At 33.4% G+C, this 57,671-nt stretch carries 48 protein-coding genes (2 of these 48 cut by a window edge); 20 read left to right on the top strand and 28 right to left on the bottom strand.

What is annotated here, in order from left to right; genetic code table 11:
- Window positions 1–1,335 carry the 5' portion of a hypothetical protein gene (locus LPC23_RS08310; protein WP_229324551.1) on the bottom strand. The gene continues 210 nt to the left of window position 1, outside the view, so the window shows 1,335 of its 1,545 coding nt (coding positions 1–1,335); it begins with the start codon at window positions 1,333–1,335; its stop codon lies beyond the left edge, outside the window.
- Window positions 1,336–1,488: 153 nt separating this feature from the next.
- Between LPC23_RS08310 and LPC23_RS08305 the strand changes: the two genes are divergently transcribed.
- The 7 genes from LPC23_RS08305 (at window position 1,489) to acs (ending at window position 11,520) form a co-directional block, all read left to right on the top strand.
- On the top strand, window positions 1,489–2,652 hold the full coding sequence (locus LPC23_RS08305; protein ID WP_229329496.1) for a 2-isopropylmalate synthase: 1,164 nt from the start codon (window positions 1,489–1,491) through the stop codon (window positions 2,650–2,652).
- A gap of 11 nt (window positions 2,653–2,663) precedes the next feature.
- Window positions 2,664–3,779 (top strand): 3-isopropylmalate dehydrogenase, encoded by a 1,116-nt coding sequence (gene leuB / locus LPC23_RS08300; RefSeq protein WP_229329494.1) that lies wholly within the window; start codon window positions 2,664–2,666, stop codon window positions 3,777–3,779.
- Window positions 3,780–3,833: 54 nt separating this feature from the next.
- Window positions 3,834–5,507, top strand: a complete 1,674-nt coding sequence (gene ilvD, locus LPC23_RS08295; RefSeq protein ID WP_229329492.1) for a dihydroxy-acid dehydratase — start codon at window positions 3,834–3,836, stop codon at window positions 5,505–5,507.
- A gap of 33 nt (window positions 5,508–5,540) precedes the next feature.
- Window positions 5,541–7,226 carry a biosynthetic-type acetolactate synthase large subunit gene (ilvB, locus tag LPC23_RS08290; RefSeq protein WP_229329491.1) on the top strand — a complete coding sequence of 562 codons (1,686 nt, stop codon included), beginning with the start codon at window positions 5,541–5,543 and terminating at the stop codon, window positions 7,224–7,226.
- Between the two features lie 4 nt (window positions 7,227–7,230).
- Window positions 7,231–7,755 (top strand): acetolactate synthase small subunit, encoded by a 525-nt coding sequence (gene ilvN, locus LPC23_RS08285; RefSeq protein WP_229329490.1) that lies wholly within the window; start codon window positions 7,231–7,233, stop codon window positions 7,753–7,755.
- 15 nt (window positions 7,756–7,770) lie between these two features.
- On the top strand, window positions 7,771–9,243 hold the full coding sequence (gene ilvC, locus LPC23_RS08280; protein ID WP_229329489.1) for a ketol-acid reductoisomerase: 1,473 nt from the start codon (window positions 7,771–7,773) through the stop codon (window positions 9,241–9,243).
- Window positions 9,244–9,612: 369 nt separating this feature from the next.
- Window positions 9,613–11,520, top strand: coding sequence for an acetate--CoA ligase (acs, locus tag LPC23_RS08275; RefSeq protein ID WP_229329488.1), 1,908 nt, complete (start codon window positions 9,613–9,615; stop codon window positions 11,518–11,520).
- Between the two features lie 48 nt (window positions 11,521–11,568).
- On the opposite strand, the gene LPC23_RS08270 is transcribed toward acs, so the two are convergent.
- The 5 genes from LPC23_RS08270 to LPC23_RS08250 form a co-directional block, all read right to left on the bottom strand.
- Complete coding sequence (locus tag LPC23_RS08270) at window positions 11,569–12,165, bottom strand: exonuclease domain-containing protein (RefSeq protein ID WP_229329487.1); 597 nt, start codon at window positions 12,163–12,165, stop codon at window positions 11,569–11,571.
- A gap of 2 nt (window positions 12,166–12,167) precedes the next feature.
- Window positions 12,168–14,087, bottom strand: coding sequence for a DUF294 nucleotidyltransferase-like domain-containing protein (locus LPC23_RS08265; protein WP_229329486.1), 1,920 nt, complete (start codon window positions 14,085–14,087; stop codon window positions 12,168–12,170).
- Window positions 14,088–14,295: 208 nt separating this feature from the next.
- Complete coding sequence (locus LPC23_RS08260) at window positions 14,296–15,627, bottom strand: DEAD/DEAH box helicase (RefSeq protein WP_229329485.1); 1,332 nt, start codon at window positions 15,625–15,627, stop codon at window positions 14,296–14,298.
- Between the two features lie 33 nt (window positions 15,628–15,660).
- The gene (locus LPC23_RS08255) at window positions 15,661–17,199 is read right to left on the bottom strand and encodes a DEAD/DEAH box helicase (protein WP_229329483.1); all 1,539 of its coding nucleotides are present in this window, start codon (window positions 17,197–17,199) and stop codon (window positions 15,661–15,663) included.
- A 108-nt stretch (window positions 17,200–17,307) separates the two neighbouring features.
- A complete protein-coding gene (locus LPC23_RS08250; protein WP_229329481.1) occupies window positions 17,308–17,832 on the bottom strand; it encodes a DUF6155 family protein in 525 nt (174 codons plus the stop codon).
- A gap of 102 nt (window positions 17,833–17,934) precedes the next feature.
- Between LPC23_RS08250 and LPC23_RS08245 the strand changes: the two genes are divergently transcribed.
- The 12 genes from LPC23_RS08245 (at window position 17,935) to LPC23_RS08190 (ending at window position 29,337) form a co-directional block, all read left to right on the top strand.
- Complete coding sequence (locus LPC23_RS08245; protein WP_229329479.1) at window positions 17,935–18,207, top strand: DUF3817 domain-containing protein; 273 nt, start codon at window positions 17,935–17,937, stop codon at window positions 18,205–18,207.
- 8 nt (window positions 18,208–18,215) lie between these two features.
- Window positions 18,216–18,602: a glyoxalase gene (locus LPC23_RS08240; RefSeq protein WP_229329478.1), complete on the top strand. Its 387-nt coding sequence runs from the start codon at window positions 18,216–18,218 to the stop codon at window positions 18,600–18,602.
- A gap of 537 nt (window positions 18,603–19,139) precedes the next feature.
- On the top strand, window positions 19,140–19,700 hold the full coding sequence (locus LPC23_RS08235) for a gluconate 2-dehydrogenase subunit 3 family protein (RefSeq protein ID WP_229329477.1): 561 nt from the start codon (window positions 19,140–19,142) through the stop codon (window positions 19,698–19,700).
- Window positions 19,701–19,744: 44 nt separating this feature from the next.
- A complete protein-coding gene (locus LPC23_RS08230; RefSeq protein ID WP_229329476.1) occupies window positions 19,745–21,448 on the top strand; it encodes a GMC oxidoreductase in 1,704 nt (567 codons plus the stop codon).
- Between the two features lie 12 nt (window positions 21,449–21,460).
- Complete coding sequence (locus LPC23_RS08225; RefSeq protein WP_229329475.1) at window positions 21,461–22,624, top strand: Gfo/Idh/MocA family protein; 1,164 nt, start codon at window positions 21,461–21,463, stop codon at window positions 22,622–22,624.
- Between the two features lie 2 nt (window positions 22,625–22,626).
- Window positions 22,627–23,679 (top strand): sugar phosphate isomerase/epimerase family protein, encoded by a 1,053-nt coding sequence (locus tag LPC23_RS08220; RefSeq protein WP_229329474.1) that lies wholly within the window; start codon window positions 22,627–22,629, stop codon window positions 23,677–23,679.
- A gap of 13 nt (window positions 23,680–23,692) precedes the next feature.
- Window positions 23,693–24,058: a c-type cytochrome gene (locus tag LPC23_RS08215; RefSeq protein ID WP_229329473.1), complete on the top strand. Its 366-nt coding sequence runs from the start codon at window positions 23,693–23,695 to the stop codon at window positions 24,056–24,058.
- A gap of 38 nt (window positions 24,059–24,096) precedes the next feature.
- The gene (locus tag LPC23_RS08210) at window positions 24,097–25,548 is read left to right on the top strand and encodes a Gfo/Idh/MocA family oxidoreductase (RefSeq protein WP_229329472.1); all 1,452 of its coding nucleotides are present in this window, start codon (window positions 24,097–24,099) and stop codon (window positions 25,546–25,548) included.
- An 11-nt stretch (window positions 25,549–25,559) separates the two neighbouring features.
- Window positions 25,560–26,285: a 3-keto-disaccharide hydrolase gene (locus LPC23_RS08205; protein WP_229329470.1), complete on the top strand. Its 726-nt coding sequence runs from the start codon at window positions 25,560–25,562 to the stop codon at window positions 26,283–26,285.
- 32 nt (window positions 26,286–26,317) lie between these two features.
- Window positions 26,318–27,547 (top strand): nucleoside permease, encoded by a 1,230-nt coding sequence (locus LPC23_RS08200; RefSeq protein ID WP_229329468.1) that lies wholly within the window; start codon window positions 26,318–26,320, stop codon window positions 27,545–27,547.
- A gap of 7 nt (window positions 27,548–27,554) precedes the next feature.
- On the top strand, window positions 27,555–28,439 hold the full coding sequence (locus LPC23_RS08195; protein WP_229329467.1) for a hydroxypyruvate isomerase family protein: 885 nt from the start codon (window positions 27,555–27,557) through the stop codon (window positions 28,437–28,439).
- Between the two features lie 19 nt (window positions 28,440–28,458).
- The gene (locus tag LPC23_RS08190; RefSeq protein ID WP_229329465.1) at window positions 28,459–29,337 is read left to right on the top strand and encodes a sugar phosphate isomerase/epimerase family protein; all 879 of its coding nucleotides are present in this window, start codon (window positions 28,459–28,461) and stop codon (window positions 29,335–29,337) included.
- 242 nt (window positions 29,338–29,579) lie between these two features.
- On the opposite strand, the gene LPC23_RS08185 is transcribed toward LPC23_RS08190, so the two are convergent.
- The 21 genes from LPC23_RS08185 to LPC23_RS08085 form a co-directional block, all read right to left on the bottom strand.
- Complete coding sequence (locus tag LPC23_RS08185) at window positions 29,580–31,211, bottom strand: M1 family metallopeptidase (protein ID WP_229329463.1); 1,632 nt, start codon at window positions 31,209–31,211, stop codon at window positions 29,580–29,582.
- A gap of 10 nt (window positions 31,212–31,221) precedes the next feature.
- Window positions 31,222–32,241, bottom strand: coding sequence for an alkaline phosphatase D family protein (locus tag LPC23_RS08180; RefSeq protein ID WP_229329461.1), 1,020 nt, complete (start codon window positions 32,239–32,241; stop codon window positions 31,222–31,224).
- Between the two features lie 108 nt (window positions 32,242–32,349).
- Window positions 32,350–32,949, bottom strand: coding sequence for a bifunctional phosphoribosyl-AMP cyclohydrolase/phosphoribosyl-ATP diphosphatase HisIE (hisIE, locus tag LPC23_RS08175; protein WP_229329459.1), 600 nt, complete (start codon window positions 32,947–32,949; stop codon window positions 32,350–32,352).
- Between the two features lie 39 nt (window positions 32,950–32,988).
- Window positions 32,989–33,744, bottom strand: coding sequence for an imidazole glycerol phosphate synthase subunit HisF (hisF, locus tag LPC23_RS08170; protein ID WP_229329457.1), 756 nt, complete (start codon window positions 33,742–33,744; stop codon window positions 32,989–32,991).
- A 99-nt stretch (window positions 33,745–33,843) separates the two neighbouring features.
- Complete coding sequence (hisA, locus tag LPC23_RS08165; protein WP_229329455.1) at window positions 33,844–34,569, bottom strand: 1-(5-phosphoribosyl)-5-[(5-phosphoribosylamino)methylideneamino]imidazole-4-carboxamide isomerase; 726 nt, start codon at window positions 34,567–34,569, stop codon at window positions 33,844–33,846.
- A gap of 42 nt (window positions 34,570–34,611) precedes the next feature.
- Window positions 34,612–35,193, bottom strand: coding sequence for an imidazole glycerol phosphate synthase subunit HisH (gene hisH / locus LPC23_RS08160; protein WP_229329453.1), 582 nt, complete (start codon window positions 35,191–35,193; stop codon window positions 34,612–34,614).
- Window positions 35,194–35,261: 68 nt separating this feature from the next.
- On the bottom strand, window positions 35,262–36,395 hold the full coding sequence (hisB, locus tag LPC23_RS08155) for a bifunctional histidinol-phosphatase/imidazoleglycerol-phosphate dehydratase HisB (protein ID WP_229329451.1): 1,134 nt from the start codon (window positions 36,393–36,395) through the stop codon (window positions 35,262–35,264).
- Between the two features lie 4 nt (window positions 36,396–36,399).
- Window positions 36,400–37,452, bottom strand: coding sequence for a histidinol-phosphate transaminase (gene hisC, locus LPC23_RS08150; protein ID WP_229329449.1), 1,053 nt, complete (start codon window positions 37,450–37,452; stop codon window positions 36,400–36,402).
- Window positions 37,442–38,734, bottom strand: coding sequence for a histidinol dehydrogenase (hisD, locus tag LPC23_RS08145; RefSeq protein WP_229329447.1), 1,293 nt, complete (start codon window positions 38,732–38,734; stop codon window positions 37,442–37,444). The genes hisC and hisD overlap by 11 nt, the downstream gene beginning before the upstream one ends.
- A 22-nt stretch (window positions 38,735–38,756) precedes the next feature.
- Window positions 38,757–39,614 (bottom strand): ATP phosphoribosyltransferase, encoded by an 858-nt coding sequence (gene hisG, locus LPC23_RS08140; protein WP_229329446.1) that lies wholly within the window; start codon window positions 39,612–39,614, stop codon window positions 38,757–38,759.
- A 267-nt stretch (window positions 39,615–39,881) separates the two neighbouring features.
- Window positions 39,882–41,486, bottom strand: coding sequence for a phosphoenolpyruvate carboxykinase (ATP) (gene pckA / locus LPC23_RS08135; protein WP_229324478.1), 1,605 nt, complete (start codon window positions 41,484–41,486; stop codon window positions 39,882–39,884).
- 218 nt (window positions 41,487–41,704) lie between these two features.
- Window positions 41,705–42,193 carry a DUF2231 domain-containing protein gene (locus LPC23_RS08130; RefSeq protein WP_229329444.1) on the bottom strand — a complete coding sequence of 163 codons (489 nt, stop codon included), beginning with the start codon at window positions 42,191–42,193 and terminating at the stop codon, window positions 41,705–41,707.
- A 25-nt stretch (window positions 42,194–42,218) separates the two neighbouring features.
- A complete protein-coding gene (locus tag LPC23_RS08125) occupies window positions 42,219–43,337 on the bottom strand; it encodes a VIT1/CCC1 transporter family protein (protein WP_229329442.1) in 1,119 nt (372 codons plus the stop codon).
- A 7-nt stretch (window positions 43,338–43,344) separates the two neighbouring features.
- Window positions 43,345–44,463, bottom strand: coding sequence for an efflux RND transporter periplasmic adaptor subunit (locus LPC23_RS08120; protein WP_229329441.1), 1,119 nt, complete (start codon window positions 44,461–44,463; stop codon window positions 43,345–43,347).
- Window positions 44,464–44,473: 10 nt separating this feature from the next.
- Window positions 44,474–48,805, bottom strand: coding sequence for a CusA/CzcA family heavy metal efflux RND transporter (locus LPC23_RS08115; protein ID WP_229329439.1), 4,332 nt, complete (start codon window positions 48,803–48,805; stop codon window positions 44,474–44,476).
- 81 nt (window positions 48,806–48,886) lie between these two features.
- Entirely contained in the window at window positions 48,887–50,167 is a 1,281-nt protein-coding gene (locus tag LPC23_RS08110; protein WP_229329437.1) for a sensor histidine kinase, read from the bottom strand.
- Between the two features lie 110 nt (window positions 50,168–50,277).
- Window positions 50,278–50,940, bottom strand: coding sequence for a response regulator transcription factor (locus LPC23_RS08105; RefSeq protein WP_229329435.1), 663 nt, complete (start codon window positions 50,938–50,940; stop codon window positions 50,278–50,280).
- 18 nt (window positions 50,941–50,958) lie between these two features.
- Window positions 50,959–52,422, bottom strand: a complete 1,464-nt coding sequence (locus LPC23_RS08100) for a DUF3570 domain-containing protein (protein ID WP_229329433.1) — start codon at window positions 52,420–52,422, stop codon at window positions 50,959–50,961.
- A 19-nt stretch (window positions 52,423–52,441) separates the two neighbouring features.
- Window positions 52,442–52,654 carry a DUF4266 domain-containing protein gene (locus LPC23_RS08095; RefSeq protein ID WP_229329431.1) on the bottom strand — a complete coding sequence of 71 codons (213 nt, stop codon included), beginning with the start codon at window positions 52,652–52,654 and terminating at the stop codon, window positions 52,442–52,444.
- A 6-nt stretch (window positions 52,655–52,660) separates the two neighbouring features.
- The gene (locus LPC23_RS08090) at window positions 52,661–53,647 is read right to left on the bottom strand and encodes an FAD:protein FMN transferase (protein WP_229329429.1); all 987 of its coding nucleotides are present in this window, start codon (window positions 53,645–53,647) and stop codon (window positions 52,661–52,663) included.
- Window positions 53,644–54,078 (bottom strand): thioredoxin family protein, encoded by a 435-nt coding sequence (locus LPC23_RS08085; protein WP_229329427.1) that lies wholly within the window; start codon window positions 54,076–54,078, stop codon window positions 53,644–53,646. Before LPC23_RS08085 ends, LPC23_RS08090 begins: the two co-directional genes overlap by 4 nt.
- Window positions 54,079–54,265: 187 nt before the next feature.
- On the opposite strand from LPC23_RS08085, the gene LPC23_RS08080 reads away from it, so the two are divergent.
- Window positions 54,266–56,359: an LTA synthase family protein gene (locus LPC23_RS08080; RefSeq protein WP_229329425.1), complete on the top strand. Its 2,094-nt coding sequence runs from the start codon at window positions 54,266–54,268 to the stop codon at window positions 56,357–56,359.
- Between the two features lie 4 nt (window positions 56,360–56,363).
- Here LPC23_RS08080 and LPC23_RS08075 read toward each other — a convergent pair whose 3' ends face one another.
- Window positions 56,364–57,671, bottom strand: the 3' portion of a protein-coding gene (locus tag LPC23_RS08075) for a hypothetical protein (protein ID WP_229329423.1). The gene runs 720 nt beyond the window's last position; only the last 1,308 of its 2,028 coding nucleotides appear in the window; its start codon lies beyond the right edge, outside the window — the gene reads right to left on this strand; it ends in the stop codon at window positions 56,364–56,366.

Here is a 57,671-nt window from a genome sequence, read left to right as displayed (position 1 = left end):
AATAATTTCTTTTTGAACTTCGTTGAGATCATTCATTTTTAAAAGAAATTTATATGTGCTTTTTAATTGATTTTCTAGGTAGTAATCATTTCCAAGCTCATAATGTAGAATTAAGTAGAGAAGTCGTGAAAAGCACATTAAATCCTCACGCATACTAAGATTTTTGTTATTGATAATTTTATCAAGATATACTAAGGATTCAGTGTATTTTTCATTGCCAAAATAGATACACGCAATTTTATAATAAAAAAGCATTTCATGGTGTTCGTCTAAATGATCACTATGCTTTTTCATTTTATATAATACTTCAGGAATCAAATATTCGCTTTCTGCAAAACTTCCTTCAAGAATATGAAAGTTTAATTTGTTGTTATATAAATACAAGAATGACAAAGAGGATACATTATCATTTACAGGGAATTTGTCATCATTAATGGTTTGTTCCAGTTTTTCAAGATACTTTTTAAAGTTAGTCTTGTATTTCAACATAAAAAGAGACTCTAATAAATAGTGGTTTCCTTTTAAATAAAATACTGGATTTAAACTAATCATAGTAGGGTTATCATAAAAAAGAGTTACCCATTTGTGTGCGTATTTGTAGCATGATAAAAAATCTTGAACAAGAAAACTTCGCCATAAATTGGCATTATAAAACCAATATTTTTCTCTAAACCCAAACTTATTTTCATCAAATTTTGCAATATGTTTATTAAAATAATTGTCTATGTATTGAAGTTCGTCATCATTTTTCACATAGCCAGTTTTTAACATTATTCCATATAGCTGGAGCGATAAATTAGATAATTTGCTAGAAATTGTATTGCTATAATTCAATTCTTTGGCTTGGATTACTAATTCATCTGCTCTTCCTTGAATACTTCTTGTAATGTATTGTGACTCGATTAGTTTTTCAAATTCAACAATTTCATAAGCCATATTTTTCTCGTCATTCTCGATGGCAAGAAGCTTAGTCTTGTCTAAAATTTTCAAACTTTGTTTGTACAATCCTTTATTGTATAAAATTGTAGCAAAATCAATCTGTTCTCGTAACTGATACCGCATGTTTTGATTAGGAATATTCAAACGAATGCTCACTAATATTTGCTTGTATAAATAAGACTTCAAATTGGACAATTGAATTTTTTTAATACTTCCACTTTTTAAAATAACTTTTTCATCATAGACTTCAGATTTATCTAAAATTGTAAATAATTCTATGAATTTAGTATTCGAACTAGTTTCCAATCGACTAGCGAAAATCTTGAACTGACGTTTTTCCGACTTTGAAAGCGATTTTATTAGTACAAATAAGAAATCTTTTTGATGGTTAGCCATTGTAAAATTATAAGATTTAAATATTTAATTATCAAATACTTACGCTATAATTAAGTTCTTTATGCGCAGTAAATAAACTTTAAATAGATTTTAAAACCAAGTTGATAAAGATAATTTTGTTATAAGATGTGAAATTACATTAAATAAAATAAAATGAATAAGGAAAAAGTTCAAATTTTTGATACTACACTTAGAGATGGAGAACAGGTCCCTGGTTGTAAACTAGATACCGCTCAAAAACTCATTATTGCAAGTAGGTTAGATGAAATGGGAGTTGATATAATTGAAGCAGGTTTTCCAGTGTCAAGTCCAGGCGATTTTTTATCAGTTTCAGAAATTAGTAAGATAGTTAAATATGCCACAGTTTGTGGTTTAACTAGGGCTGTAAAAAATGACATTGAGGTTGCTGCATCGGCTTTACAATATGCAAAAAAACCTCGTATTCACACAGGAATTGGTACTTCAGAATCCCATATTATTCACAAGTTAAATACGACAAGGGAAGATATAATTTATAGAGCAAAATCAGCAGTTGCTTATGCTAAAACATTTGTTGAAGATGTTGAGTTTTATGCAGAAGATGCGGGTAGAACGGACAATGCTTTTTTAGCAAAAGTTTGTGAAGAAGTTATAAAATCAGGTGCTACTGTTTTGAATATACCAGACACTACAGGCTATTGTTTGCCTGAAGAATATGGAGCAAAAATAAAGTACTTAAAAGAAAATGTAAAAGGAATTGAAAATGTCATTTTATCATGCCATTGTCATAATGATCTTGGTATGGCTACTGCGAATTCTATTGCTGGGGCTGTAAATGGTGCTAGACAAATAGAATGTACAATAAATGGAATAGGAGAAAGAGCAGGTAACACTGCCTTAGAAGAAGTTGTTATGATTTTTAAACAGCATCCTTATTTGAATTTATACACTTCCATAGATTCCAAACAGCTAAATGAAATGAGTCGTTTAGTTTCTGATAGTATGGGAATGATTGTACAACCTAATAAAGCTATTGTAGGAGCCAACGCCTTCTCTCATAGTTCAGGAATTCATCAAGATGGCGTTATTAAAAACAGAGCGACTTACGAAATTATTGATCCATTGGATGTTGGAGTTAATGAATCATCTATTGTTTTAACCGCAAGAAGTGGCCGAGCTGCCTTAGCGTACAGAGCTAAAAAAGTGGGGTATGAATTGACCAAAATACAGTTGGATATTGCATACTCTGAATTTTTGAAATTTGCCGACATAAAAAAAGAAGTTCTTGATGACGATATACATCAAATCGTTGAAGCATGTAATTGTCTAGAAGTTTAAATTAAGTTAATATGAATTTAAAAATAGCCGTATTATCAGGAGATGGAATAGGTCCAGAAGTAACCTTGCAAGCAAAAAAAGTATTGCAAGCTATTGCCTTTGTGCACCAACATGAATTTATTTTCGAAGATGCTTTGATTGGTGCAATAGCAATTGAAAAAACAGGAAAGCCACTGCCTGAGCAAACCTTAAACTTATGTAAAAACACTGATTCTATTTTATTTGGAGCAATTGGGGATCCAAAATACGATTCTGATCCAACATCTAAAATACGTCCAGAGCAAGGATTACTTCAGCTTCGAAAGGAGTTGGGTTTATTTGCAAATATTAGACCAATTAAAGCATATCCGAAGTTAATTAATTCATCACCTGTTAAAAAAGAGGTTATAGAAGGCACTGATTTTGTTGTCTTTAGAGAGTTGAACGGCGGAATGTACTTTGGAAAAAAGACAACCAATGATGAAGGCACTTATGCATCTGATCTATGTGAATACAATGAAGATGAAATTGTAAAAATTTCACATTTAGCTTTTAAAGCAGCACAAACTCGACGAAAAAAAGTCACTTTGGTGGACAAAGCCAATGTACTCGAAACATCTAGATTGTGGAGAAAAGTAGTTACTAAAATAGCTCAAGAATATCCAGATGTCACTTTAGAATGTATGTATGTTGATAATGCTTCGATGCAAATTATTGTAAATCCGAGACAGTTTGATATTTTATTAACTGATAATTTATTTGGCGATATTTTATCTGATGAAGCTAGTGTTATTTCAGGTTCTATCGGTTTAATGTCATCAGCCTCTTTAGGAGAAAAATATTCTTTATTTGAACCTATTCATGGTTGTTATACTGAAGCTAAAGGAAAGAATATTGCTAATCCAATAGCTTCAATTTTATCGGTTGCCTTGTTACTAGAACATTTTGGTTTGGATGTAGAATCAAAAAAAGTAATTGCAGCTGTCGAAAAAGCTATTGTTAATAATGTAATTACAGTTGATTTAAAAGTAGATTCTCAATTTGGAACCAACGAAGTGGGCGATTTTATTTCAAATTATATTCTTAATGAAGGCGATTTGTATTTTAAAAAGGATTTTGTTCAATTGGGTCAATCAACAATAGTATAGTGAAATTAAAAGTGAAGTTGTTCGTTCTAATAACTTCAAAATAAAAAATAAATAATGGAATTAAATAAATACAGTAAAACAATTACTCAAGACGAAACTCAACCAGCTGCTCAAGCCATGTTCTACGGTATAGGTTTGACAGATGAAGATTTAAATAAAGCTCAAGTAGGTATTGTTAGTATGGGTTATGAAGGAAATACTTGTAACATGCACCTAAATGATTTGGCCAAAGAAATTAAAAAAAGTGTTTGGGAAGCTGACTTAGTAGGTCTAATTTTTAATACCGTAGGAGTTAGTGACGGAATGTCAAATGGAACTGATGGAATGCGTTTCTCTTTGGTTTCTAGAGATGTTATTGCAGATTCTATTGAAACTGTAATGGGAGCGCAATGGTATGATTCAATGATTGCAGTTGTTGGATGTGATAAGAATATGCCTGGTTCTGTAATTGCTATGGGTCGAGTGAATCGTCCATCAATTATGGTTTACGGAGGAACTATCCATTCAGGAAAATGGAAAGGAGAATCGTTAAATATTGTTTCTGCTTTTGAAGCATTAGGGAAAAAATTTAATAATACAATTACTCCTGAGGATTTCAAAGGAGTAATCAAAAATTCTTGCCCTGGAGCTGGTGCCTGCGGTGGAATGTATACTGCAAACACCATGTCTTCAGCGATTGAAGCACTTGGGATGAGTTTACCTTACAGTTCTTCTAATCCGGCTTTAAGCCCAGAAAAGCAACAAGAGTGTTTAGATGCAGGAAAAGCGATAAGAATTCTTTTAGAAAAAGATATCAAGCCTAGAGACATTATGACGCGTAAAGCATTTGAAAATGCGATCACTATAATTGCTGTTTTAGCTGGATCTACTAATGCTGTAATGCACATTATCGCAATGGCTCATTCTGTTGGAATTGAAATTACGTTAAATGATTTTCAACAAATAAGTGATAGGACACCAATTCTTGGAGATCTTAAACCAAGTGGTAAATACATGATGGAAGATTTACACGCTGTTGGTGGTGTTCCAGCGGTAATGAAATATTTGCTAAAAGTAGGTCTTTTACATGGAGATTGTTTAACAGTAACTGGTAAAACAGTGGCCGAAAATTTAGAGAATGTTCCAGATTTAACTGCGGGACAGGATGTAATTCACGATATAGATAATCCATTAAAACCATCAGGTAACATACAGATCCTTTATGGAAATTTAGCAACGGAAGGTTGTGTAGCCAAGATCAGTGGAAATGAAGGAGAATATTTTGAAGGAACTGCAGTGGTATTTGAAAGTGAATTTGAAGTCATACCTGGAATACAGAATGGATTAGTTCAACCTGGAAATGTAGTTGTTATTCGATATTGCGGACCAAAAGGCGGCCCTGGAATGCCAGAAATGTTAAAACCAACTTCGGCTATTATGGGAGCTGGTTTAGGTAAATCGGTTGCATTAATTACTGATGGACGTTTTTCAGGAGGCTCTCATGGATTTGTTGTAGGCCATATTACCCCGGAAGCCCATGATGGAGGCGGTATTGCACTAATTCAGAATGGAGATGTCATAACAATTGATGCTGTAAATAATACAATTAATTTAAAAATTTCTGAAGAAGAATTCAATCAAAGAAAATTGAATTGGATTCAACCGCCATTAAAAGTAACTCAGGGAGTTTTACTGAAATATGCAAGATCAGTTTCTAGTGCATCTACAGGTTGTGTAACTGACAAATAAATTATCCCAAAGACAATTAAATTAAGTATCGACATGAGAATAACAGGCGCAGAAGCTATTATTAGAAGCCTACTTGCAGAAGGAGTAGATTTGGTTTATGGATATCCAGGTGGAGCCATTATGCCAGTTTACGATGAATTATATAAGTTTAAAGAGGAGTTACACCATGTTCTGGTTCGTCACGAACAAGGGGCAACGCATGCTGCTCAGGGATTTGCCAGAGCTACCGGTAAAGTAGGGGTTGCAATTGCTACTTCGGGTCCTGGTGCTACTAATTTAGTGACTGGAATTGCCGATGCACAAATTGATTCAACACCCATGGTTTGTATTACTGGGCAAGTAGGTAAACATTTATTAGGTTCTGATGCATTTCAGGAAACAGATATCATCAGTATTTCGACTCCTGTAACCAAGTGGAATTACCAAATTACTGAAGCACATGAAATCCCCGAAGTAATAGCAAAAGCATTTTATATCGCTAAATCTGGTCGTCCAGGTCCTGTTCTGATAGATATTACTAAAAATGCGCAGTTTGACGAATTGGATTTTAGTTATAAAAAATGTACCAGTATTAGAAGTTATGTTCCAAAACCGACTTTACAATTAAATCAAGTACAAGCAGCAGCAGACATAATTAATAGTGCCAAAAAGCCAATGATTGTTTTTGGTCAGGGAATTATACTCGGCGAAGCAGAAGCAGAATTAAAAGCGTTAGTCGAAAAAACAGGAATTCCAGCTGCGTGGACTATTTTAGGATTATCAGCATTACCAACAGATCATCCTTTAAATGTCGGTATGGTAGGTATGCACGGAAATTACGGACCTAATGTTTTGACAAACGAGTGCGATGTTTTTATTGCTTTAGGAATGCGTTTTGATGACCGAGTTACGGGAAATCTAGAAACCTATGCCAAACAAGCTAAAGTTATTCACTTTGAGATTGATCCTGCAGAAGTAGATAAAAATGTAAAAGCTGATGTTGCAGTTTTAGGAGATGTAAAAGAAGCATTAACTGCAATTATTCCACTTTTGGAAGCGAAAACCCATGAATCTTGGCACAACCAATTTAAAGAGAAATACGCAATTGAATTAGAAACAGTTATTAATGACGAATTGCAACCCAAAAAAGAAGGTATTTCTATGGGGGAGACCATTGAAATGATTAACAAACATTCTAAAGGTGATGCGATTATGGTATCTGATGTGGGTCAGCACCAAATGTTTACCTGTCGTTATTCTAAATTCAATTCCTCTAAAAGTAATATTACTTCCGGAGGTCTTGGAACCATGGGATTTGCTTTACCTGCAGCCATTGGTGCTAAAATGGGTCAACCCAATCGTGAAGTTGTAGCCATTATTGGTGATGGTGGTTTCCAAATGACCATTCAAGAACTAGGAACTATTTTTCAAACTAAGGTTCCGGTAAAAATAGTAGTATTAAATAACGAATTCTTAGGAATGGTGCGTCAATGGCAACAATTGTTTTTTGACAAACGTTATGCTTCTACCGAAATGATCAATCCGAACTTTATTGCTATAGCCGAAGGCTATTATATTAAAGCGAAGAAAGTAACCAAACGAGAAGATTTAGATGCAGCAGTTGCCGAAATGATGGCTTCGAAAGAATCCTATTTCTTAGAAGTTTTGGTAGAAAAAGAAAACAACGTATTCCCAATGATTCCAACAGGAGCTTCGGTTTCTGACATCCGATTAAGTTAATACTATGGAAAATAAAACATTCACCATTTCTGTATATTCAGAAAACAACGTAGGCTTATTAAATAGAATATCAGTAATATTCTTAAAACGTCATATCAATATTTTAAGTTTAAATGTATCCGAATCGGAAATCGAAAATGTATCTCGATTTGTAATTGTAGTTGATACAACTGAAAAATGGGTTAAAAATATTGTAGGTCAAATTGAAAAACAAATTGAAGTTATCAAAGCGTTTTATCATATTGATGAGGAGACAATTTTCTTAGAAAGTGCAATTTTCAAAATCAATTCAAGTTTATTGTTTGACGAGAGACAAATTCAAAATATTATCAAGGAAAGTCATTCCGAAATGGTTACGGTTTCAAGAGACTTTTTTGTCATTTCAAAAACGGGAAGACGTTCAGAAATTGATGAGTTATATGCTAAATTAAAACCTTTCGGAATTATGCAATTTGTGCGCTCCGGAAGAATTTCGGTTTCCAAAGAAAAAATGGAAATTACCAGTTTATTAGAAGAATTACAATCATAAATTAAATAGTAAAAAATGGCAAATTATTTCAATTCATTACCACTAAGATTACAATTAGAACAATTAGGAGTTTGTGAATTCATGGATCAATCAGAATTCGCAGAAGGAACTCAAGCATTAGCTGGTAAAAAAGTAGTAATCGTAGGATGTGGAGCTCAAGGTTTGAACCAAGGTTTAAATATGAGAGATTCAGGTTTAGATATTTCTTACGCTTTACGTGCTGAAGCTATCGCGGATAAAAGAGTTTCGTTCAAAAACGCTTCTGATAATGGTTTTAAAGTGGGAACCTATGAAGAATTAATTCCAACTGCCGACTTAGTATGTAACCTTACACCAGACAAACAACATACAGCAGTTGTAACTGCAATTATGCCGTTAATGAAAAAAGGGGCAACACTAGCGTATTCTCACGGTTTCAATATTGTTGAGGAAGGAATGCAAATTCGCAAAGACTTAACTGTGATTATGTGCGCGCCAAAATGTCCTGGTTCTGAGGTTCGTGAAGAATACAAAAGAGGATTTGGTGTTCCAACATTAATTGCTGTTCATCCAGAAAATGATCCAAATGGAGTAGGTTTGGCGCAAGCCAAAGCCTATGCTGTTGCAACTGGTGGGCATAGAGCAGGAGTTTTACGTTCTTCTTTTGTTGCTGAAGTAAAATCAGATTTAATGGGAGAACAAACTATTCTTTGTGGTTTATTACAAACAGGTTCAATTTTGTGTTTTGACAAAATGGTGGCTGAAGGTGTAGATGCTGGATATGCTTCTAAATTAATTCAATACGGATGGGAAACAATTACTGAAGGATTAAAACACGGAGGTATCACTAATATGATGGATCGTTTGTCCAATCCTGCAAAAATTGCTGCTTTCAATGTTGCCGAGGAATTAAAAGATATTATGCGTCCATTATTCCAAAAACATATGGACGATATTATTTCTGGTCACTTTTCTAAAACGATGATGGAAGACTGGGCTAATGATGATAAAAATTTATTGGCTTGGAGAGCGGCTACTGGGGAAACGAATTTCGAAAAAACACCAGCAGGTGCTGTTGAAATCTCTGAGCAAGAATATTACGACAACGGCGTATTGATGGTTGCGATGGTGAAAGCTGGAGTTGAATTGGCTTTTGAAGCGATGACTGATTCTGGAATTATTGAAGAATCAGCTTATTACGAGTCGTTACATGAAACACCACTTATTGCTAACACTATTGCAAGAAAGAAATTATTTGAAATGAATCGTGTAATTTCAGATACTGCAGAATACGGATGTTATTTATTTGACCACGCTTGCAAGCCATTAATTGCTGACTATGTTAAAAATGCACCATCTAATTTGATAGGTCGTCCATTTAACAATGGTAATAATGGTGTAGATAATAAAGAATTAATTGAAGTCAACAGCATCATTCGTAATCATCCAGTTGAAGAAGTAGGTGCTTGGTTAAGAGAATCAATGACTTCAATGAAAAAAATCGTATAATTTCAGTTACAGGAATTACGCATTTAATGTTAATTAATCGGCATTATATCATTATAAATCCCAAATTTTGAATTAGTTAGCAATTTTGAGACTAACAGATATAAAGTAGTGCCAATTATAGTCACTTCACTTAAAACAAAGTGAAGTGATGTAATTCCTAAGTTCTATTGATTAGGTTTTTTGAATTTTGTTCGTAAAAAGCGAGATAGTTTATACTATCTCGCTTTTTTAGTTTTACAATAAAAAAAGGATACCATTTTTTTGCTAAATTTGAAGAACAATATTTGATTTTTAAAATTTACCCCCATTATTAAATTTAAATGTTGTAACCATACATAGATTAAATAGTTTTATAAAAATAGAGGAATTATGAGTTACTATAAGATTGACAATTTTGAACAATATTTCAAACATTATAATAAATCCATTCGTGAACCTAGAAAATTTTGGGGAAAAATAGCGGAAGAAAACTTTACTTGGTACCAACAATGGGATAAGGTAGTGGACTTTGATATGGAGAATGCCGATATTAAATGGTTCACCGAAGCTAAAGTGAATATTGTAAAAAATTGCATCGACAGACATCTTGCTAAAAGAGGAGAGAAAACAGCAATCATTTTTGAACCTAATGATCCTTCTGAAGAAGCCCAGCATATTACCTATAATGATTTGTACGAGCGAGTGGGTAAAATGGCCAATGTTTTGAGAGAACAGGGTATTAAAAAAGGGGATCGTGTTTGTATTTATTTACCAATGATTCCAGAATTAGCAGTTGCTGTTTTAGCTTGTGCAAGAATAGGAGCCATTCATTCTGTTGTTTTTGCTGGATTTTCTGCTTCGGCAGTAGCCTCAAGAATTAACGATTCAGAATGCAAAATGGTCATTACTTCCGATGGTGGGTATAGAGGTAATAAAACAATTGATTTGAAAGGTATCGTTGATGATGCATTATTGAATTGTCCAACCGTTAGTTCTGTTTTAGTAGCGAAGAGAACGAATACTCCAGTTCATATGAAAGAAGGACGTGACCAATGGTTGCAACCACTTTTAGATGATGCTTTGACCAATAATGTTGCTGAAATAATGGATGCTGAAGATCCTTTGTTTATTCTTTATACTTCAGGTTCAACCGGGAAACCAAAAGGAATGGTGCATACTACAGCAGGGTATATGGTCTACACAGCTTATACTTTCAAAAATGTTTTCAACTATGAAGAGAATGATATTTTCTGGTGCACAGCTGATATTGGTTGGATTACAGGACATTCGTATATTCTATACGGACCGTTGTTAAATGGAGCGACAACTGTAATTTTTGAAGGAGTTCCTTCGTATCCTGACTTCAGTCGTTTTTGGGAAGTGATTGAAAAACATAGAGTCACTCAATTTTATACTGCTCCAACTGCTATTCGTGCTTTAGCAAAAGAAAGTTTAGATTATGTTCAGAAATTTCCTTTCAAATCACTAAAAGTGATTGGATCTGTTGGCGAACCTATCAATGAAGAGGCTTGGCACTGGTACAATGACCACGTGGGTGGTAAAAAATGTCCTGTAGTAGATACTTGGTGGCAAACTGAAACCGGTGGTATTTTAATTTCACCAATTGCTTTTGTAACGCCAACAAAGCCGACCTATGCAACACTTCCTTTGCCAGGTATTCAACCCGTTTTGATGGATGATAAACGTAACGAAATTGAAGGAAATCAAGTAGTAGGAAGTTTATGTATCAAATTTCCTTGGCCAGGAATTGCAAGAACTATTTGGGGAGATCACCAACGATATAAAGAAACCTATTTCAGTGCTTTTCCAGGGAAGTATTTTACTGGAGATGGCGCTTTGCGTGACGAGGTAGGCTATTATAGAATTACAGGTCGTGTAGATGATGTAGTGATTGTTTCTGGACACAATTTAGGAACTGCTCCAATTGAAGACGCAATCAACGAACATCCAGCGGTGGCTGAATCAGCTATTGTAGGCTTCCCACACGACATCAAAGGAAATGCCCTGTATGGATTTGTAATATTGAAAGAAACAGGGGAGTACCGCGATCGAGATAACTTAAGTAGGGAAATTAACCAACATGTTTCAGACCACATCGGACCTATTGCTAAGTTGGATAAAATCCAATTCGTTTCAGGCTTGCCAAAAACTCGTTCAGGAAAAATTATGCGTAGAATTTTGCGTAAAATTGCTGAAGGTGACTTTTCTAATTTTGGTGATATCACCACTTTGTTAAATCCTGAAATTGTAGATGAAATTAAGGATGGAAAGTTATAAGTAGATTATCAAAATAAAAAAGGCATTATCATTTGATAATGCCTTTTTTTATTTTAATCCTAATCTGGATTTTAATTTTAAAAACAACAATCCCATTTTATAGGCTTCTTCCGATGCAGAGTTTCGGTCACTTATTGGAACTTTATACAAAGTACATAATTCGTCTAATGTGAATTGTTTGTTATTGATATCATTCAATCTGCAATGCATAATTTCTAGATCAAGTGGCTCATTTTTAAGTCTTCCACAATCCATTTTTTCTAACGCGGTATTGATTATTTCTACATCTGTATCAATTCGGTATCCAACTAAAGTAGCATTACCAATATATTGTAATAAGGATTGAATTGCTTCGGATTCTCCTAATTTTTGAAGTTTACTTTCTACAATAAACTCGTTAGAAAGTTCATTGTCATGCAGAAATTTGTATTGTAATAGAACTACTTCAAAATTATCTCCAATAAGCAAACTATCATTAACTATTCCAAAACATCCAAAAGACAGAATAACGTCTTTGTCTGGATTTAATCCCGTTTTTTCGGTAGAAAGAATGACATATCGGTTTGATTTTTGGTCAAATTTAGATAGGTAATCCTTCCAGAATTCAGGATGTTCTTTAGTAATATTTTTAAGCCAATCTAACATAATTATGAAAATTGAGTAAGTTGGAATTTATCTTTAATTAATTCTTCTAGTTCTCTCATTGGAGCAAGTGCATTTTTCAATCGCTCTTTGTCTAATTTATTCAATTCGTTTAGATTAATATATTGTCCAGCATCTTCGTTTTTTAAACCTTCAACCGTTCTAAATTTGGATAAAGTTAAAAAGGCTTCTGCACAATTAATATAAATTTCAGCATTTCGCGGATCTGCAATAGCCAATTGCTTGAAGCGAGAGTAGGTATTATTAACACCTTTAATTCCGTAACTTAATGCAAAAAGTCGTGCACTGTCAATCAATGGAAGTAAGGCACGCGTTTTAATATCAAATTTATCTTTGTTTGGCCCTTCTTCTTCAACAATAAATTTCTTAAAGAAACTAAGCGGAGCATTATTTCTCAAGGCATCATTACCTAAAAAATCAAAGAATAATGTATTGTTTTTGGCATTATTATAAATAACATTTTCTATTGCTTCCTCAATCTTTGATTCCCCAAAAGCCATTTCGTAATCAAAGAAAATACTACTCAAGTCATTACTATTTTTACCTGGAGTATTCATCCAACTGTTATATTGATTGGTCCAGTCAGTCAGTGATTTACACCAAAGAGTATTACTGCCCATATGACCGTTTGGACATAATGAATAACCTATTTTTTCTAGGTTGGCTGTAGAGCGCTTGGCTAATTTTAAGAAATAATCTTTAACTTCTCTGTATTTATCAGGAACTACATCTTCAAATACTAAAATACTATCTTGATCAGTTAATAATAATTGTTCTTTACGGCCTTGGCTACCAATGCATAACCAAGCAAAACGAGCAGGAGGGGAGCCAAGATCTAAAATTGCTAATTCAACCGAACGTTTGATTAGTGCCAAATTAATTTCGCTTGCAATATTATAGATATGAAAAAGCGGAATGTTTTTATGGATAGAACTCTGAATAATAGTAGTCAATCGTTCGCGTAGTTGCTTTAAATCATCTGCAGACTGAGTTCGTTTGATTTGCTTAATTAATACCCCAGGGTTATTGGCTTGAGAAACAATTAAATCGTGTTCAGAAATAATTCCTTTGACCTCAGATTGGTTAGTTCCATCCGATGTTGCAATTAAATGGGTTACGTTATTTTTTAACATAACTAATTGGGCTTCTGCCAAAGAAATATTTTCTACAACAGTAACCACTGGATTAGTCATAATTTTATCAATGGTAGCAGTAATAGGGAATCGGCCCGTTGCAATTTTGGTGCTCATATCGGTATGAGTTACAATTCCAATAGGAATAGAATTATTATTTGTTATAATAATACTATTAGAAAGGTTTTCAGCCATAGTTTTTGCCACATCCATTATGATAGCATCTGCTGAAGTTGTTAACGGAACTCTATTGTAATTTAAGGATTGAAAATACTGTAAATCAGAGGATTGCTGGTCAGCATACACCACATTATCTGAAAGTAATTTACCTCTAATATTCTTATCGTTTGGATTATTAGTATTGGTTGCGAAACTTTCCAACAAAAAATCCAATACATTCGGATTATTAGCTACAAAAGGTCTAAAAGTTGCAATTGGTATTGCATAAACAATACATTCTTGTCGCGCTTTTGCAGTCATCATATAATTGTTCTTAGCAAAAAAGGGGCGCAATCCAAAAATATCCCCTTCGTGACATTTGTTCAATAAAGTTTCCTCAGCATCAGCTATAACAGACAAATGAATTACCCCAGAAGCTACAACATAAAAGCAATCGTGTAATTTGTCATCAATTTGAAATAAAGTCTTGTATTTTTCTAAATTAACAACACGAATATTGGTCGCTATTTCTGATAATTCTTCAAAAGTCAAATTATCAAACGGCGGATATTTTTTTAAAAAATCAGCAATATGTTCTGCAACAGTATTCATAATGTGTGAGGAATAATTTTTATGATTGCTAATTTAGGTATTTTAAGAAGGGAACACAAGAGTTAATAAAAAATACTATTAACTTATTTAGAGTAGTATTTGTTAATTGATTAGTGGCTTTTAAATATTCTATTTTACATAATATAAATTATAGTTCAATTATATTTATTATAAAATAGGACGATATCTAGTAAATTTGATACAATTATTATCTTTTATGCTTTTTAACAGGCTGTTCTGTAGCAATAATCAGTTGTTGTAAATGATTAGCCAATAATTTTTCAATTAGTTCCTCTTTAGTTAAATGATGAAAAATTGTTTTAACTTTAGTTTTAAGCTCAGCATCTACATCGTGATTGGGTTTCGTTTTAAAAATTTTCTTAGCCCACAGTAATGTATTGTTTGCTTCAATACTGGCAACTGTAGGTTTTTTAAATTCAGAAAATTGAATTCCTAATTCTTTTTCAAAATCAGCGATTTCTACAACTTCTTCAGTTTGTAAAACGGTTAATGAAAGTCCTTTTGCTCCAGCTCTTGCAGTTCTTCCGCTTCGATGTACATAGGCTTCATATACATCAGGTAAATGGTAATTAACCACGAAAGCAACATCGGCTACATCAATTCCTCTTGCAGCTAAATCGGTTGCAATCAAAATACTGATATGTCCTTCACGAAATTGTCCCATAATTCGGTCACGAATTCCTTGAGATAAACTGCCGTGTATGGCACCTGATGAAAATTTATTGATAGCTAGATTTTTAGCTAATTTATTTACAGCGGCTTTGGTTTTACAAAAAATAATTCCGCGTTCGCCTTCTCTAGAATTTAAAAAATGCATTAAAACATCTAATTTTTCAATAGGATCTACTACAATATATTGATGATCAATTCCTTGATTACCAATAGTTTCCATATTGGCACTAATTTCTACTACATTTTTAGATAAGTAGTTCTGAATTAACTGTTTTATAGTTCCGGGTAAAGTAGCTGAAAATAAAAAAGTTCTATGTTTTTTTGGCAATTCAGCCACTATTTCATCTAAACTTTCTTTTAAAATACTAACCATTTCATCCGCTTCGTCTAAAACTAGAAATTGTGTATCTTTTAAGTTAATTGCTTTTCTTTGGATCAAATCAATCAATCTTCCAGGGGTTGCTACAACAATATGTGTAGGTGTTTTAAGCCTTTCTATTTGAGGTTTTATTGGGATTCCACCGCAAGTAGCTGCTATTGAAATTCCATTTATGTTCTTTGAAAATTGTTCTAAATTAGTGTGGATTTGATGCCCCAACTCACGTGTTGGTACCAAAATAACAGCTTGAATATTAGCCTTCTCAATTTGAATTAACTGTAAAAGGGGTAATCCAAAAGCAGCAGTTTTTCCTGTACCAGTTTTTGCAAGTCCAACTATATCAGTAGTGTTTGCTAGTAATTGCGGAATTACTTTTTGCTGAATCTCTGTAGGTTCAACAATTTTCAATTCAGTTAATACTTCTACTAAAGGATTTGAAATTCCTAATTCAGAAAATTGGTTAGCCATATTTTTGTTTTTTGTGTCGGATTAAATAAAAATTTAATCCGCTTCATTCATTATTTTTTCTCGGTACTTCTTCCCTATTAAAAGTGTCAATTTCATTTTGTAATCTTCTACTAACCATTCGCGGTAATTTTTACTGCATTGGCTCAAACATTTTGAGAAACGATTTACTCGACATTCAATGTCTTCTTCCAATTCTCGTGCTAAGGTTTTTGCAGCTTGCAAATCTTCAGTATTGTCTACACACATTGTGGCGTGTTGTTCTAAAGACTTCTCGAGTACAACCTTAGAACGTAAATTTTGACGAATAACTTGTTTGTGTTCTTCATCTACATCAAAGGTTACGACTTTAGTTTTGCTGAATTTTGCACGTAATTCAGGAGGCATTTCATATTTAAAATACAGCTCAATTTCGGCATCATCACGAAGATTCTCTAAATAATATTCAGGAGATTTAAATATATGCTGCCAATTGACAGGATCACTCCATAATCCGAATCGTGCCGCATTATTTCCTAAATCAATTACTGTAAACTCGTCTTTATTTTCTAGTTTTCTTGAACCACGTCCAATCATTTGAAAATATAAGGTTAATGATTTGGTTGCTCTATTCAATATTATAGTCTCAACTGTTGGCTCATCAAATCCTGTAGTTAGAATTCCAACTGACGTTAAAATTGCATTTGGAGTATGTTTAAACCAATGTAAAATGTCTTTACGTTCTTCAGTGCTACTAGTGTTATCAAGATGTCTTACATCATACCCGGCTTCTCTAAATGTTTCATAAACATATAGCGAAGTATTGATCCCGTTGTTAAAAATTAAGGTTTTCTTTCCTAATGATTTCTCGGTATAGGCGTGCAATAATTTCTCCTGCATTGCCATATTAGTATATAAATCATCGGATGATTTTACCGTATAATCACCGTTGATTCCTACTTTTAGTGAAGTCAATCCAACATCATAACTATAGGTAATGGCTTTTGCTAAAAATCCTTTATCAATCAATGATTGTATTGTATCGCCTACAATTAATTCATCGTAGTTTTGATGCATTGGAAGTTTGATATTCGAACTTAAAGGGGTTGCCGTAACTCCTAAAATAAAGGCTTTTTTGAATGAACTTAATAACTTTCTAAATGAGTTGTAATGCGCTTCGTCAATTATAACCAAACCTACATTATCCAAATGTAATTTTTCATCATTAATACGGTTTTTAAGCGTTTCAACCATCGCTACAAAACAAGAATAATCGTTTTGATCTGGAAGCTCTTTTACATTACTATTGATGATTTTATTCTTGACACCAAAACCTTTCAGCATTTTAGAAGTCTGTTTGCATAACTCAATTCGGTGCGTCAATACAACAACTTTCTTATCGTGTTTTTGAATATATCTACGAACAATTTCAGAAAAGATTACTGTTTTCCCACCACCTGTTGGTAGTTGATACAATAAATGATGTTGAGGAGAGGCGTTGTCAATGCGCTCAAAAATGGCATCTATATCCCCTTTTTGGTAATCATAGAGCTCTTTTCGTTCTTCAAATTCAGGTTCTAAAGTGTTTTGAGGCATTTTTTGTTTTGGATTTTTGCAAAAATACACCTAAAAAACAGTTAAACCGTAATAATTATTCTAAAATAAGGAAGGGATATTAAAAATAAATAATTTTCAATGTGATTACTATTCTAAACGACTAATAATTCGCTCAAATTCAGATGCAACAAACCATTTTTGTGACTTGGTTTCCAAATAAATAGAATGTATTCTTGATTTAAATTCTAAAAAAATACCATTAGAAATAATGAATTCAACAGCTTGTTCGAATGATTTGAACATACTTTTGTAAAATAACTCTTGTTTAATTGTATTCTCTCCAGAATACGTCTGAGCAATTTCGATATTATAAAGCATTAAATCTGCTATTACAAAGGGATCTACCCCCAGAACTACAAAATGTTTAATAATTTTTTGAGCAATAGACCGTCTCATTTTAGGTTTACTTCCACGTCCACTCTTTTTAAATGGATAATATTCGTTAGAAATTTTAAGTTTAGCTTCCTTTAATAGAGCATCTTCTTTTGGATTAAAAACAAAATCATAATATGTTTTTACTGGAACAAATTTTTCGTAAAGTTCAATTAGTTGTTCTTCTAATTGTTCCTTATTCAATTCTGACAGGTATTTTTTTAGATCGCGTTTGCTCATATTGAAATTGATATTGTACAAATATAATTTACTTTAATCAATCGTATGCCTTAAATCAATCTTATTCCTTATTTTTGGGATTGGAAATTTAATACATAAGTTATGTTGAAGTTATTTAAAATTATTGCTTTTTTAGAAGGGGCTTCCCTCCTGCTATTGTTGTTTTTTGCGATGCCAATGAAATATTATTTTCAAGAACCAATTTTTGTCAAAATTATAGGAATGGCACACGGGGTTTTGTTCGTGGCATATATTATTTTAGCCATAATGGCAAAAATTGAATTGAATTGGTCTTATAAAAAGATGGGTATAATTTGTTTAGCGTCTGTAGTACCTTTTGGAACTTTTTATGTTGAGAAAAAATATTTAAGCTAATTTATATTATGTATTCAAGAGACGAGTTTATTCACCAATTTCGCGGGGATGTTTTAGGGAAAACTGATAATCATTCGTCTATTGAAGAAGAATTTCAAAATAAGACATTGCGCCCGATTCTAAAGTTGCAAAACGATTTGATTATTCAAGTATTTAAAAATTACCTTAACCAAAACAGAATTCATTTTGACACTTTCCCTCTTGATAAAAAAATGAATACAATTGAGAATGCTATTGCTAAGGATAGTCAACTACAAAACACCTATAAGGGACTTATTATCGCTTTTTTTACTTTAGACGAATACCAAATCTACAGCACTGTTTCATCTGGATTAAATAAACGAATTCGCTCCATGTTAATGGAACGGTTACAAAGTCAACTTCAATTATTCTAATAAATAATCTACTTTTAATTTAGAGTTTTTACTATATATATAATTGATTAATAAATATATAGCATTAAAATTCATCTACTTTTTTTATTCCTATCTACGGAAATCTCAATTAACCACCTAATTTTACAATCAGCAAACGAAATCGTTTTCTTGCATAATTTATTTTTTTTGTATTTTATGAAAGTATAAACTATTTTGATTTTATAATTGATTTATGTCATTTTAACGCAATGAAGATTAAATTGATTCGGTTCTTGATTTTTTTTGTAAGATTTAAATTATATATTTTAGAATAAACACTATTTTTTTTCTGAGAATTAGTTTATAATTTAATAGAAAAAGCAAAAAATAATTTAGAAAAAACATCATAATCAAGATTATTCTATAGAATTTGATTTAAAATTCATAAAAAAATAAAAAAAATGGAATTCTGTCAATTAATTAACACTAAAAAAACGAATCTGTTTTTTTATTTGCTATTATTGTAAGTATCTATAAAATAACTTTTAACAACCTAAAACAACTAAATTAAACCAAATGGAAAGAAGGGAAGCACTAAAAAGAGTTGCCTATTTAATGGGAGGAGCCATTTCAGCAACAACAATGGGCGTTTTATTTGAAAGTTTTACAGTTTTAGATAAATCTAAAATGGTTAACTTTTCAGCATCAGACGAAGCAATTCTTGCTGAATTTGCAGAGATTATTATTCCAACGACTTCAACTTGTCCAGGTGCAAAAGCAGCTGGTTTAGGAGCATTTATTCCAATGATGATTCAGGATTGTTATCCTGCTAATTTGCAAGATCTTTTTTCAGCTGGATTGAAGTCTATGGACGACAAATGTTTTGCAAAGTTTGGTAAAAACTTTGTTGCTGCATCTGAACAAGAAAGAACAACTATAGTTACGGAATTAAGAGATGAAGCTGTAGCAAATAAAAGAAAACCATCTTTCTTTACTATTGCTAGGGATTTAACTATTTTAGGATACTACTCTTCTGAAATTGGTTGTACTCAAGCACGTGAATATGTTGCTATTCCTGGAAAATATGATGGAAGTGCACCTCTTGAACCGGGTCAAAAAGCTTGGGCTACTTCTTAAAATACCATTGCCATTAAATTAGTTTAAACTTAAAAATATATATCGTGAATATTAATACGAATTTAAAAGAACAAAATACTTATGACGCGATTGTCATAGGTTCAGGTATTAGTGGAGGTTGGGCTGCTAAAGAGTTGACTGAAAAAGGATTACGTGTTTTGATGTTAGAGCGCGGAATGAACATTGAGCACATTACTGATTATGAATCAGCTATGAAAGATCCATGGGAATTTAAGCATGCCGGTAAAATGACTGAGGAACAAAAAAAGACTCATCCTGTGCAAATTAGAGATTATCCGTATCAAGAAGCCAATGAAAAATGGTGGGTAAACGATTTAGAATGTCCTTACACAGAAGATAAACGTTTTGATTGGTATAGAGGATTTCATGTGGGTGGTAAATCATTGATGTGGGGACGCCAGAGTTACCGTTTTAGCGACCACAATTTTGAAGATAATAAGAGAGATGGTCATGGAAATGACTGGCCAATTCGCTATAAAGATATTGCGCCTTGGTATGATTATGCTGAAAAATTCGCAGGGATTAGTGGCCAAAACGAAGGTTGGCCTTTGTTGCCTGACGGTCATTTTTTGCCTCCAATGGACTTGAACTGTGTTGAAAAATCAGTTAAAGAGCGTATTGAAAAACATTATAATAAAGAACGTATTTTGACAATTGGTCGTACAGCCAATTTAACTGTGCCTCACCTTGGAAGAGGAAATTGTCAATACCGTAACTTGTGTAGTAGAGGTTGTCCTTTTGGAGCGTACTTCAGTACACAATCGTCTACTTTGCCAGCAGCAATGGCAACAAAGAAACTAACTGTTAGACCCTACTCTATTGTGAATCATATCATTTATGATAAAGATACCAAAAAAGCAAAAGGTGTTATGGTAATTGATGCAGAGACAAATGAAACAATGGAATTTTATGCTAAAATCGTTTTTGTAAATGGTTCTACATTGGGTTCTACTTTCATATTATTAAATTCTACTTCTGAAGCTCATCCAAATGGTTTGGGTAATGGAAGTGGACAATTAGGACATAACTTAATGGATCACCATTTCCGTTGTGGAGCCGAAGGTACTGCTGAAGGATTTGAAGACAAATACACTTATGGACGTAGAGCAAATGGGATTTACATTCCACGTTACCAAAACTATGGTAATGACAAACGTGATTATTTAAGAGGTTTTGGTTACCAAGGTGGAGCAAGTCGTGGAAATTGGCAAGCTGATGTTGCAGAATTAGCTTTTGGAGCTGATTTCAAAAACAATATGTCAAAACCAGCAGATCATTGGAGAATGGGATTAGGTGGTTTTGGTGAAATGCTACCATATTACGAAAACAAAGTATACATTGATCATTCTAAAAAAGACAAATGGGGTCAGCCGGTTTTAGCCATTGATTGCGAAACTAAAGATAACGAAGCTAAAATGCGTGAAGATATGATGAACGATGCAGCTGAAATGTTGGAAGCTGCTGGTTTGAAAAATATCCAAACCTATGATAACGATTACTATCCAGGAATGGCAATTCACGAAATGGGTACCGCTCGCATGGGTAATGATCCTAAAGATTCTGTATTAAACAAATGGAATCAAATGCATGAAGTAAGTAATGTATTTGTTACTGATGGATCTTGTATGCCTTCTATTGCATGCCAAAACCCTTCATTAACATTTATGGCCTTAACAGCTCGTGCAGCTGATTACGCAGTAAAAGAATTAAAGAAAAAAAATATCTAGGTTACATATATTATGACAAGAAAATTAAGAATGGGAATGGTCGGTGGTGGCCAAGATGCATTTATCGGAGCCATACATCGTTTGGCTGCCAATATGGATGGTTTAATTGAATTAAGTTGTGGTGCTCTAAGTATCAATCCTGAAATGGCAGTAGCATCAGGAAAAGCTTTGTTTCTTCCTGAATCAAGAACCTATTTGACCTATGAAGAAATGATCATAGCGGAAGCGGCTTTACCAGCTGATGAGCGAATTGATTTTGTTACGATTGTAACTCCCAACTTTGCTCACTTCGCTCCTGCCATGATGGCTTTGGATCACGGATTTAATGTTGTAATCGAAAAACCAATTACGTTTTCTTTAGAGGAAGCTAAACAATTGGAACAAAAATTAAAAGAAACAGGATTAACTCTTTGTTTAACACATACCTACTCTGGTTACCCAATGGTAAAACAAGCCAAAGCGATGGTTAGAGAAGGAAAATTAGGTAAAATTCGTAAGGTTTGGGTAGAATATCCTCAAGGATGGTTAAGTAAATTATCCGAAAGAGAAGGTAACGCTCAAGCAGCTTGGAGAACTGATCCTAAAAAATCTGGAAAAAGCTCAGTAATGGGTGATATCGGAACTCATGCAGCTCATTTAGCAGAATACATTACAGGTTCAAAAATTACTGACATCTGTGCTGAATTGAATACTTTAGTCGAAGGACGTGTAATGGATGATGATGGTGCTGTTTTATTGAAATTTGACAATGGTGCTAAAGGTGTTTTAATGGCTTCTCAAGTTGCTTCTGGTGAAGAAAATGCAGTTAAAATTAGAGTGTATGGTGAAAAAGGTGGCATCGAATGGTTGCAACACGAACCGAACTCTTTAATTATAAAATGGTTAGAAGAACCAATGCAAATTTTAAGAGCAGGATCGAATTATGCTCATTTGTCTTCTTTTGCCAGACACAATTGTAGAACTCCAGGCGGACATCCAGAAGGATATTTGGAAGCTTTTGCCAATATCTATAGAAATTTTGCCTTGACATTAGGATGCAAAATAGATGGTACCGAGCCTACACCAGAAATGTTGGACTTCCCTTCTATTGAAGACGGTCTAAGAGGAATGGCATTTATTGATAATGTAGTTTTATCAGCTCAGTCTGATAAAAAATGGACTCCTAACGTTTTATAATTATGACAACAATTCAAGGACCAGCGGTTTTTTTAGCACAATTTATTGGTGACAAAGCTCCATTTGATTCATTGGACGGAATATGTCAATGGGCATCTGATTTAGGTTTCAAAGGTATTCAAATGCCAACATTGGATGCACGTTTTATTGATTTACAAAAAGTAGCTGAAAGTAAAACCTATGCAGATGAATTGACAGGAAAAGTGGCTTCCTATGGCTTACAAATTTCAGAATTGTCAACTCATTTACAAGGACAATTAGTAGCTGTTCATCCTGCATATGATGATTTTTTTGACGGCTTTGCTCCTGCTGCTTTGCGTGGAAATCCAAAAGCACGTCAAGAATGGGCAGTTCAACAAATGAAATATGCTGCGAAAGCCTCTCAAAATTTAGGTTTAAATGCCCATGCCACTTTTAGTGGTTCGTTGCTTTGGCAATACTTCCACCCTTGGCCACAAAGACCACCGGGATTAATTGAAGAAGGATTTGCTGAATTAGCGAAACGTTGGTTGCCTATTTTGAATGAATTTGATCAGAATGGTGTAGATGTATGTTATGAAATTCACCCCGGAGAAGATTTATTTGATGGAGAAACGTATGAAATGTTTTTGAAAGCGGTAAACAATCATTCAAGAGCTTGTTTATTGTACGATCCATCCCATTTTGTATTGCAACAATTGGATTACATTCAGTATATCGATTTTTATCACGAACGTATTAAAGCGTTTCATGTAAAAGATGCCGAATTTAACCCAACTGGTAAACAAGGTACTTTTGGTGGATACCAAAGTTGGGCCAACCGCGCAGGACGTTATCGTTCGCCAGGTGATGGACAAATTGATTTCAAAACCATTTTCAGTAAATTAGCACAATACGATTATAAGGGTTGGGCAGTTATGGAATGGGAATGTTGCATTAAAAATCAAGAAGACGGTGCTCGTGAAGGGGCTGAATTTATTAAAAAACACATTATCAAAGTAACCGATAAAGCGTTTGATGATTTTGCTGCTGTGGAAACCAACACCCAATTAAACAGAAAAAATTTAGGATTATAATAAACACACAAAAATGAAACGTAACTTTTTATTACTTGGCCTTGCCGCATTGACTTTAGCTTCTTTTTCAACTATTGATTCAGATAAAAAATACATTAAAAAAACTGCTGTTGTAGAGCAATCTAATGATGGAGAACGATTGATCGCTAAATCAGATTGCGTAGGCTGTCATAAATTAGATAAAAAAATGATTGGGCCTTCTTATGTAGAAATTGCTAAAAAATATCCAAATAACGACAAAAATGTTAATTATTTAGCAGGTAAAATTATCAAAGGAGGTTCTGGTGTTTGGGGCACAATGCCCATGTCAGCTCACTCATCATTGAAAAAAGAAGATGCCAAATCAATGGCACAATATATTTTGGGATTGAAAAAATAATACTTAGTTGTATTTGTATTGACTAACAAAAAATAACCATGAAAAAAGAAGAAAATAAACCAACGAATAATCGTCGTGATTTTATAAAAACATCTGCGATGGCTGCTGCAGCCTTTATGATTGTGCCTCGCCATGTATTAGGTAGAGGATTTGTTGCACCAAGTGACCGCTTAGTAATTGCTGGAATTGGTGCTGGTGGAAAAGGCCAATCCGATATCGCTATGTTTCATAAAAGTGGAAAAGCCGATATTGGTTTTCTTTGTGATGTTGATACAAGAAGAGCTGCTAATAGTGTAAATGCTTTTCCAAAAGCAAAATTTTACAAAGATTGGCGTGAAATGTTAGACAAAGAGCACAAAAATTTTGATGCCGTTTCTGTATCTACTCCAGATCATAACCACGCTATTCAATGTTTAGGGGCTATGCAATTAGGTAAACATGTTTATGTTCAAAAACCAATGACTCATGATATTTACGAAGCTCGTATCTTAACTGAAGCTGCTAAAAAATACAAAGTCGTTACCCAAATGGGAAATCAAGGATCTTCTAATGATGCATCTCGTACTATGAAAGAATGGTATGAAGCGGGTTTAATTGGTGATGTGCATACTATTTATGCTTGGACTGACCGCCCAGTTTGGCCACAAGGTATTCCTTGGTCATCCAATACTCAGCCTATTCCAAAAGAATTGGATTGGGATTTATGGTTAGGAACAGCTCCTTATAAAAATTATGTAGATAAATTAGTACCATTCAACTGGAGAGGTTGGTGGGATTATGGAACTGGAGCCTTAGGAGACATGGGTTGTCACTTATTAGAAACTCCATTTAGTGTATTGAATTTAAAATATGCTAAAGATGTTCAATGCAGTGTTGGTTCGGTTTATGTTGATGAATTTAAACGAGGGTATTTCCCAGAAAGTTGTCCACCTTCAAGTCATGTTACTTTAACTTTCCCTAAAACTGATAAAACTTTAGGTGATGTTAAAGTGCATTGGATGGACGGCGGTATTCAACCGGTTCGACCTGAAGAGCTAGGTCCAAATGAAATTTTTGGAGACGGAGGAAATGGAACTTTATTCATCGGAACTAAAGGGAAAATGATGTGTGACACTTACGGATTAAATCCAAGATTATTACCGTTAAGTAGAAATGAAGAAATTCAAGTTGCTCAAAAATACGCTCGTGTAAAAGATGGTATGGAAGGTCATTACAAGCAATGGGTTGATGCTGCGATTGCAGGTTATGGTAAGAAAGAAGTAAGTTCTGGATTTGAAATTGCTGGACCGTTAACCGAAGCTTTATTAATGGCAAATCTTGCTATCAGAGGATATGACATCGTTCGTGACGAATTAGGAGAAGATGTGTATCCAGGTCGTTCTGCAAAATTGTTATGGGATAATGACAATATGAAAATTACTAATTTTGATGAAGTAAATCAATTCGTAAAACGCGAGTACCGCGAAGGTTGGAAAAATTTAACACTATAATACAAACTAAAATGATTAAGAATATTTTTAAAATAGCACTAGTAACTATTTTGATGCAAACAGCTAACGCACAAACGGCTTTACCAAAAGGATTTGTTTCTCTATTTGACGGAACTTCTACAACTGGTTGGCATACTTACGGAAAACAAAAAGCTACATCTGCTTGGAAAGTAGAAAACGGCGAATTGCATTTTGACCCAGCAGCTGCAAAAAATGGTCAAGGTGGCGATCTAGTTACCGATAAAGAGTATGAAAACTTCCATTTAAAATTAGAATGGAAAGTGGCTGCAAATGCTAATAGCGGAATTATTTTTTACGTAAATGAAGATTTAACTAAATTTAAGAACACCTACGAAACTGGTCTAGAGATGCAAGTTTTGGATAACAATGGGCATCCTGATGGGAAAATAGAAAAGCACAGAGCTGGTGATTTATACGATTTAATTAAAAGTACTTCAGAACCTGTAAAACCTGTTGGTGAATGGAATTCGGTTGATATTGTATGTAAATTCGGAAAGTTACAAATGCTATTGAACGGTGTAAAAGTGGTAGAAACCATGCTTTGGGATGATAAATTTAAAGCTTTGGTAGCAGGAAGTAAATTTGCTACTTGGCCTGGTTTTGCTGCATTTCAATCAGGTAAAATTGCGCTACAAGACCACGGAGACCATGTGTGGTATCGAAATATTATGATTAAAGAATGGAATACCATGCAAACCACTACAGGTTGTAAATAATACTTTACTAACTAACCAAACCTATTTTTTTTATGAATACAACAAATAAAATCAAAATATCAAGCATGATGTTTCTAGAATTTTTTATCTGGGGAGCATGGTTTGTTACTTTGGGAACTTTTTTAGGAACTAATTTGAACGCATCAGGAGCTGAAAAGGCAGCTGTATTTTCAACCCAATCTTGGGGAGCTATAATTGCACCATTTATTATAGGCTTAATTGCTGATCGCTATTTTAATGCGGAAAGAATCTTGGGGGTGTTGCATTTAGTTGGGGCATTTTTAATGTACCAAATGTATCAGTCTAACGATTTAAGTTCTTTTTATATATATGTATTTAGTTATATGGTTTTATACATGCCAACCTTGGCATTGGTGAATTCAGTTGCATTTAACCAAATGAAAGATCCTGAAAAAGAGTTTTCATCCATTCGTGTATGGGGAACTATTGGATGGATAGTAGCAGGCCTTTCAATTAGTTATGTTTTTCATTGGGATTCTGAGTCCAGTTTAGCTAGTGGCATGTTAAAAAATACCTTTTTATTAGCTGGAGCTGCTGCTTTAGTTTTAGGATTATTAAGTTTTTTCTTACCAGCCACTCCACCTAAGGTTACTGACGAAAAAATTAAAATTGGTGATATCATCGGATTGGATGCATTGAAATTATTGAAAGACAAAAACTTTGCAGTTTTCTTTATTGCTTCTATTTTAATCTGTATTCCATTGGCTTTTTATTACCAAAATGCTAATCCCTTTTTAACAGAATCAGGATTAGAAAATCCAACCGGTAAAATGGCTATTGGTCAAATATCAGAAGCTTTATTTTTATTATTAATTCCAGTATTTTTTACTAAATACGGTTTCAAAAAAACTATTTTAGTTGGAATGTTAGCTTGGGCGATTCGTTATGTATTATTTGCTTATGGAAATGGTGGCGAATTGAGCTTTATGCTAATTCTTGGAATTGCTTTACACGGAATTTGCTATGATTTCTTCTTTGTTTCTGGACAAATTTATACGAACTCAAAAGCAGGTGAAAAATACAAAAGTGCTGCTCAAGGGTTGATTACTTTAGCTACTTATGGAGTGGGAATGTTAATTGGTTTTGCAGTAGCTGGATGGATTACTGATAATTATAAAACAGCAACCGGAACTATCAATTGGGAAATGGTTTGGATTATTCCGGCTGGAATTGCTTTAGCCGTTTTTGTATTATTTGCTTTGACATTCAATGACAAAAGTAAAACAGAAGTTTCACACTAAATTCTAAATGAAAACCAACATCAATAGACGTTCTGCTATCAAAGGAATACTTGCTAGTTCTGCTGCGCTAAGTATTCCTTTAGAATTGGCTGCTTTTGATTTGCCAAAATCAATATCCTTTCTAAATCTTAAAGGGACTATTAATCATTCTGTTTCTCGCTGGTGTTTTGACACATTGGATTTAGAAACTTTATGTGTTGAAGCAAAAAAAATGGGAATTACAGGTATTGATTTGGTAGGACCTGAAGCTTGGCCAACGTTGAAAAAACACAATTTGATTTCGACTATGTGCAATGGCGCCGAGTTGAATTTAGTGGACGGTTTTAATGATCTACAATTTCATGATAAACTAATTCAGAGTTACACTGAAATGATTCCGAGAGTAGCCGAAGCAGGTTATAAAAATCTAATTTGTTTTAGCGGCAACCGCCGAGGAAAAACGGATGAAGAAGGTTGGACTAATTGTGTGATTGGGTTACAAAAACTAATTCCATTGGCTGAAAAACACAATATAACTTTAGTAATGGAATTATTGAACAGTAGAATTGATCATAAAGATTACCAATGCGACAGAACGGCTTGGGGTGTCGAACTAGCTAAGCGAATCAATTCTCCAAATTTCAAGTTACTATATGATATCTATCACATGCAAATTGATGAGGGAGATGTCATTCGAACCATAAAAAATAATATCCAATACATCGCCCATTTTCATACGGCTGGTGTTCCTGGCAGAAATGAGATTGACGGAACACAAGAATTGAATTATCCAGCTATCATGAAAGCAATTGCTGCAACTGGTTTTAAAGGCTTTGTAGGACAAGAGTTTGTTCCTAAAAATCCAGATAAATTAGCCTCTTTACAACAAGCCATAACGATTTGTGATATTTAACTAACTAAAAATACAACCCATGAACAAAAGAAGAGAATTTTTAATCAATAGTGGTTTAGTACTAGGTACTTTGGCCATTGCTCCTTCCCTAGCCTTTACAAATAAAAAACAAACTATAGGAATTCAATTATGGACTTTACGCGATACCTTACCTAAAGATGTTAAAGGAGTTTTAGTACAAATTGCTAAAGCTGGATTTACAGAAGTGGAAACATTTGGTTTTTCTCCAAAAGACAATGCTTTCTTTGGAACATCAGTTACTGATTTCAAAGCGATCTTGGACGCGAATGGTTTGAAAGCTACAAGTAATCATTTTGATTTCAATAACTTTATTAAAACTGGGGATCTTAGCGATTTAAATGCCTACATCAAAGCGGCAAAAGTTTTAGAAAGTGAATATGTTACTATTCCATGGATTTTACCTGAATTAAGAGGGACTTCTGCAGCTGATTATAAAAAATTAGCAGCTGGTGTAAACAAAGTGGCACAACAATGCCATGCTGCAGGTTTAAAATTAGCGTATCACAATCATGATTTTGAATTTGATCAATTTGGCGATACTAACGGATACGAAATTTTATTGAACGAAACCGATCCTAATCTAGTTGACTTTGAATTGGACCTATATTGGGCAGTGCGTGCAGGACATAATCCATTAGACTTATTTAAAAAACATCCAGGGCGTTTCACAATGTGGCACGTAAAAGACATGGATAAAGCCAATAAAGAATTAAATGCCGAAATTGGCAAAGGAGTTATTGATTTTAAAGCTATTTTTGCACAAGCTAAATTGTCAGGAATGAAACGTTTCTTTTTAGAGCATGAAACCAATTATATTCCAAATCCTGCCGAATCGATCAAAACAAGTTTTGATTATATTGCTAAAAATTTAATCTAAATTTTTTAAACATAAACAATGGGTATTTAATTAGTTTATAATTAAATACCCTTTTTTATTTAAAGTATAAATTTAATTATTAATTGTTCCAACGGATTGAAATCCGTTGCAATTAAATATATCGTCCCTATGGGACTTGTAAGTCGTCTTAGAGAGCCATAGGCTCGGTTTATTTTAAAAGGCTGGACTTCAGTCCAGTCGAAATCAATATCAATTTTATTTTATTCCAATAGATTGAAATCCTAATTACTACTATCCAACCTTGCTACATAATAATTATCATTAATTGTCAATTTTGAATTGGTCGTAGCTACAGTGAGTACTTTCCATTCGTTTGTAGGTTGTATTCGTAATAATTTTCCATTTAAGTCAATTTGAACTGGCAGCGTAAATCCATCCACACAATTAATCCAACGATACACCAACTGTTTTTCTTTAAAATAATATTCCAAAGTGGGAACTCGTGTATCTCTTAAATATTGATTAAAAACTGGCGTTAAGTCAATACCGGCTTGTTCACTAATGTAGTTTTCTATTTGTTGGGTGGTTACTGTTTGGTGGTAAAACGTACTATTCAAACCTCTTAAAATTTGTCGCCATTTTTCGTCATTATTGATGATTTGGCGAATGGTATGCAACATATTACCACCTTTATAATACATATCACCTGATCCTTCATTATTGACGTCGTATTGACCAATAATCGGTTTGTCATTCTGTATGTTTTTACGAGTCCCACGAACATAAGCTGCACCGGCTTCTTTGCCATAATAGTATTCGACAAACAAACTCTCCGAATAATTAGTAAAACTTTCATGAATCCACATGTCGGCAATATCTTTATAAGTGATATTATTAGCAAACCACTCATGTCCTGACTCGTGAATTATAATAAAATCAAATTTCAATCCCCAACCTGTGCCGCTTAGATCACGTCCACGATAGCCGTTTTGATAGCCATTTCCATAGGTCACACTACTTTGGTGTTCCATGCCTAAATATGGCACTTCAACCAATTTATAACTATCTTCATAAAAAGGATACGGTCCAAACCAATGTTCGAAAGCCTTTAGCATTTTAGGCACGTCTTGAAATTGTTTTTTAGCTTTCGCCAAATTATTTCGCAACACATAATATTGGCAATCCAAAATGCCTTTTTCACCTTTATACTTTTCAGAAAAAGCTACATAATCGCCAATGTTGATATTAACTCCGTAATTATTAATTGGATTATTGACTTGCCAAGTGTAGGTCGTCGTATTGTCTTTTAATGGTTTGGTACCTATCAAACGACCATTGGAAATATTCATTAGACCTTTTGGTACATTAACACTAATCAACATGGATTCGGCTTCGTCATACATATGATCTTTGTTAGGCCACCACACACTAGCTCCTAATCCTTGACAGGAAGAAGCGATAAATGATTTTCCATTTTCGTCTTTTTTCCAAGTAATTCCTCCATCCCAAGGCGGATTAACCGCTATTTTGGGCTTTCCTCCATAAAAAACTGTAATTTGTTTGTTTTCCCCTCTGTTTTGATTGGCAGCTAAATATGCATAATACACATTACCTTCTCTTTGGTACTTCAGGTTGATGCCATCTTGTACTATTTTGGTAATTTGCATTGGCTCTTGCAAGTCAATTTGCATTATATTGAATTTATCCACTACTTGATAGTCAATTGTATTAGAACCTACAATCGTGCTATCAGCCGGATTGACTTTGATATCCAAGTGGTATTTTTTTAGATCCCACCAACTTCTTTCTTTCGTAATACTTCCTCGTAAGCTATCTTGTCTAGTAAATTTTTGTGCCAAAATAGTATTGGTAAACAATACTATAAGGAAAAGGTAAATTGTTTTTTTGTTCATAATTCGAGTATTAAAATTGCTGAATATGTTCACCTAAAAGTTTGTTTTCTAATCCGCGAATTTGCATGATGACAAGATTGTTAATGAAATCAAATTGTAATAAACCGAAATTTTTATCAGACACCACTTTTCCTACTTGATACGGATTTTCTTCTCCCGAAAAACTAGAATATACATGAGTCAATCCGCTAGAAGTAAAGTCGACAAGTGGATAATTTAAATTAGAAATTTTCTTAGACGAAAAAGTTGCAATATGTCTGTCACCCGAAACAATGAATGTTCCTTTAGCCTTTGATGCCACGATTAGCTTTTCTAGTTTATCAATTTCATGCGGGAAATTGCCCCAACATTCAAATCCGTGTTTGTCAGACAACAATTGAATACTACTCACAATCACGTTAAATTGGGCGTCAGATGTAGAGAGTTCTTCTTCTAGCCATTTCCATTGTGCTTTACCTAAAATAGTTCCTTGACCATACGGATTGGGTTGTAAACGTTTTTTTGAATTCAGCGCTTTTGTGACAGCCGTTCTGAAAAAGCGACTGTCTAGAACAATTATTTTGACTTTATTTCCATCAAAATTAATAACTCTAGAATTATAAACGCCATCTCTAAAACGTTCAGGAGCGTCTTTGGCTGTTCCTAAAAAATCCAATAATAATTGCTGACTTTCCCTTTTATACGGGTATTCTTCTCCTCCATCGTTAAGACCATAATCATGATCGTCCCAAGTTCCTAAAATTTGTTTGTTGGCTATAAATTGTAAATAATCGCTATCATTTTTCTGAATGGCATAATTTTCTCTAAGCTCATTCATGTCTTCGGTATCTGAATAGACATCATCACCTCCCCAAATCCAAGCTACAGGATGGTTTTCATCAATAGATTTCCATAATTCGTTTTTGAGTCTTTGATTGTCACAAGAACCAAAAGCAATGGAATAGGTTTTAGTTTGAGAATAACTAGAAAGCGTAATTAGTGAAATAATTACCGCTAATTGGTAAGTAAATTTAGGACCTGTAAATATCATTTTCTTCAATTAAATAGAGAAGTAAATGTAAATGATTTTATTTATAATTAAAACAAAACCCAATAGAATTCAATCTATTGGGTTTAGAATTATGAAATTGAAATGAATTTATTTCTGTCTTTTTTTCAAAACTTCAATGACATCATTGAGTTGAAAACCTTTGGCTTGCAATAAAATAAGATAGTGGAAAAGTAAATCAGCACTCTCGCTCAAAAATAATTCATCGTTATTATCTTTTGCTTCAATAACAACTTCTACCGCTTCCTCACCTACTTTTTGAGCTATTTTGTTGATTCCTTTTTCAAATAAAGAAGCCACATAACTTTTTTCATCATCGGCATTGTCACGACGTGTTTTGATGGTTTGTTCCAAAGTCGAAATAAACCCATAATTAGGTTCGTTTTCTTCTGCCCAACAGGTATCGGTTCCGTTATGACAAGTTGGTCCAACAGGCTGTACTTGAATCAGTAAGGTATCATTGTCACAATCGTTTTTGATACTTAGTAGGTTCAAAAAGTTACCACTTTCTTCTCCTTTGGTCCAAAGACGTTGTTTGGAGCGACTATAAAAAGTTACTTTTTTTGTTTCTTGTGTTTTGGCGAAAGCCTCTTCGTTCATATATCCTAACATTAAAACGGCTTTTGTTTCGCTATCTTGGATAATGGCTGGAATTAATCCGTGGGCACTTTTTGAAAAATCAATGTTCATGGGTGTAATGATAAATTATGAGTTGTGAATTTGGACAAATTAAATTCTAACTTCAATATGATTATTTTGTAATTCTTTTTTTAAGGTCTTAATTTCAATTTCTTTGAAATGGAAAACACTGGCTGCTAAAGCGGCATCTGATTTTCCTTCGACAAAGGTATCTATAAAATGTTGCATATTCCCTGCGCCTCCTGAGGCAATAATTGGAATATTCACTAATTGCGACAATGCAGCTAAGGCTTCGTTTGCAAATCCATTTTTAGTTCCGTCATGATCCATTGAGGTAAACAAGATTTCTCCTGCACCACGCGCTGCTACTTCTTTCGCCCAATCGAAAAGTTTAATATCTGTAGGCACTTTACCACCTACTAAATGCACTATCCATTCACCATCAATTTGTTTAGCATCAATAGCAACAACTACACATTGGCTACCAAATTTCTGAGCTAAATCGGTAATCAGTTGTGGATTTTTTACCGCAGCAGAGTTTATAGATACTTTATCTGCACCGTTTTGCAACAATATTTCTACATCTTCTACAGATGCGATTCCACCACCCACAGTAAACGGAATATTGATAGTAGACGCTACTTTGCGAACTAAATCCACCAAAGTTTTACGGCGTTCTTCTGTAGCTGAAATATCTAAAAACACCAATTCATCTGCTCCTTCATCAGAATAGATTTTAGCCAATTCGACAGGATCTCCCGCATCGCGTAAGTCCACAAAATTGACCCCTTTGACCGTTCTTCCGTTTTTGATATCCAAACAAGGAATGATTCTTTTTGTAAGCATTATTTTTTTGTTTCACAGAGATTCACCAAGACTTCGCAAAGAATCACAAAGATTTTAGTGCCTCTTTGTGCTATACTTTGCTCCACTTTGCGAAATAATCTATTGGTTTAAAATATAATTTTCTAATTGTTTCAACGAAATCCTTCCTTCGTAAATCGCTTTCCCAATAATAGTTCCTTCACAACCTAATTCGGCTAATTGTGGCAGTTCATCAAAAGTGGAAATACCACCAGAGGCAATTAATTTAATTCCTTTGGCTGTAGCCAAAATTTTAGCATACAAATCAAAACTTGGTCCAGCTAACATCCCATCTTTAGCGATATCTGTACAAATGACATACTCAATTCCTTTGCTTTGGTAGTCTTGAATGAATGGCACTAAATCTTCGTTTGAGTCTTCTAGCCAACCAGAAACAGCCACTTTTTCATTGGTAGCATCGGCTCCTAAAATGATTTTATCCGAACCGTATACAGCTATCCACTGTTCAAAAACAGCTCTATTTTTTACGGCAATACTTCCACCGGTAATTTGGTTCGCCCCCGATTCAAAAGCAATCTTCAAATCAGCATCCGATTTCAATCCACCACCAAAATCAATTTTCAATTGGGTTTGAGTAGCAATTTGTTCTAGAATTTTATAATTCACAATCTTGCTTGACTTGGCGCCATCTAAATCCACCAAATGTAAATACTCAATTCCGTGCGCTTCATACGATTTGGCCACTTCAAGCGGATTCTCATTGTAAATGATTTTAGTATCGTAATCCCCTTTGGACAAACGAACACATTTTCCGTCAATGATATCTATGGCTGGTATTATTCTCATTTTATATACGATTTACGATATTTGATATACGATATTATAAATTTATAACTTTAAAAAGTTGCCAAGGATTTGTTCTCCTACATCGCCACTCTTTTCTGGGTGGAATTGTGTTCCATAAAAATTATTTTTTTGCAAAGCCGAAGTATATTCTACATCATAATTCGTATTTGCAATAGCTTCGTTACAATTAGGAACATAATAACTATGGACTAAATACATGTATTCGTTATTGTTAATTCCTTCAAACAAAGGCGATTTTAAATTATAAATTTGGTTCCATCCCATTTGAGGAACTTTGACATTGGTTGAAAATCGGATTACATTCGCATCAAAAATGCCTAAACCCTCTGTATTTCCTTCTTCGGAATGGTTGCACATCAACTGCATCCCCAAACATATTCCTAACACGGGTTGTTTCAATGTTGGAATCATACTATCCAAACCACTTTCTTTGAGTTTTTGCATAGCATAACTCGCTTCTCCAACTCCAGGAAAAATCACTTTATCCGCTTGTTGAATCTCGTCTGGATTATTAGTTAACACGGCTGTAAATCCCAAACGCTCTATAGCAAATAGAATGCTTTGAATATTTCCTGCTCCGTAATTGATAATGGCAATTTTCATTTTATATGCTTTGGGCTTTGGGCTTTGAGCTTTGGGCAGAATACCGATAGCTGAAAGCTCGAAGCATTTTATAACATTCCTTTGGTACTAGGTAAAATCATTTTCTCTGTATCGCGTTTTACAGCAACTTTGATCGCTTTGGCGAAAGCCTTGAAAATAGCTTCAATCTTGTGATGTTCGTTAGTTCCTTCCGCTTTGATATTGATATTCGCTTTGGCACCATCAGAAAACGATTTAAAAAAGTGGTAAAACATTTCTGTCGGCATTTTACCTACCATTTCGCGTTTGAATTCGGTTTCCCAAACCAACCAATTTCTACCTCCAAAGTCAATGGCTACTTGTGATAAACAATCGTCCATTGGCAAGCAAAAACCGTAACGTTCAATTCCTAATTTGTTTCCTAATGCTTTCGCAAAAACTTCTCCTAAAGCAATGGCGGTATCTTCAATTGTATGGTGTTCGTCAACCTCTAAATCACCTTTTACGGTAATTTCTAAGTCCATTTGCCCATGACGTGCAATTTGGTCTAACATGTGATCAAAAAAGGCAATTCCGGTATCGATTTTACTTTTTCCTGTTCCGTCTAAATTCAGATTGATAAAAATATCCGTTTCATTGGTTTTTCTTTCAATACTTGCCGAACGTGCTTCTAGTTTTAAAAACTCATAAATGGTTTTCCAATCGGTGGTTTGTAAGGAAATAACATCGCTAAAATCTTCATTTTCTTTGATTTCTTCACTTCCTAAACCTTCTTGTTGCTTTAAGAAAATAGCTTTAGCACCTAAGTTCTTTGCTAAGGCAACATCTGTAATTCGGTCGCCCAATACAAAAGAATTGGTTAAATCATAGTTAGGATTTTCAATGTACTTAGTCAACATACCTGTACGAGGTTTACGAGTTGGCGCATTGTCTGCTGGAAACGAACGGTCTATGAAAATATCATCAAATAAAACGCCTTCGTTTTCAAACGCTCTTAAAATGAAATTCTGTGTAGGCCAAAAGGTATCTTCTGGAAAACTATCGGTTCCTAATCCGTCTTGGTTGGTTACCATTGCCAATTCATAATCCAATTCGTTGGCAATTTTAGCCAAATACTGAAAGGCTTTGGGGTAAAATTCTAATTTATCTAAACTGTCTAATTGAAAATCGGTAGGTTCTATTACGATGGTTCCATCCCGATCTATAAATAATACTTTTTTCATATTCTTAATTCAAGCTTTTTAAAGCGGCTATTAATTTTTGATTTTCTTCTTCTGTTCCAATAGTCAAACGCAAAGTGTTTTCACATAATGGCTGAGTCGTTCTATTTCGAATCACAATTCCTTTGGCGATTAATTCATCATAACGTTGGTTCGCATTATCGACTTTAATTAAGATAAAATTGGCCTCAGTTGGGAAAATTTTTGAAACAAAATTCACTTCACTCAATACTTTAAGTAACTTTTCTCTTTGAGCTATTATTGAATTAATTTCTTCCTTTATTTGTGTTGGATTAGCCAAACGTTCCAATGCTCTTTTTTGGGTCAGTTCATTAACGTTGTAGGGTGGTTTTATTTTATTCAAAACCGCAATAATTGCTGCAGAAGCATAACAAATTCCCAATCTTATTCCTGCCAAACCATAGGCTTTAGACAAGGTTTGGGTAATAATTAAATTAGGATAATCCTTGATTTTTTGAATCCAGGAGGCTTTGTCTGAAAAGTCAATATAGGCTTCGTCAATTACCACTAATCCATTGAAATTATCAAGTAAATAGTGAACACTTTCCTCTGAAAAAGAATTTCCCGTTGGATTGTTGGGCGAACAAAGGAAAATCATTTTGGAATTCTCATCCACCGCTTTCATAATCGCATCTAATTGTGGCTGAAAATCAGTTGAAAGTACAACCTCCCTATTCTCAATTGCATTTAGATTGGCCAAAACTCCATACATTCCGTAGGTTGGAGGCAACGTAATTACATTGTCTATTTTAGGTTCGCAAAAAGCTCGGAACAATAAATCCAAAACTTCATCGCTTCCATTTCCTAAAAGGATTTGATTTTTTCCAACTCCATTTTGTTGCGCTAAAACCGATTTAACCGATGCTTGCTGTGGGTCTGGATAACGATTCACGCCATTTTCAAACGGATTTTCATTGGCATCCAAAAAAATCATTTCAGCTGTGTCAAAATCTTCAAATTCATCTCGCGCCGAAGAATAGGGCTTCATTGCTTTAACGTTCTCACGAATTAAGGTATTGATATCAAAACTATTTTTCATTTTCAATCGCTTTTAAACGTAATGTAACCGCATTTTTGTGTGCTTGCAATCCTTCTTTATCTGCCATAATTTCGATAGCATTTCCAATGTTTTGAATCCCTTTTTCAGAAATCTTTTGAAACGTCATTGATTTCATAAAACTATCCAAGTTCACACCGCTATAATTCTTAGCATAACCGTTGGTTGGTAGCGTATGATTCGTCCCAGAAGCATAATCACCCGCACTTTCTGGAGTATAATTACCTATGAAAACCGAACCCGCATTTTCGATATTATCAACATAAAAATCATTTTTTTCAGTACAAACTATAAAGTGTTCTGGACCATATTCGTTAATTAAATCTAGTGCTATTACTGCATTTTCGACAAAAATCAATTTAGAATTAGCAATGGCTTTTTCTGCAATTTCCTTTCTTGGCAAAACAGCTAATTGCGATTGTACCTCTTGCTCAACTGCGTCTATCATTTTCTTAGAAGTCGAAACTAATATCACTTGACTATCAGTTCCGTGTTCAGCTTGACTTAACAAATCAGACGCTACAAAAGCGGGTACAGCACTATCGTCGGCTACGACTAACAATTCCGATGGTCCAGCAGGCATATCAATGGCTACGCCAAATTGAGTTGCTAATTGTTTTGCCACCGTTACATATTGATTTCCGGGTCCAAATATTTTATACACTTTCGGAATAGTAGTTGTTCCAAAAGTCATTCCCGCTATCGCTTGAATTCCACCTACTTTTATAATTTTAGTTACCCCACATAAGTTTGCAGCGTACAAAATAGCAGGATTTAAATTGCCGTTTTTATTGGGAGGCGAACACAATACTACTTCTTTGCATCCAGCAATTGCAGCTGGAATAGCCAACATCAACACTGTTGAAAACAAAGGCGCTGTTCCGCCAGGAATGTATAATCCAATTTTCTGAATAGGACGTTTTTCTTGCCAACATTGAACCCCTTCCGTAGTTTCAACGCTAACACGATTGGTTTTTTGCGCTTGGTGGAATTTTTCGATATTTGATTTAGCCAATTGAATAGCTGCTTTCAATTCGTCAGAAACTGCAGCAATAGCTTGTTCTATTTCGGCATTGGAAACCAAATTGTTTTCCAAAGCAATTCCGTCAAACTTTGCTGTATATTGATTTACAGCTTCGTCTCCTTTTGATTGTACTGCAGCAAAAATTTCTTTTACTGTTGCTTCGATATCGTCCACAGTTTTAGTAGGTCTCTCTAATAAAGAAGCCCAGTTTTCCTGTTTTGGATTGTATATTTTATTCATTGTGTTTTTAGTATTTAAACGATTACAACACCATTTTTTCAATTGGACAAACCAGAATACCTTCCGCTCCAGCGGCTTTTAACTCGTCGATTACTTCCCAAAAACGATCCTCTTCAATAACAGTGTGAACACTTGACCAACCTTCTTGTGCCAATGGCATAACCGTTGGGCTTTTTAAAACGGGTAAAATGGAACTGATTTCTTTTATTTTATCGTTCGGTACATTCATTAAAATGTATTTTGATTTACGTGCTCTTAAAACGGATTGGATTCGGAATTGTAATTTGTTTAAAATTACTTTGTTTTCAGAAGTCATTTTTGGCGAAACCGCTAAAACAGCCTCACTTTTAAATATTACTTCAACTTCTTTTAAATTGTTTTTAAACAAAGTACTACCACTTGAAACAATATCTACGATAGCATCTGCCAAACCAATATTAGGCGCAATTTCGACCGAACCTGAAATTTGGTGCAAATCAACTGCAATATTTTTGGAATTAAAGAAATCCAAAACGGTATTTGGGTAAGAAGTAGCAATTCGCAAACCCTCTAAATCATTAACAGAATTGTATTCAAAGTTCTTGGGTACAGCAACAGAAACTTTGCATTTTGAAAAACCTAATTTCTCTACTACTTGAATGCTTTTTCCTTTTTCGACTAAAAGATTATCGCCTACAATAGCAGCATCTACTACTCCATCGATTAAATATTGAGGAATATCCGAATTTCTAAGGTATAAAACTTCCAAAGGAAAATTCGAAGCAGTTGCTTTTAATTGATCATTTCCATTGTTGATAGAAATTCCGCAATCTTTAAGAATTTGGATACTGTCTTCGTTTAGTCTTCCTGATTTTTGAATGGCAATTTTTAACGTACTCATTGTTTTTTTTGTTTTTAGCTTTTAGTTTAGATTTGAGTACAACGGATACAATAAAAAAACCCGTTTGATGTACTCAAACGGGTTTTTAAATATGTGACATACACGCATACCATTAACACATCGCTTGAGAGCAATTTTGTGAATGATGATGATGTAATTGAATTAATAACATAACCTAATTAATTTAGAGTGCAAATATATACAATTAAAATAAAGTTAAGTGGCATAAATCCAACTTAAATTGGAAAAATTGTTAAATAAGGTAAATTAGAGTTTAGGACCAGCCTTAACTAAACGTTTTCCCTCTTCATTATCAGTATACTGTTCAAAGTTTTTAATATAACGAGCTGCTAAATCTTTAGCTCTTCGTTCCCATTCTTTTTTGTCCTCATACGTATCTCTAGGATCTAAAATACCTTCACTTACATTTGGCAACTCATTTGGAATAGTTAAGTTCAAATAAGGAATTTCAGTTGTCGAAGACTTTTCTATTTCTCCACTAATAATAGCATCAATAATGGCTCTAGTATTTTTTAACGAAATACGTTTACCAGTTCCATTCCATCCTGTGTTCACTAAATAAGCTTTGGCACCATGCTTTTTCATTTTGCCAATCAGTGTTTTTGAATACATAGTTGGATGAAGTGTTAAAAAAGCTTCTCCAAAAGCAGGAGAAAACGAAGGTACAGGCTCAGTAATTCCTCTTTCAGTTCCAGCTAATTTTGAAGTGTAACCACATAAAAAGTGGTATTGTGCTTGATCTTCATCTAAAATAGAAACTGGAGGTAATACCCCAAAGGCATCTGCAGAAAGGTAAATTATTTTTTTAGCATGTCCAGCCTTTGAAGGAAGGACAATTTTATTGATATGATATATTGGATAGGAAACCCTTGAATTTTCAGTAATTGAATGGTCATGATAATTAATTTCACCGTATTCATCTACCATTACATTCTCGAGCAAAGCGTCTCTTTTAATAGCTCGCCAAATATCAGGTTCATTTTGTTCAGACAAGTCAATTACTTTAGCATAACAGCCTCCTTCAAAATTAAATACGCCATTATCATCCCAACCGTGTTCATCATCTCCAATTAAATAACGTTTAGGATCAGCAGAAAGCGTAGTTTTTCCTGTTCCAGATAGTCCAAAGAATACAGCAACATCTCCATCTTCTCCAACATTAGCTGAACAATGCATAGATGCCATTCCTTTTAATGGTAAATAATAATTCATCATGGCAAACATTCCTTTCTTCATTTCTCCACCATACCAAGTACCTCCGATAATTTGGATTTTTTCGGTAAGATTAAATACAACGAAGTTTTCAGAGTTGAGCCCCTGTTTTTGCCAATCTGGATTGGTGGTTTTCGATCCATTCATTACCACGAAATCAGGCTCACCAAAGTTTTCTAATTCGTAAACAGAAGGACGAATAAACATATTGGTTACAAAATGCGCTTGCCATGCTACTTCCATAACAAAACGAACTTTTAATCGAGTGTCAGGATTTGTACCACAAAAAGCATCAACAACATAAAGTTTGGGAGATGTAGAAAGTTGTTTTAATACCAACTTTTTCAAATCATGCCAAATCATTTGAGTTGTGGGAAAATTAACTTTATCATCCCAATAAATAGTATCTTTTGTGATATCGTCTTTTACAATATAACGGTCTTTTGGTGAACGACCTGTAAATATTCCGGTTTTAACTGCTACTGCTCCAGTTTCTGTTAAAGCTCCTTTTTCATATCCTTTTCTTCTTTGTGAAACCTCTGCTTGAAATAAATCTTCATAACTTGGATTGTACGAAACTTCATGGTAACCTGTTATCCCTAATCCTTGTAATTCTTGAATAATTTTGATGTTTTTCATCTTCTATTGTATTTAAAAATAATCAACGTTCTATTATTTTCAAAAATAATCAAATAAAATAACGAAAACGATATAGTAGATAATAAATTAAAAGAATAATAAGTTTATTGCGAATAATATAAAATAATTAAAAATAAATAACGTATTTATAAAATAAACACAATATTTATTTTTAAAGTATTAATAAATTCTGAGAAATAGTACTAATTTAAAAATGACTATTCGTCATGTTTATTATCTGTTTTTAAATTATAAGTAGCATTAGAATCATTTCGTATTTCAGTATGACGAATTTCACCACCAGAGGTACCTACTTTTTGAATTACAAAAAGACTAGCGATACTTAAAACTAATAGTAAATAGGAAACTAATTTCTGCTTAAGATTGTTTTTATATTGGAAATAAAAACCAACTAATGATAAAATTCCTAAAACATCTAATAATAAAGCCATTTTTTCAGCTAATTCCTCGTGTTCATGGATGATTTTCCAACCAATCCCTGGCATGTCTTCTACTAATTCCTCTGCTCCTTCACCAGTATTCATACTCAAAATACCAAAAACAGCTCCAATAATAAATAATACATAAGCAGTATTAATAATCGATTGGTTTTTGTTTAATAATCCTGCAATTAAAATTCCAATTGCTACAATAGTTCCAACAATCGGAAAATGGTTTACTACCATGTGTAAATGTGCGTCATTCATAGTTTATAAATATTTAAGTTAAAAATTATCCTGCTAGTGAAACTCCAATTAAAGTTCCAATTCCATAGGTTACTGCTGCGGCTACCAATCCAAAAGCAACTTGTCTAAATCCAGAAAATAAAATACTCTTACCTGTCAATAAAGTAATCGCTGCTCCAATCCCAAAAAGACCCACAACGCTACTTCCAATACTAAGTAAAATAGCGCTTCTACCATCTAAGAAGATAAATGGATACAACGGAATGATGGCTCCAATGGCAAATAAAATAAATGATGCTGTTGCAGCTTCCCATGCCGAACCTCCTAATTCATCTTTGTCAATTCCTAATTCCTCAGTAATGATTGCATCAATGGCAGTCTTTGGGCTTTCAAATGCTTTGTCTGCTAATTTTTGTGCATCGGCTGCATTCATACCTTTGGCTTGGTACAATAAAACCAATTCTTTTTTCTCTTCTTCGGGAGAAGCTTCTAATTCTTCTGTCTCTAATTCAATTTGACGTTGATTCAATTCTCTTGAACTTTGTACTGATAGCCATTCGCCTAAAGCCATAGAAATTGCTCCAGCCAAAAGTCCTGCGGTTCCTGTTAATAGAATAGTATCATTAGAAACGGATGCGCCAGCTACTCCCATAACTAAACTCATATTAGAAACTAGTCCGTCATTTGATCCTAGTACCGCTGCTCGTAATGCATTTCCACCTACAGATTTATGACGACTTTCAAACTTGGATAACAATCCACCAGAAACGTTCAACGCCTCATTATTATTGACTGCTTCGATAATATTCAAGTGATTGTGTTCAAATCCGGTTAGCTTTTCGCCTTGTTCGATTTTATTCTTGATAGTATTAACAGCAAATTGCTTTTCAATGTTGGCCAAACTACTAATGATAGAACTATAGCCAAATAGCTTTCCTACTTTCAATTGAAACTTGGCTGTCGAAGAAGGCAATGGCATTTGATAATTGGTATCAAAAGTCACTATTTTATTCAACATGTGATGAGCATGTCCCTTTTCTATTTCAGCCAAACTATTCAAAACCCGTTTTAAACTAATATCAGTTTGAATGGAAGCAATGCTATCATATAAAAAAGCAGTATCTACTTCAATTTGCAATTGCTTTTTTAATTTATTTACATCCATAGCGTAATTAGTTTGCAATATCAAAAGCGCCTTTTACTACAATTTTAGATGAAGCATTGATTAGATTGTTCGGAATTACTTCTATAAAAGAGCTATTCTTTTCTCCTATTTTAACTGCTACTTTTTTGAAACTGTAAGAATTGTTTTTTGCGCTTTCTAATAAAAGTACATAATTTTTATTGTTTTCACTAATAACAGCGTCAAAAGGTAGTGCTAATCCGTTTTTTGAACTGGTTGTAATTGAAGCCTCAACAAACATACCTGTCAATAATTTTTGTTTAATTTTCTCATCTAGATGTCCGTGAACATTAATTGTTCTTTCATTTCCTTCAATGGATTTACCTACTAAATGTACTTCGGCCGGGAATATTTCTTTGGAAGCTTCAGGTACCTTAAATTGTATTTTCTGTCCCACTTTTACATTTAATATGTCTTTTTCAAACACCGCCAATTCCAAATGTAAGTGCTGTGTATCTACAATTTCCATAATTACGTCCGATGGTGCTAGATACCTACCAATAGCTGCATTCATAATCACAATGTCACCAGAAATTGGAGACGAAATAGTTACAAAAGAAGTTAATTTCCCCTTTTCAACATGCGTCGGATTAATATTGAGAAGCAGCAGTTTTTCTCTTAAACTTTGATACATTCCTTTTGCTCTTCGATAGTCACTTTCTGCTTTTAAATAATTTTTTTGCGAACTAATTTTTTCGTCAAACAATGTTTTTTGTCTATCGAATTCGGATTTCAAATACTTAATCTGTTCAGCAACTTCAAGATATTCCTTTTGAATGTCTAAATATTCTGTACTTTCTAATGTAATGAGTGTTTGTCCTTTACGAACTTTATCTCCAACTAATAGTCGAGTAGATTTCACATAACCTCCAATGAATGTTGTCACTTGTGCCCTATTTTGTGGTGGAACATCAATTTTTCCCGATGCCTTACAATTGACATCAAATGCACGCTCTTTTGGACTGTCTATTTGAATACCTATCGACTCAAATTGAGCCGATGTAATCGCAATTAGCCCATCATCTTTGGGCGTAATTTCTTCTTTTGTAGCTTCTTTACACCCCAATAAACTGGAAGAAACAGCTAATATATATAGTATCTTTTTCATGAAAATTTAATTAAAAATTAGGGTAGTTTAATTCTAGTTGAGTCAAGTTGAATTGTAATACGGTTTCTAAGTAATCCGACTGAATTGAAGAAGCATTTTCTAAACTTTGAATGTATTGGAAGAAATCAATTTCTCCATTTTTATAACTCAAATTAGCCACTTTAATTATTTCGTCTGATAATTTTTTACCATGTTTTTGGTAGTAATTTATAGCTTCTTGGAATTTTGCTAACTCATTTTTCTTTTGGATTAAATAGCTCGACATTTTTTGCTCTTCATTTATTTTTTGCTGCTGCCAACTCTGTAATTCTAATTTAGCCACTTTAATTTTTGAAGTTGTTCCTGTAAATAAAATGGGTATTGCAACTCCTAATTGAAAACCATAAAGCGACTGCGGTAAACCATTATTTCTACCTTGAAAATAGTCAATGTTAATATCAGGTAACCAATTACTTTTTTGTAATGAAATCTCATTTTTATAGGTTTTAGTAACTTCTTCTAAATAAATAGAATGAAAACTTGTATTGGAAGTATTTGCTAAATCTACAATCGGAGTTAAATTAGTATTGGAAATTAGAATAGTTTCATCTGATTGTACTAAAGATTTCAAAAGCTCATATTGGGCTATTTTATCTTTTTCAATTTGAATCTTCTTTGTTTGAATTTGTCCCGCTTTGGCTTGAGCCGTTATTTTTTCTAAATAATTAGTTTCTCCCAACTCAAAACGACGATTACTGGCTTTAGAAAAATTTTGATATAAACTATCCAAATAGCCATAGCGTTTCTCCTGATTTTGCAAGAAAACAATTTGCTCGTAAACCCTTGAAACCGCTAAATTTAGTTTGTTTTTCTGTAAATCATAACGCGCTTTTTCTTTGTCGTATTCTGAAGTCAGCACTTTTTTCTTGGCACCATAAACAGTAGGAAAATCGAAACGTTGCTGTACTCCAAAAACTCGAAGTGGTAATACATTCAATGCTAAGTTATTTTGATCATAACTATAATACACATTCATTTTATCAAATGAATAGGCAGATTGAATAGCAGCTTTTGCTTTATCAAGTTGCAATTGAGCCGCTTTAATTTCTTTATTATTATCCATTGCTAAATTGATAATTCGTTCTCGTTCGGCGCTTGTATTTTGAGCACTTAGAAATGAACAACTCAATAAAAAGAACAGAATGATTGCTTTGTTATTCACTTTAAATTGCGGCTTCGTAAAATCTTTTTTATCTAAAACTTTGAAAAGTATAGGTAGTACAATTAAGGTTAAAAGTGTTGCAGTTACTAGGCCTCCAATAACGACAGTGGCCAAAGGTCTTTGTACTTCAGCACCGGCAGAGGTTGAAATTGCCATTGGCAAAAATCCTAAAGCTGCAGCGGCGGCAGTCAACAAAACAGGTCTTAAACGATCTGTAGTACCTTTTAGTATTAATTGATCCATATCTTTCATTCCGCTGTGCTTAAGTTCTTTAAAATGCTCAATTAAAACAATTCCATTTAACACTGCAATTCCAAAAAGAGCAATAAAACCAACTCCTGCTGAAATACTAAACGGCAATCCACGCAGCCATAGAAATAAAATACCACCTACAGCAGAAAGTGGAATTGCTGAATACACCATCAACGCCTCTTTGATAGAACCGAAAGCAAAATACAATAGAATAAAAATTAAGAATAAAGCTATAGGAACAGCAATTAGCAATCTGTTTTTTGCAGATTCTAAGTTTTCAAATTGCCCTCCATATTTTATATAATAACCTGCAGGTAGCTGTATCTTTGAACTAACTATATTTTGAATATCAGTAACTACACTTTGTAAATCTCTATTTCTTACATTAATACCAACAACAATTCTTCTATTGGTATTGTCTCTTGAAATTTTTGCAGGACCTTGAGAATACTCAATTGTAGCTAATTCATTTAACGGAATTTGTTGTCCGTTTGGAGTTGAAATGTATAAATATTGTAAGTCTTCAATATCCTTACGGTTTATCTTATCTAAACGAACCACCATGTCAAATCGTTTTTCGCCTTCAAATACATTTCCGACTGTTTTACCAGCAAAACTAAGCGCTATCATATCGTTTAAGTCGGCAATATTTAATCCGTAGCGAGCTATTTTTGAGCGATCATATTGTACTAACATTTGTGGTAATCCTTCGGTTTTTTCAATAATAATATCCGAAGCACCTTCCACATTTTTAATTGCATTTTGAATTTCATGAGCTTTACTAGCCAAAATATTCAAATCTTCACCGAATAACTTCACAGCTACGTCAGAACGTGTTCCAGAAATCAATTCGTTAAATCGCATTTCGATAGGTTGTGTAAATTCAATTTCCATATTCGGAATTTGAGTTTCAATTGCAGTTTTGATTTTGTCAGCTAACTCATCTTTGGATTCGGCAGAAACCCATTCTGATTTTGGTTTTAATTTGACAATAATATCGCTTTCTTCCATTGACATTGGATCTGTTGGTACTTCGGCAGCACCAATCCTACTCACCACTTGATTAACTTCAGGGAAATTTTTCAAAATAATTTGTTCAATCTTTGTAGTAGTAGCAATAGTTTTTGTCAATGAAGTTCCCGTTTTTAAAACAGGCTGAATTACGAAATCGCCTTCGTCTAGTGTCGGAATAAATTCGCCACCCATTCTAGTGAAAATTACAATAGAAAATAACAAAAGTCCTACAGCGCCCAACAGTACTTTTTTAGTATTACTCAAAGACCAAGTAATAATAGGTAAATATATCGAATTGAATTTATGAATCAATTGATGAGAAAACGAATTTGGATTTTCTTCTTTAGGCTTTAAAAAAATCGATGCCACTACAGGAACATACGTGATACATAAAAGCATTGCACCTAATAAAGCGAAGCTAAATGTCATTGCCATAGGCTTGAACATTTTACCTTCAATTCCTGATAAAGACAAAATAGGTATAAAAACGATCAAAATAATTAACTGTCCAAAAACAGCTGAGTTCATCATTTTAGAGGCACTTTTAAAAGTGATTTGGTCAATTTCTAGTTGTTGGTTTTCTTTTGATAGTCCAACTAAACTTGACGATTTACTAGCTATTTTGAATGCAATAAATTCTACAATAATTACCGCTCCATCAATAATGATTCCGAAATCTATAGCGCCTAAACTCATCAAATTGGCATCAATTCCAAAAATATTCATGAACGAAATAGCAAATAATAAGCATAATGGAATTACAGATGCAACTACCAATCCCGAACGCCAATTTCCCAATAACAGCACCACTACAAAAATTACAATTAAACAACCTAGAATTAAATTTTCTGCCACTGTGAAAGTAGTTTTACCCACCAATTCGCTTCGTTCCAAGAAACCATTGATATAAACACCTTCCGGTAATGTCTTTTGAATTTCAGCCACCCGATTTTTGACATCAGTAATAACCTGCTTAGAGTTTCCACCTTTTAACATCATTACTTGTCCTAATACCTTTTCACCCTCACCATTCCCTGTGATAGCGCCGAAACGATTTGCATGTCCAAAATTAACTTCAGCAATATTTTTAATGTAAACTGGAATACCATTGGTATTTTTAACTACAATATTTTCAATATCCTCAAGTGAATTTACTTTTCCTTCAGCTCGAATGAAATAACTTTGATTTACTTTTTCGATATAGGCTCCACCAGCGATACTATTGTTTTTTTCCAAAGCCACAAAAACATCTGTCATGCTTATATTAATAGCTTTTAAACGTTCTGGAATTATGGCGATTTCATATTGTTTTAAAAAACCACCCCAAGTATTGATTTCTACTACACCTTTGATTCCAGACAATTGTCGTTTAACTATCCAATCTTGAATAGTTCGTAAATCGGTAACAGAATAATTATCTTTAAATTCGGGTTTAACTTCAAGAGTATATTGGTAAATTTCTCCTAAGCCAGTGGTTATTGGCCCCATTTCAGGGGTGCCGAAACCGGCAGGGATTTTTTCGGAAGCTGATTTAATTTTTTCAGCAATTAGTTGTCGTGGTAAATAGGTTCCTAAATCATCTTCAAAAACAATAGTAACCACTGATAATCCAAACTTAGAAATAGACCTAATTTCTTTTACGCCAGGTAAATTAGCCATTTCGATTTCAACTGGATAGGTAATAAACTGTTCAATATCTTGTGTAGAAAGATTTCTAGAAGTAGTAATTACTTGCACTTGATTATTAGTTACATCAGGAACTGCACCAATCGAAATTTGGAAAACAGAATAAATTCCAAAACTAAAAACTCCTAATGTAAAGAGTAGAATAATCAGTTTGTTTTTTAAACTAAATGCTATAATTTTTTCGAGCATAATTGAATACTATTTATGTACTTCAAAAGTAAGTCATAAATATAAGCTAAATCTTAAGAATTACTTAATGCTGATGAAGGATTAATTAGACGATTCTTGAAAAACTAATTCAACTTTGGTTCCCGCATTTTCAACACTCGTTAAATTAATACCAATGGACAGAAGAGAACATAATCGTTGCACTATGGATAATCCCACGCCTATTCCTTTAATTGTTGGGTGATTTAATGCTTTTGACCGGAAGAAAGGTTGAAATACTTTCTCTAAATCAGCTGGGGGTATTCCAATTCCATTATCAATAATAGAACAAATTATTTCTTGTTTTCTTTGATTTAAATGAATTTCTATGGCATCACTTTGGTTAGAATATTTGATTGCATTAGAAATTAAATTGGTGATAATTATTGTAACAAATTGCTGGTCTGATTCACAATAATAGTCCTCTTCCATTTTTAGATGAATTTTAATATCTTTTAACTTAAGTAAAGATGCCTTTCGAACTAAAATATCTTGAATGATACCATTTAAATATACTTTCTCATTCTTGAATGTCTGCTTTTCATTTTCGTAACGCGCAAGTAATAGTAATTGATCTACTAGATGATTTAATCGATCTACTTCTGCAACGCAAAAATTAATCTTTTCTTCATATTCTTTGGTAGCTCTTGGTTTCCTAATTAAAACTTCTAAAGTACCTTTTATTACCGTTAAGGGTGTTCTTAACTCATGCGAAGCATCTGAAGTAAATTGTTTTTCTCGTTCTATAGCTGTTTCTAAACGATCTAATAAATCATTAATAGTTTGGGATAGAATGAATAATTCATCTTTGGTTCTCGGCAAAGGAATTCGGGATTTTAAATTATCTTTTGTAATTTCATTAGCAGTATTGATTATAGCATTAATTGGCTTTATACTTCGTCCAGCAATCAAACGCGCAATTAGAAATAGAATTCCTAAAATTGTTGGATAGGCAATTGTCAATACTTCTAATAAATTATTTTGAACTAAATAGGTATTTTCCAAAGACATGGCTACCAATAGGTAACCAATAATCAATTTTCCCTCATAAATTGGTAATTGTATTTGGCGTACAGCTTTTCCATCCAATTGATAATCAAAGAGTGTATTGAATGGAATTTCAGAATTAAATTGAAGATTTCTTTTGAGGTTAGGAGATTTTTCAACAACATTCTTTTTATTGTCGATAAATTGTACGTAGACAGGATTAACATCCTCTGTATTATGTTCTCTTTCCATCCATTCTTCAAGATGGATGAGACGAAAACTATTATTACTTACATCAATTTCTGTCAGATGTTTTTGAGATTCTGATTCAATATCTTCATTGATATCACTGTACATTGTATAGCTTACGCTGATATAAATAACACAAAAAACAAAAGCAATTAATAGTGCAGTTGTTACTATGTAAAGGGAGGCAATTTTATTTTTAAAGGAAAGTTGCATCATAGTTAATCGTTTGCAATATACCCCACACCACGAATGGTTTTGATGTAGTCTTCTTCTTTTTTAAAGTTAATTTTTTTTCGAATGGAATTCATAAACACATCAATTACTCCTGTGTCATAATCAAAATGAATATCCCAAACATCTTCAATTATTTGAGTTCGTGTGCATACTTTTCCTTTATTTTTAACTAAGTAATGTAGTAAATCATACTCTCGATTAGTTAAACTTACTTCTTTCTTATTAACTAACACAAGATGTTGACTTAGATTAATTTCAACTGGCCCTAAATGAAGAGTCTCCACTTTTTCTAAAGTACGAAAATGAACTTTCATTCGCTCTAACAATTCATCAAAGCTAAACGGTTTTTTGATATAGTCATTCGCACCAACTCTTAGGCCTTCTATTGTTTCTTGAATGGTGTCTTTAGCTGTTAAAAAAATAACTGCTGTAGTTGTATTGTGTTGTCTAAATGACTTACATACTTCTATACCTGTCATTTTTGGTAGCATCCAATCTAGCAATACTAAATCAAATTTTTCTTTTAAAAGAAGTTGAAGTCCTTGTTCACCATCGGAAGCTGTTGTAACAGTATATCCTTCTTCTTCCAACCCTTGTTGTAAGAATTGAACAATTCCAATTTCGTCCTCAACAATTAAAATTCTCATGTTTCTTTTATACTCTATTTATTGCATTATAAATTTAAAAGCAATTGTAGCTATACTAGCCTTAAGTCGGTCAGAACGATCATATTGATGAAACCTAAAATCAATATTTTTGAGTCCAAATTGCCAAATTTTTGATGTGGCAAAAATATCTGTGTAATTGATTCCAAAACCTATTTGCTTGGTATCAAAGGTAGCTAAATCTGGATCAGAAGTATAAAATTGTTCCGAAGAAAGATGTTTTTCGTAAGGCGCATAAAATTTTGACTCTGTTTGAGTATAGTATCTAAAGGTTGGAAACACAGTAAATCTATCTGAAAGTTTGATAGGCAACTCTATACTTGCAGTATGCGCGTGAATATTCCAATCGTCAGAATAATACCTGTAATAGGTTCTTAAAATAAAATACTCATTAATGTAATAATTCAAACGTGCGCCAACAGGTAATTTGAATCGGTTATTTGGCAATCGCTCAATGTCATCTGCTAATTTAAATACTCCAGTATTGGCATTGTTTTCATAGCTAGAAATAAACTGAGATTGACCAATGTAAAAGTTAGACTTGTCAGCAAAATAAACCCGATGATAGGGAGTCGATAATAATCCTTGCTGATGTAAAACATCAAAAAACAATGAAAGCTGAAGACGTTTAGTTACTATTTGAGAAAAGCCAAAAGAGGCCGAATAAGAGTTTCTATTGGTTAAAGCCAAATCTTTAAAATTACTTGGTAAATAATTTTCAGTAGCTGCCACGCCATTTTCGTTATAAACAGTTACTCCATTAAAATAGCCTTGTGATAATAAATTAGTTCCGTATTTGGAGTATTCATGAAGCTCTGTTGGGTAAATAGGTCGCCATTGGTCTAAATAGGCATTAGCCTTTACACTAATTTCAGTGTTTTTTTCATTAAAAAGAGCGGCAACTCCACCACCAAATCCGACAGAGGTATAATCATACTCATTAGAGAAAGAAACATCGGCATTCCATATAAAATTTCTTGAATCACTGCTGTGACTGTAATTGGCCATTACTGAAACTAGTTGATCACTTCTTGAAGCGCCTGATGAGGCTTGCCAAGGACTTCCGTAGGGCTGTGGACTAACACCTGTATTAGCATAACCATTTCTATAATCGTCATCATCATCATCATCTCCGTTTCCACCTGATGCCCCAGAAGAATTAAACGGATTAATATTACTAGAGGAGGCTGAAGAATAGGCTGAAATTCCGACATCTACGGTTAGTACGTCATCATCATTGAGTGGCATAGCAATAGTGATATTTGAAGCAATGTCGGTTAACTTCTCAGAACCAATTCCGCCTGAAACCGCTGATCTTGAACCATCTTGAACATAATAGCTTGCCAAAAAATCAACTTCTGTACTTTCCAAAACTCTTTTTTTGAATGTAGGAGTTGCGGTTTGGGTTTGAGCAAATGTTGTTACCGATAGGAACAATATACTATATATTAAATATTTTTTCATTTTCAATTTATTGAAATCATTAATTACAGCCACAACCACCACCAGATTTCCCACCATTTGCTCCAGCAGCAGCTTCTCGATATACCTGAAACGTAGTTTCATATCGCTCCGACGTTCGCGCAGCTATTTTCATATCAATATCATTGATTTTTTCTTTTTCATATTCTTTAACAACAGTACATGACTGTAACGCAAACAGTACTAAGAGGGTTAAACAGATTTTTTTTAACATGATTGTTTATTTATATTTTTTAATGTCAATTCCTTTGGAAGAATGAATTTTGCCTTTATCATCAACAATAATACATTCAATCCCTTTTAATTGGTTTACTAGATCCAAACCTACTTCTACCCCCAAAACAAAAATTCCGGTTGCTAAAGCATCAGCGATTTCAGTTTGTTTAGAAAAAACCGATACACTTACTATTCCTCTAGCTGGATATCCAGTTCTTGGATCAATAATATGAGAATATCGTATCCCATTAAATAGGACATACTTCTCATAATTCCCTGAGGTTTCTACAGAACTATTCTCTAAAGGGAAAGTGGCAAATACTTTATTCTTATTCATTGGGTTTACAATTCCAACTGTCCAGGGTTTTTGATTGCTTTGTTTCCCCCACGCATTGATATCGCCAGAAACATTAACTATTCCAGACTTACAACCGTTAGAGAGTAACTTATCTTTAACTTTATCAGCAATATAGCCTTGGCCTATCCCACCAAGTCCTAATTTCATTCCTTCGTTTTTTAAGAAAATAGTTTGATCTTGCTTATTTAAAAGAATGTTCTTAAAACCAATTTTCGACACTGATTTTTTTATTGCCTCTTCTGAAGGCATTTCTTTCATACTACCATCGAATTTCCATATTTTATCCATTGAGGCATACGAAATGTCAAAAGCACCATCAGTTAATTGTGAAATTTTTATGGCTCTTTCAACTAATTCAAATACTTCGGAATCTACTTTTATGGATTGAACCCCAGCATTTTTATTAACTAATGAAATTTGGGTTGTTGGAATCCAATCAGAAATTAAATTTTCTATACGTTTAACCTCTGTGATTGCTAAATCTGTAAACTGCTTCCCTTCTATTGAGTCTTTGGCTACAACGGTAATCTCAAACGGACTACCCAACATAGATACTTTACGTTTGTATTCTGTTTGTCCAAATGAAACAAAACAGATCATTAATACTATAAGTGAAGTGGTGTTTTTTATCATTTTTCGAAGGAATGAATGAGTTGAATATAGTCAGCTGCAGCATAATTTTTATACCCTTCAATCCCTAAAACGACTCCGTTTTTATCGAGTAAAAGCACCAAAGGAAAATTTCCTGAAGTATTGTATTTTTCTGCCAACAGTTTATTAGCAGCAGTTAATGCTGGACTTAATTGGTTTGCTTTTTTCTTTGGAAAATCAGCTTTGTAAATTACCCAATTTGTTTCGGCCTCCTTTTTAAACTCTTCAGATTGCCAAACGGCTTTATCTAATTTGATACAAGGAGCGCACCAATCAGATCCTGAAAAAACCAAAACTATATTTTTGTTTTCAGCTAATGCTTGAGATTTCGCTTCCTCAAAAGAACTTTTCCAATTTTGTGAAAAACTTATTTTGAAAAATAATAAAAGGGAAAGTAAGAGGATTTTTTTCATCGATGAAGTTTTAAATTATAGTAATACAAAAATAACACAGATTTAGCGAGAATATTTTGCAATAGAGATTTCTTAAGCTAAACTTAAGTTAATCCTAACAACTTAATAGTCAGTGAAATCTTAAGCTATTCTTAAGTTTAAATTAAGTATATAACATTACTATTTATTTAAATTTGATTTAAAAAAAATGCCACTCGTTAAAAAACTTTCTCCTTTTTATTCTTTAACTTTATTCTACATACTAGTAAGCCTCATCTTAAGAATAGTATTATTATTCCATCCCATAACACAGGCTTCATTTTCTGGTTTTGATATAATCAAAATATTTACATTCGGAATTCTATCTGACTTTTTAGTTTTTACAGTCTTAAGCAGTCTACTATGGTTGTACTTGATTTTTATATCGAATTCAAAATACCTCAAACCAACAGGTTATATTATTTTTGGATTGCTTGTTTGTTTGTTCTTATATATTGCTTTTGGAAATACTATTTTAAACGAATATGGTGGTGCTTTACCTGAAATAGGAATGGCTTTTATCGGACTTAAAACACTACTTTTTGGTCTATTATTATTCCTTCCAAAATACAGAAACACCATTCGTTTTTGGTTGTTTTCCTTTGTGATTTTTCTTTTTGTCACTTTAATACTTCAAAATGCTATTAGTGAATTTTTCTTTTGGAATGAATTTGGCGTAAAATACAATTTCATCGCTGTAAATTATTTAGTATATACAAACGAAGTGATTGGGAATATTATGGAATCGTATCCGGTAATTCCTCTATTTACAGTACTATTTATATCTTCAGGAATAATCACTTATTTTATAGTAAAATATTCTAAAACCTACATAGAAGCTATCCCTACCTTTTCTGAAAAATTAAAAATTTCAGGATTGTATTTTGTTATGTTAGGCCTTTCATTGGCCACAATTCCATATTTAGCAACAAAAGAAAACTCTCAGAATATTTTTGCTAATGAGTTACAATCTAATGGGATTTATAAGTTTTATTTAGCTTTCCTTAATAGTGAATTGGATTATTTTAAATTTTATAAAACGATTCCAAGTAATGAAGCATATGCTATTTTGAAAAATCAAATCAATGGAATTAAAAATGAATCAACAACTAGAAAAATTATTGGAAAAGGACAAGAAATTCATAAAAATGTTGTCTTAATTACTATTGAAAGCTTCAGTGCTGATTTTATGAAAGCGTATGGAAATGAAAATAATATTACTCCTTTCTTAGACAAGCTAGCTTTAGAAAGTTTACAATTTACTAATTTGTATGCTGTTGGGAACAGAACCGTTCGAGGACTTGAAGCTGTTACACTGTGTTTTCCTCCTACAGCCGGAGAAAGTGTAGTGAAACGAAAAGACAATAAAAATAAATTTTCTACTGGAAATATCTTTAAGCAAAAAGGTTATAATGTAAAATACCTGTATGGTGGTGATGCTTTCTTTGATAATATGGAAGATTTCTTTACAGGTAATGGTTATGATATAGTAGATAATAAAACTTTGAGTCTGCACGAAATTACTTTTTCTAATGTTTGGGGTGTTTGTGATGAGGATATGGCTAATAAAGCCATTCAAATAATGAATACTGAATCAGAATCAGGTAAACCCTTCTTTAATCATTGGATGACGGTGAGTAATCACAGACCCTTTACCTATCCTAATAATAAAATTGATATACCAGGTGACGCTAAGTCCAGAGATGGTGGAGTAAAATATACGGACTATGCATTAAAACAGTTTTTTACACTGGCTAAAAAACAATCTTGGTTTAAGAATACCGTTTTTGTTATTGTCGCTGACCACTGTGCATCTAGTGCTGGAAAAACTGAACTTCCTTTAGAAAAATACAGAATTCCTGCATTAATATATAGTCCTGGATTTATTGCACCGCAAAAATACATACAATTGATGTCGCAAATTGATGTAATGCCTACCTTAATGGGATTGTTGAATTTTAATTATCAAAGTAAATTTTACGGACAAGACGTACTTCAATCTGATTATAAACCCAGAGCATTAATTGCTACTTACCAAGATTTAGGTTTAATAAAAGATGATGTATTAACAATCATTTCGCCAAAACAAAAAGTTAAACAATTCCAATTGAGTTTGAAACACGACCAGAAAATGGCTCCTGAATTTCAACTCTATTATGATCAAGAGGTTTTGAATAAAGAAAGAACCGATTTAGTCAGAGAAACAATTTCATATTATCAAACAGCTTCCGATTTATTGAAGAAAAAGAAGTACGAAAAATAAACTACTACAATAAACCATTATATTTTCTAACAAACCATTCCAATGAAAGAATGAATAACAGAAAAATTAATAGGCTTACCCATTCGATAAGTGGTGATTTAATCACTACATCTTTTTGAATCGGTTGGTATTCTGATTCAGCAAGCAATTTCTGTATTAATTGATCCGTTTTATCTGGATAGAAAAGATTTCCTTTTGTATAATTGGCAAGTTGTTGTAATCTAAGTTCATCAGGATTAACAAACTGTTTTTCAACATCAAAATCCAAAATTTCTAACGTATTAGAAAAACGTTCTTTTGAATTTAATTCTGTGACGATGAAATTATATTTACCAGCAGGAAGTGATTCCAAATTAACTTTAAATGAATTCGAAGCCCTACTAAAATCGTATTTTCTATTCATTTTTGATGTTGTATTCACAATGGAAATTTCAAATCTAGCTTTCTCGTCAAATTCAAAATTTTTATTTAAATAATACGCACTGATTTCAATTGGGTCTCCTAAGTTATAAACTAATTGATGTTCCACTACAAGCGATTGCTTAACGGAATTAGTGGATAAATACTGAATTATTTTATCTATAAAAGTATCGTATTTTTCAAAATTTTGATTTTCAATAAAATAGTGAGAGCGCCATTTCCAACTGTTTTCACCAAAAAGATAGGCTGCTCGTTTCCCTTGATTCTCCGAAAAAACTAACATCGGTGATTCTGTATCGATACCTCTAATTTTTGAAGAAAGTAGCACAGAACTATTCCCTTTAGCATTTATAGTTCCAAAACTATTTTGTAATGGCGGAAATGATTCAAAACCTATATTTTCAGATGAAAAAAGAGTAAACTCCGAATTAAAATTAGCAAAATAGTCTTCCATTTGATTGGACATTTTGAAAACTACATCAGATTGTTGTTGGTTTAAAAACGAATAATCAGTCGATGTACCTGTTATTATGAACGAATTTAAACCAGCTTGTTTAGTAGTTTCAAATGCAGTATTAAAATGTTTGTTAGGCTGGTAAAAAATAACAAGTTTGTACTTTTTTAATTCGTTGATATATTGCGGTTTAATTACAGTTACCTTTCGTTGTACATTAGATTCAATCGCGCGTTTTAAAGCTCCAATATCGGGATGATTAATTGCAGATAGTAATGCTATTTCAGTTTTTTGATCCATTACTTCTACGGCAAAGCTAGAAGTATTGTTAAATGGATTTTTTTCTTTTTTAGATGCAATAATTTGAGCTTTGTAAAGCTGTAGTCCAATTTTATTTGCTGGTAATACTACTTGAACTACTGCAGTTTTCTTTTGTGG

Source organism: Flavobacterium ammonificans, from assembly GCF_020885975.1.
Lineage (GTDB): Bacteria > Bacteroidota > Bacteroidia > Flavobacteriales > Flavobacteriaceae > Flavobacterium > Flavobacterium ammonificans.
The sequence above is the reverse complement of the archived record's forward strand: the minus strand, read 5'-3'. Positions and strand labels throughout refer to the sequence as shown.

Excerpts from the sequence above, each read along its gene's own strand:
- LPC23_RS08270 (WP_229329487.1), bottom strand. The coding sequence starts at position 12,165 with ATGTTAGATTGGCTTAAAAATATTACTAAAGAACATCCTGAATTCTGG.
- LPC23_RS08115 (WP_229329439.1), bottom strand. The coding sequence starts at position 48,805 with ATGCTCGAAAAAATTATAGCATTTAGTTTAAAAAACAAACTGATTATT.
- ilvN (WP_229329490.1), top strand. The coding sequence starts at position 7,231 with ATGGAAAATAAAACATTCACCATTTCTGTATATTCAGAAAACAACGTA.
- LPC23_RS08210 (WP_229329472.1), top strand. The coding sequence starts at position 24,097 with ATGAAAAAAGAAGAAAATAAACCAACGAATAATCGTCGTGATTTTATA.
- LPC23_RS08240 (WP_229329478.1), top strand. The coding sequence starts at position 18,216 with ATGTATTCAAGAGACGAGTTTATTCACCAATTTCGCGGGGATGTTTTA.
- LPC23_RS08205 (WP_229329470.1), top strand. The coding sequence starts at position 25,560 with ATGATTAAGAATATTTTTAAAATAGCACTAGTAACTATTTTGATGCAA.
- LPC23_RS08180 (WP_229329461.1), bottom strand. The coding sequence starts at position 32,241 with ATGATATTTACAGGTCCTAAATTTACTTACCAATTAGCGGTAATTATT.
- LPC23_RS08195 (WP_229329467.1), top strand. The coding sequence starts at position 27,555 with ATGAAAACCAACATCAATAGACGTTCTGCTATCAAAGGAATACTTGCT.
- LPC23_RS08110 (WP_229329437.1), bottom strand. The coding sequence starts at position 50,167 with ATGTACAGTGATATCAATGAAGATATTGAATCAGAATCTCAAAAACAT.
- LPC23_RS08100 (WP_229329433.1), bottom strand. The coding sequence starts at position 52,422 with ATGAAAAAATATTTAATATATAGTATATTGTTCCTATCGGTAACAACA.
- LPC23_RS08125 (WP_229329442.1), bottom strand. The coding sequence starts at position 43,337 with ATGGATGTAAATAAATTAAAAAAGCAATTGCAAATTGAAGTAGATACT.
- ilvB (WP_229329491.1), top strand. The coding sequence starts at position 5,541 with ATGAGAATAACAGGCGCAGAAGCTATTATTAGAAGCCTACTTGCAGAA.
- LPC23_RS08095 (WP_229329431.1), bottom strand. The coding sequence starts at position 52,654 with ATGTTAAAAAAAATCTGTTTAACCCTCTTAGTACTGTTTGCGTTACAG.
- hisB (WP_229329451.1), bottom strand. The coding sequence starts at position 36,395 with ATGAAAAAAGTATTATTTATAGATCGGGATGGAACCATCGTAATAGAA.
- LPC23_RS08220 (WP_229329474.1), top strand. The coding sequence starts at position 22,627 with ATGACAACAATTCAAGGACCAGCGGTTTTTTTAGCACAATTTATTGGT.
- LPC23_RS08265 (WP_229329486.1), bottom strand. The coding sequence starts at position 14,087 with ATGAATACTGTTGCAGAACATATTGCTGATTTTTTAAAAAAATATCCG.
- LPC23_RS08225 (WP_229329475.1), top strand. The coding sequence starts at position 21,461 with ATGACAAGAAAATTAAGAATGGGAATGGTCGGTGGTGGCCAAGATGCA.
- hisG (WP_229329446.1), bottom strand. The coding sequence starts at position 39,614 with ATGAGTACGTTAAAAATTGCCATTCAAAAATCAGGAAGACTAAACGAA.
- leuB (WP_229329494.1), top strand. The coding sequence starts at position 2,664 with ATGAATTTAAAAATAGCCGTATTATCAGGAGATGGAATAGGTCCAGAA.
- LPC23_RS08185 (WP_229329463.1), bottom strand. The coding sequence starts at position 31,211 with ATGAACAAAAAAACAATTTACCTTTTCCTTATAGTATTGTTTACCAAT.
- LPC23_RS08105 (WP_229329435.1), bottom strand. The coding sequence starts at position 50,940 with ATGAGAATTTTAATTGTTGAGGACGAAATTGGAATTGTTCAATTCTTA.
- hisC (WP_229329449.1), bottom strand. The coding sequence starts at position 37,452 with ATGAAAAATAGTTTTGATATCAATACCTTAATTCGTGAGAACGTTAAA.
- LPC23_RS08215 (WP_229329473.1), top strand. The coding sequence starts at position 23,693 with ATGAAACGTAACTTTTTATTACTTGGCCTTGCCGCATTGACTTTAGCT.
- LPC23_RS08235 (WP_229329477.1), top strand. The coding sequence starts at position 19,140 with ATGGAAAGAAGGGAAGCACTAAAAAGAGTTGCCTATTTAATGGGAGGA.
- LPC23_RS08305 (WP_229329496.1), top strand. The coding sequence starts at position 1,489 with ATGAATAAGGAAAAAGTTCAAATTTTTGATACTACACTTAGAGATGGA.
- ilvC (WP_229329489.1), top strand. The coding sequence starts at position 7,771 with ATGGCAAATTATTTCAATTCATTACCACTAAGATTACAATTAGAACAA.
- LPC23_RS08120 (WP_229329441.1), bottom strand. The coding sequence starts at position 44,463 with ATGAAAAAGATACTATATATATTAGCTGTTTCTTCCAGTTTATTGGGG.
- LPC23_RS08250 (WP_229329481.1), bottom strand. The coding sequence starts at position 17,832 with ATGAGCAAACGCGATCTAAAAAAATACCTGTCAGAATTGAATAAGGAA.
- hisIE (WP_229329459.1), bottom strand. The coding sequence starts at position 32,949 with ATGAACATTGATTTTTCAAAAAGTGCCCACGGATTAATTCCAGCCATT.
- acs (WP_229329488.1), top strand. The coding sequence starts at position 9,613 with ATGAGTTACTATAAGATTGACAATTTTGAACAATATTTCAAACATTAT.
- pckA (WP_229324478.1), bottom strand. The coding sequence starts at position 41,486 with ATGAAAAACATCAAAATTATTCAAGAATTACAAGGATTAGGGATAACA.
- LPC23_RS08080 (WP_229329425.1), top strand. The coding sequence starts at position 54,266 with ATGCCACTCGTTAAAAAACTTTCTCCTTTTTATTCTTTAACTTTATTC.
- LPC23_RS08255 (WP_229329483.1), bottom strand. The coding sequence starts at position 17,199 with ATGCCTCAAAACACTTTAGAACCTGAATTTGAAGAACGAAAAGAGCTC.
- LPC23_RS08085 (WP_229329427.1), bottom strand. The coding sequence starts at position 54,078 with ATGAAAAAAATCCTCTTACTTTCCCTTTTATTATTTTTCAAAATAAGT.
- LPC23_RS08245 (WP_229329479.1), top strand. The coding sequence starts at position 17,935 with ATGTTGAAGTTATTTAAAATTATTGCTTTTTTAGAAGGGGCTTCCCTC.
- LPC23_RS08130 (WP_229329444.1), bottom strand. The coding sequence starts at position 42,193 with ATGAATGACGCACATTTACACATGGTAGTAAACCATTTTCCGATTGTT.
- ilvD (WP_229329492.1), top strand. The coding sequence starts at position 3,834 with ATGGAATTAAATAAATACAGTAAAACAATTACTCAAGACGAAACTCAA.
- LPC23_RS08090 (WP_229329429.1), bottom strand. The coding sequence starts at position 53,647 with ATGATAAAAAACACCACTTCACTTATAGTATTAATGATCTGTTTTGTT.
- hisH (WP_229329453.1), bottom strand. The coding sequence starts at position 35,193 with ATGAAAATTGCCATTATCAATTACGGAGCAGGAAATATTCAAAGCATT.
- LPC23_RS08190 (WP_229329465.1), top strand. The coding sequence starts at position 28,459 with ATGAACAAAAGAAGAGAATTTTTAATCAATAGTGGTTTAGTACTAGGT.
- LPC23_RS08200 (WP_229329468.1), top strand. The coding sequence starts at position 26,318 with ATGAATACAACAAATAAAATCAAAATATCAAGCATGATGTTTCTAGAA.
- hisA (WP_229329455.1), bottom strand. The coding sequence starts at position 34,569 with ATGAGAATAATACCAGCCATAGATATCATTGACGGAAAATGTGTTCGT.
- hisF (WP_229329457.1), bottom strand. The coding sequence starts at position 33,744 with ATGCTTACAAAAAGAATCATTCCTTGTTTGGATATCAAAAACGGAAGA.
- hisD (WP_229329447.1), bottom strand. The coding sequence starts at position 38,734 with ATGAATAAAATATACAATCCAAAACAGGAAAACTGGGCTTCTTTATTA.
- LPC23_RS08260 (WP_229329485.1), bottom strand. The coding sequence starts at position 15,627 with ATGGCTAACCAATTTTCTGAATTAGGAATTTCAAATCCTTTAGTAGAA.